The following is a 56944-nucleotide window of genomic DNA, read 5'->3' as shown; positions in this document are numbered from 1 at the left end:
AACTTTTCGGGGTCAGATCAGATTTGATAATGGATTACAGTGGTTTTTTTATTTGCTTTTGTGGGCTACAATAAGCATCCTCAAGTTGTATGATTTTATAGGCAAATTATGGCGATACTTACTCTTTCAAATGCATATCTTTCATTTAGTGATCATCCTTTATTAGATTATGCTGATCTGACTATTGAGGCAGGGGAACGAGTCTGTCTGGTAGGGCGTAATGGTGCAGGAAAATCGACTTTATTGAAAATTCTTGCCGGAGAAGTAGGAATGGATGATGGGCAATTGATTATTGAGAAGGATCGCATTATTGCGCGTTTAGAACAAGATCCGCCACGCCATATTGAAGGTACGGTGTTTGATTATGTAGCAGAAGGTGTACAGGAACTGGCAGATTTATTGAAAGAATATCATCAGTTATCGTTGAAAATTGCACAAGATTATCAAGAAAAAACAATGAACCGTTTGTCTGAAGTGCAAGGTCAGCTAGATCACCTTGATGGTTGGCGTTTTGAAACAAGAATTCAAGAAATTTTGGCGAAATTAGGGTTAAATCCGGATATTGAATTAGCCGAATTGTCTGGGGGATGGCAGCGAAAAGCTGCTTTAGCTAAAGCGTTGGTTTGTGAGCCAGATTTATTGTTATTGGATGAACCAACCAACCATTTAGACGTTGACACGATCAATTGGTTGGAAAATTTATTGTTAGAATTTAAAGGTAGTATTGTTTTTATTTCGCACGATAGAGCTTTTATTCGCAGAATGGCTACACGAATTATTGATTTGGATCGTGGTAAATTGGTCTCTTATCCGGGAAATTATGATCAATATTTGCAACAAAAAGAGGAAAATTTGCGGGTTGAGGCTTTGCAAAACGAGCTTTTTGATAAACGTTTGGCTCAAGAAGAAGTTTGGATTCGAAAAGGAATTGAAGCTAGAAGAACACGTAATGAAGGACGAGTCAGAGCGTTGAAAGCAATGCGAGAGGAGCGCCGCCAACGTCGAGATATAATGGGGAAAGCTAATATTCAGGTTGATAATGCAATACGTTCCGGAAAAATTGTGTTTGAAATTGAAAATTTAAATTATCAGTTAGCCGATAAAATTTTAATTAAAGATTTTTCAGCGACAATTTTGCGTGGAGATAAAATTGCGCTTATTGGCCCGAACGGATGCGGTAAAACAACATTGATTAAGCTGCTATTGGGAGAATTACAACCTACATCCGGACGAATTCATACAGGAACAAAATTGGAAGTGGCCTATTTTGATCAATATCGTTCAACGCTTGATCCGGAGAAAAGTGTGATGGATAACGTGGCGGATGGTAAGCAGGATGTAGAGGTTAATGGCGCGAAACGCCACGTTCTAGGTTATTTACAAGATTTTCTCTTTCCGCCTAAACGGGCAATGATTCCGGTAAAAGCATTATCAGGTGGTGAAAAAAATCGTCTGCTATTGGCAAAATTGTTGTTAAAACCAAATAATTTATTGATTCTGGATGAGCCGACTAATGATTTGGATGTGGAAACCTTAGAGTTATTGGAAGAGTTGTTATCAGAATATCAAGGCACAGTCATTATCGTTAGTCACGATCGACAATTTATTGATAACACTGCAACTGAATGTTTTATTTTTGAGGGTGATGGCATTTTGCATAAATATGTTGGCGGTTACCACGATGCAAAACAGCAACAAGCGAATGTGTTGGCACAGAAACAGCAACAACCAAAAATCGAAAAAACAGCAAAAGAGAATAAAAAACAGGCATTTCGTGATAGTAAAATGCGAAAAGTGAAGTTGTCTTATAAAGAACAACAAGAGTTAGAGAAGATGCCGGAATTACTAGAGCAGTTAGAGCAACAAATTCAACAGCTGCAACAAGAAATTAATCAGCCAGATTTCTTTAATCAGTCGAATGAAGTTACCAGCAGTAAATTACAACAATTAGCTGAACTGGAGCAAGCATTGGATGATGCATTAAATCGTTGGGCGGAATTGGAACAAATTGCTGAAGGTGAGCAATAAGAAAATAAATTTAACAGAAAAGTTGTGCAAATGCTAAAAGAATAAACAGTTTAGTTAGTGATGAACTTGCATTTGGTGACAACTTATCGCATAATGCCTTTCGTCTTTTAGACGTATCAATGGAGTCCTTTTCGGTTCCTCGCAACAAACTCTAGCTCAGCGGGTCAGGTTCGGAAGAAAGCAGCCCAAGTTAGAACTTTGTGTGCCGAGATTAAGCTGGAAAGGGCTCCTCCATTTTCAGCCCTTTCCTTACAATTATTAATTTTATGGTGCGCTGCCTTGATTCCAGTTTTGACTTTCAACCGGTTTTTTCGTTTGTAATAGAAAATGTTGATAAGCTTTTGCAGCTGGTTGAACTACCTTTCCTGAAGGTGTAGAAAAAGCTATGCCACCACGAAGCAACTGCTGTGCTGTACCAGTTTGAAAATCAACACCGCTCCAACCAATATCTAAGGAATAACCTGAAGCTAACCAAAATTCACTGTTTTGACGAACCAAATGGCGATATTGCTGTGCTAATTGAATATCAACAAAAACGCGATCAGCTGTAGTATTCAGCTTAATATTGCTAATTGCTCCCACTTCAACACCGCGGTATAACACCGGTGCGCCAACCGAAAGCGAAGCGGCATTTTCGGTTTCCAACACCAATGGAAAACCGTTTTGGTATTTATTATTTTCGCCAGCAGCACGGGATAAAGTGAATTGAGTTTGAGTTTTACCTTTCCCAAAATTCACGTTGATATAGGGTTTCAATAATGCATCTAAATTTTGCACCCCTCCAGCAGAGATTTGCGGTGTTACCAATGTGAAATGACTGCCGTTTTTACTGAGTGCATTGAAGTAATCACGTTGAATAGATGCCGATGCAACTACTCTCTGTTTTTGTTCATCTAATGAGATTTTTTGGATAGTACCGATCTCTAAACCCAAATAACGTAACGGCATTCCGATAGTAAGATTGTCTGCATTATCTACAAATAGCGTTATTTCGTGTCCAGAGGAAAGTGCTGCAGTTTGATTTGGATATAAGATGGTTTGAGTACCATTTTGACCAATATTATCAAAGCTGATTGCTCCTTTAATAATTCTAGAAAGAGGTGCAGCTTTAATATCGACTCCTTGCAGAGAAACATCAACTTGTACCGCATTTTCTGCCCAGAATCGGCTTTGTTTGGTGAACAGATATTGATATTGCTGATTAATGAAAACAGCAATATCAAAAGATTGTTTATTAGGTCTGATTGATAAAATTTTACCGACAGGTAAGCGGCGATAAAGTACTAGTGAATTTTCACTGATATTTGGTAATTCCGTTGTTGTTAGTACGATAGTTGGCTTGATACTATCCGAAGTAATGCCTGCAAGTGCGTTACTGTTATTAGCATACAAAGGGTATTGCTGCAAAGCTTTGCCGCCTGTTTTATTAGAACGTAGTAATACGTTAATCCCACCTTGTAACCATTTTCGTGGTGATTCTACATTCATTTGCACGCCATCACTGCTTAAATCTAATGAAAAATTGCTTGCTGCCACAAATAGTGTTTCTGCATTGATTAGATGATGATAAGTAGACAAAATCACTGCTTTAAATGTAGTTTTATCAATATCAACATGACGGGATACAATTTCGCCTATTTTGATACCGTTGTAACTGATTGGTTGCCCCTCTTCTATGCCGTAAGTTTGTGGTGAAGTTAAACTAAGAATTAAAGCACCGGGCTGTTGTAACAATAATTCAGACTGTTTTATTACATCAAAATGGAGAGTTGGTGTACCATTGCCGTCAATAATTTCAAAATACTTACCTTGTAAGAATTGATTTAAATTAGAAACTTCCGCCAATGATGGACGATCCATTAAAACAATTTTTGAGCCACTTTTGAGATTGGATTTAATACTTGGGTCAACCAACAATTTGGCTTGAATTGTTGGTGTGCTATTGATGACATCTTCATCTTCACCATAATTGATTTCACTTAATACACCAACTTGTAGATCGTGAAAATAGACCGGTGTGTCATTCTCTTTTAAACCGGAAATATCATTAGGTAGCGTGATATCAACGTTTAGCCCACGTTTTGCCGCTTTGATGGAAGCGTAGAGTGGGAATGTAGTTTCACCTTGAACTTCATCACTTTCATCTGGTGAATCGAAAGCAATAGCACCTTGTAAAATCGCTTGTATGCTATCCATACTAACGGAAATACCATTCCAATTAGCATCTGCTTTTATTCCACTGATATTCCAGAAACGGCTCTCTTTTTTCACAAATTTTGCATACTGTTTATAAATAATGATGTCGATAGCGACTTTTTTATCATCAGTAAAGCTATAGTTGTTTACTTTACCAACCGGTACTTTATGGAAAAAAATGCTTGAACCTAATTCGATAGAACCGAGATCGTCTGCAATTAGATGAATTAATAAATCACCTTCACTCAATTCAGCAATCGGCCCACGATCTTCAGCGACAAAAGTATCCGCTTCTTCGCCTTTGCCTGGAGAGAGTGTGATGTAGTTTCCTGATACTAAAGCATCTAAACCGGAGACTCCGGCTAAAGAGGCACTAGGTTGAACAATCCAAAATTTAGTATCTTCACGTAATACCGATACTGCTTCCGGATAGATATTAGCTTCAACTTTTACCGATTTCATATCTTGGGTGAAGTTTACCTTTTTGACTAAACCAATTTGTAATCCTTGATAACGAATCGGTGTTTTTTCCGCAATTAGACCTGAACCATCAGAAAAAAATATGGTTATTTTTTCACCTTGTTCCTGATGGATTTGATAAAATAATACAATGCCGACACAAAAAGCAATAAACGGCAATAACCAAAAAGGTGAAATCCGTTTAATGGCGGAAATCTTAGCTGACATTGAGGTAGGAATGTTATTTGTTTGCTTCATAATTTTTCCAAAGTAAACGCGTATCAAAAACTTCTGCTGAAATCATTGTCAAAAAAACAGCAAGACCAAAATAAATAGCGGCAGGGCCAACTGAAAAGCTGATAATTTGTCCTCTTGTTACTAATGACATCATTAACGATAGTACAAATAAATCCAACATAGACCAACGCCCAACAAAATGAACAATTTCAAATAGTTTCATCTGAAAGTGAATATTTTTGCTATAACCGAAGTGAATACAACTTAAGAGATATAACATAATCAATATTTTAGAAATAGGTACAAAAATACTGGCGATAAAAACGATAGCGGCAATATTATAATTGCCCATTTTAATAAAAGTTATAACCCCAGAAATTAGCGTGTCTGCAGTTGGCACACCATTTACATAAACAATAGAAATCGGTAGTAAATTGGCTGGTAAGAGCATTATTGCGCCAGCAATTAAGGTACTCCAAGTACGTTGTAATACTAAATTTTTATCTAATGCCGTATTGGCGTGGCAGCGTGGACAGATATGATTGGAGGCTGCTTGTTCAGGAAAGCTTAAACCACAGGTTTTACAGTAACAAAGGTGTTGATTATGTTGAAATTGTGGTGGATAAAAAAGATCCCAAAATTGTTTTGATGATGTTTTGGTAAACAGTAAGATGGTTAAAAATGTGACTAAAACGAAAGGAATAAGATAAAGAGTAAATGAAATATCGGCATATTCACGTACTTTAAATGCAGCAACAGCAAGTGAAATTAAATAGACATCAAGCATCACCCAAGAACGGATATAATTTAGCGACATCAACAACATTCTTGCTCGTAAGTGAAAAATACGACAAAGTTGTAACGATAAAATCAAAATAATGTAAGAAACCGGCATTATAATTGCACAAAATAGCACTAAAAATGCAGAATAAGGGTAACCTTCAGTCGCCATTTTCCACACACCGCTCCAGATTGAGGTGTAAACTGGGACACCTAGGAGTTGGATATTTAAAAGGGGAAATGTAAAGGCGAATGGCATCAGAATTGCAATAGAAAGCGCTAAAATTGAGCAACGTTTTAAACTCCATAAGCCACCTACTCTAACAACGTGATGGCAATGGGGACAGCTTGCTTTTTGATTTGCATTCAAAGCTGGTAAAGAGATGGCGTGGTCGCAAATATCGCAACAAATTGCCTGTTCTGTTGTGGATAGCGGAGAAAAACGTCTAATTTGCATTAAATTTTTTGAATAAATGAGATGATTAGTTTAAATAAGCCAATAAAAGTTGTTGAACAAGTATATAAATAAAGGGAAAATATACAAGTAAATAATCTTATCGATTTGAATTTCCAAGGCGTTAATCTTTTATAATAAAGATTGACAGAATGAATCATAATGAACGTCTATAATAGGACAATTTAACCAAGTATCACGAGTAGGACTATGTCGTTAGAAACAGAAAATCAGCAACCGGCAGCGGATGTTGCACCTTCAAAAAATAAATTCCAAGAAAATAATCAAATTATTGCTTATTTAGCAGAGAAATTTCCGCTCTGTTTTTCAACACAGGGCGAAGCAAAACCGTTAAAAATCGGTATTTTTCAAGATATTGTTGTCAGATTAAAAGACGATGATACCATTTCCAACACACAAATTCGTCGTGCGTTACGTCAATATACTGCTGGATGGCGTTATTTATACGGTTATAAGGCAGGGGCAAAACGTGTTGATCTTGACGGTAATGAATGCGGTGAAGTGGAACAACAACATATTGAACACGCAGAACAACGTTTACGTGAAAGCAAAGCAAAAAACGCAAGTCATCGTCCACAACAGAAAGAAAATAGAGCAACACGTAAACCGAATAATAAACCGCGCAGAAACGTTGTCAGACGTAAGCCAAATTTAGTTCCGGCAGATTTGTCTTCTTTGCAAGAATCACAGCAAGTAAAGATTAAAGTCGGTGAAAAAACACAAGTCGCAACTGTGCTTGCGGTAGGAAAAGATAATGTTCGTGTTGAATTAGCACAAGGATTAGTCTTAACCGTTACTGAAGATCGTGTATTCCAATTGTGATAGATGAAAGATCAAGAAATAACAAAGCAGGTGATAGCCTGCTTTATGTTTCTAACGTAAGTTCAAATTGATTGATGAGTTTATAAGAATTAAGGGGATTGAACATAATGAAGTTCAAGAAATTGGCACTTAGTATCGTTATTGGTACGTTATTTCTGAATGTGCCGGCGTGGGCGGTGAAACCGGATATTAGCGCAGATAAAATTGTTGTTCCAGCGCCATCCGATACAAATTCATTAGAAGCAAAACGTGTAACATCAAGATTGATTCAGTCACATTACAAAAAGTTTTCTTTGGATGATGCATTATCGGAAAAGATTTTTAATCGTTATATCGACTTTTTGGATTACAGCCATAATACATTTTTGCAGTCTGATGTCGATGAATTACGTGCAAAATATGCAAAACATTTTGATGACGATTTGAATGCAGGTGATTTAACTGCAGCTTTTGCTATGTATGATTTGTTGCAACAGCGTCGTTATCAACGATATAGCTATGCGCTTTCGCTGTTAGATAAAGAACCTAATTTAAAAGAAAATGATCAGATTGAAATTGATCGCAGTAAAGCGCCTTTTCCTAAAACAGAAGAAGAGGCGGATAAATTATGGAAAGAGCGTGTTAAAAATGATGTGATTTCAATGCGTTTGCAGGGTAAATCTTGGTCACAAATTAAGAAAAAATTGACAAAACGTTATAATTTGGCGATTAAACGCTTAACACAGACCAAGGCGGATGATATTACGCAACTGTTTTTAAACTCTTTTGCTCGTGAATTGGATCCTCACACCAGCTATCTTTCACCACGTAATGCGAAAAGTTTTCACGAAGATATGAATCTCTCTTTAGAGGGAATTGGGGCGACACTGCAATCAGAAGACGATGAAACCATTATTAAATCACTCGTACCAGGCGCACCGGCGGATAGAAGTAAAAAAATTAAAGCGGGTGACAAAATCATTGGAGTCGGTCAAGGCAAGAAAGGTGAGATCGAAGATGTGGTTGGTTGGCGTCTGGATGATGTTGTTGAGAAAATTAAAGGCAAGAAAGGGACAACCGTCCGTCTGGAATTGGAATCAGCAAAAAACGGCAAAACTCGTATTGTCACTTTAGTGAGAGATAAGGTGCGTATTGAAGATCGTGCTGCCAAATTGAAAATGGAAAAAGTGGATAATCATAATATCGCTGTGATTACTATTCCGAGTTTTTATAACGGCTTAACGGTTGATGTCACTAAATTATTGGCAGAGATGAAACAGAAAAATGCAGAAGCTTTGGTGATTGATCTTCGTAATAATGGTGGAGGTTCTTTACCGGAAGTGGTTAGCCTAAGTGGTTTGTTTATTAGTGATGGACCGGTGGTTCAAGTGCGTGATGCGTTCAACCGCATTCGTGTACACGATGATGTTGATCCGCAACAAGTTTATAACGGGCCTATGGTTGTGATTGTTGATCGTTTCAGCGCATCGGCATCAGAAATTTTTTCAGCGGCAATGCAAGATTACGGACGAGCAATTATTGTAGGTCAAGGTACTTTCGGCAAAGGCACCGTGCAACAAAGTCGTCCACTGAACTTTATTTATGATACTGATCAAACACCTTTAGGCGCAATTCAATACACTATTCAGAAGTTCTATCGTATTAATGGTGGAAGCACTCAATTAAAAGGGGTTACTCCAGATATTAAGATTGCCGAGCTTATTGATGAATCTGAATATGGTGAAAGTAAAGAGGATAATGCATTGGCGTGGGATAAAATTCCTGAAGCACAATATACTCGTGTTGCAGATTTGTCTGATTTAATTAAGAAATTGTCAGAAAATCATAAAGCCAGAGTGGCAAATGATCCTGAATTTATCGTATTGAATCAGGATATTGAAACGAGAGATCGACGCAATCAACGTAAATTCCTTTCATTAAATTTGGCGGATAGAAAAGCAGAGAACGATAAAGACGATGCAAAACGTTTAAAAGATCTAAATGCAAGATTTAAACGTGAAGGTAAGAAACCATTGAAAAAATTGGATGATTTACCAAAAGATTATGAGGCACCAGATTTTGTATTGAAAGAAGTTGAACATATGGCATCGGATATGTTGCCACAAAAACAAAATTAATTTACAGCTTTTGTAATTTTTTGTTATAGAATAAAGAAGGTGGAGGGATTGTCTCTCCACCTCTTTTTTAGATTTAGAGCGTTTGATAGATTTAAAATTTTATAGTTGGTTTGTACACTATTATTCAAACATTTCAATACTTAAGGATTAATCAGGAGGTTAATTATGTTGCTTAAAAAACACGTTTTAACCACAATGTTTCTCTCATCATTGATGATTACCTCGTCGTTTGCGGAAGAGAACGGGACGGAGAATAAGAATAATCAGGAAGAGAGTACGGTTGCAGTGGTAACTGAAGATCAAACACAGGCACAGCTTTTGAAGTTAAAAGAGGTGATGAAGGATGTTCAATTGGTATTTCCGGAAAAGCTAGCTGAAATTTATGCGATTAGAGATTTTTCTCCTATTTGGCAAGATGAAAATGCGAAAAATCAATTTTTGCAGGACTATGCTTTATTGGGATTGACTAATGTTTCTAATGATGTAAAAGCACAACTGGAAAGGCTTACTCACGCAGAGAAAAATAGTTTAGTCGCTGATATTTTAATTAGTGATAGTTGGTTAAATTATTTAAATTATATTTCTAATTTGCACTCAAATGCACAGAATTGGCTTTATGACAGTTATCGATATCGAACACAACTGCCAAGTGATGATATTGTTAATGCGTGGTTGAATGCGGTATCACAGCAGCAATTATCTGCTTTCGTAGATAAATTTGATCGAGTGAATCATCGTTATGAACAAACCAAAAAAACGATCCTATCCGAATTAATAAAATCGACAACGGATAATGCTACATTAGCAAAACTTGCCATTAATTTACAGCGTTTGCGTTTTATCCCAGATTTTGAAAATGGAATTTTTGTGAATATTCCGACCTTTCAATTATATTATTATCGTAATGGTGAGGAAGTTTTAAGCTCACGTGTTATTGTTGGTAAAAAAGCAAGAAAAACGCCGGTAATGATGAGTAAACTTAGCAATATTGTGGTTAATCCACCATGGAATGCGCCGGTACGCTTAATTAATGAAGATTTGATTCCTAAAGTTCGGAAAGATCCGAGCTATATTTATCGTAATGGTTATACCATTATTGATAGTAAAGGTAATACTATTGATCCTTATACTATTGATTGGGAAAATATGACTGCAAAAAGTTTCCCATATCGTTTGCGTCAAGCGCCGGGCGGAGATAGTGCATTGGGTAATTTTAAATTCAATATGCCGAGTAAAGATGCTATCTATTTGCACGATACGCCTAACCATCGTCTATTTAATAATAAAAACCGAGCGATCAGTTCAGGATGTATTCGTGTCAATAAATCGGATGAGTTAGCAACTTTATTGTTAACGGAGGCTGGTTGGAGTGTTGATAAAAAAGCTCAAGTGTTAAAAAGTCGTAAAACTGTTTCTGTACCGATTCAGTCTACTAATCCGGTCTATCTTTATTATGTAACAGCGTGGGCAGATGCGCAGGGGGAAATCCATACCGTTGCAGATATTTATGGCTATGATCAAAAATTATCATTAAATGAAGAAAATAAATCGCTATTGCTACAATATTTGCTTTAATCACTAGCAAAAATCAGTATAATCCGAAAGGCTATTCTTTATGCAATAGCCTTTTTTAATCTCTTATTTATTGCAGGCTCGCTATTTACTATAGAAAAGTTGCTACTAAGTAGCTTATTTTGAGTCAATAATGTATAAAATAAATTTTGTGTATTGAAAATAGGAAACCAGTTTTTTAGTTAGCGATAGGAAAGGGAAATGGGAAATATTGATCAATCACGCCGTAAATGGTTATCGTTAGGCGGAATTATCTTAGGAAGCTCATTTGTAGCCAACTCCGCTTTGGCAGCATTATCCACAGCAGCACCTAAAATCCTACATTTTAAGAATATCAATACAGGTGAAAAATTAAGTTCACCTTTTTCACCGAATAAAGGATTGGCAAGATCCGAATTACAAAAATTAAATTATTTAATGCGAGATAGACGCACTAATTTGGTTCACAATATGGATCCAAAATTGTTTATGAAGTTTTACCAAATTCAGTCCCGTTTAGGCTTACGTTCTTGTGAAATTTCAGTGATTTGTGGTTATCGTGCGCCGGCAACTAATGCAGCAATGCATCGTCGCAGTAAAGGCGTGGCAAGCAACAGTTATCATATGCGTGGGCAAGCGATAGATTTTCGTATTGATAATATTGCGTTAAATAGAGTGCGTGAAGTGGCACAGTCGTTAAAAAATGGCGGTGTTGGTTATTATCCGCGCAGTAATTTTGTACACGTTGATACCGGGCCGGTCAGAACGTGGCGCGGTAGTTGATAAATGTAAAAAGTTAAAATGATGATGAATATTCAAATTTTTCCGGTAACGGCATTTCAACAAAACTGTTCGGTAGTTTGGGATGATGAGAAGAATGCGGCGATTATTGACCCGGGTGGAGATGCAGAAAAAATTCTTCAATTTCTTGAAGAAAATAAATTAATTGTGAAATGTATTTTATTAACGCACGGTCATTTAGATCACGTTGGTGCTGCTGCAAAATTAAAGCGTGAGTTAAAGATTGATATTTTAGGTCCAGAAAAATCTGATGAGTATTGGTTACAAACACTTCCGGAGCAAGCTTCTCAATTTGGTTTGCCTTATTGTGCGCCACTGTTGCCAGATCGTTGGTTAAATGAGGGTGATGTTATCACAATTGGTAATTTAACATTTGACGTTCTGCATTTGCCGGGGCATACGCCTGGGCATATCGGTTTCATTAATAAAGCTGAAAATATCGCTTTTACCGGTGATGTTTTATTTAGACAGAGCATTGGGAGAACAGATTTTCAGGGAGGCAGTTTCTCGGAATTAATTGATAGCATCAAAAATAAATTGTGGTCATTAGACCCCAATATGCAAATTGTTGCAGGACACGGCCCCTTAACAACCATAGGTTATGAAAAACAATATAATCCTTATCTGATAACACAAATAATAGACGAATAAATTGAACTCTTTATTTGAAATAACCTCTAATAACCGTTTGGTATTAGAGGTTTCTTTTGTAATATTCCTTTAAAGAAATAAAAAGACACTTATATCTGAGGGTGGTATGTTTAGAAAATTTTCTCTTTATCCGGTTATCTATTTTTTCTTGCTGAATTTAGTGATTTTATCTCTAAGTAGAATTGGGCTGGCTTTTTGGCAACAAGAACGTGTTGATGCAGTAAATGGCTGGTTTCCTCTATTGATGCAAGGAATTCGGATGGATGTGGTTTCACTGTGTTGGTTATTTGGTCTGTTTGCACTGTTTTCTACGTTATTATTGGATAGCACATCAATCGGAAGAGTAATGCGAGTTATTTTACGTATTGGATTGACAGTGGGATCAGTATTTATTCTTTTTATGGAACTAGTTACACCAGAATTTATTCGTACCTATGATTTTCGTCCGAACCGTCTTTTTGTTGAGTACTTAGTGAATCCGAAAGAGGTGTTCACGATGTTGGCAAAAGGGCATCTGGTGACAATGATTATTTCGTTGATCATAACGCTATTGGCGATTTGGGCATATTGGAAATTATCCGGTTATGTAACCCGTTATGCGACAGCGGGAAAATGGAAATACCGTCCATTGGTGGCATTGTTGACCGCCGCATTTGTCTTTATCGGTGCGCGTTCTACTTTTGCGCATCGCGGTATTAATCCTTCGATGGTGGCATTTTCATCCGACCCTTTGGTCAACTCGTTAGTACTAAATTCTGGTTATTCCGTACTGTTTGCTATGCAACAGATGGGGGATGAGGAAAATGCAGCAGCTGTTTATGGACGTTTACCGCCGGAAGAGATGTTATCAACACTGAAAGCATTGCATCCGCGCCCGGCAAGCGACTATATTGACGGTGATATTCCGCTCTTAAGCCAAAATAAAGCGACCTATCAAGGTAAGCCAAAAAATTTAGTGATTATTTTGGAAGAGAGTTTAGGTGCGCAATTTATCGGTGCATTAAATGGTAAACCGCTATCACCAAATTTGGATCAATTAAGCAAAGAGGGTTGGTGGTTTGAGAATTTATATGCGACCGGTACGCGTTCAGTACGAGGCATTGAGGCTGTGATCACCGGCTTTACGCCGACACCGGCACGCTCGGTGGTTAAATTACCGAATAGTCAAACTAATTTCTTTACCATCGCTGATTTGTTGAAACGTCACGGTTATCACACTTCCTTTATTTATGGTGGCGAAAAACATTTTGATAATATGGCAAGTTTCTTCTATGGCAATGGCTTTGAGGAGATTGTTGATGAAAATGACTATCCTCATCCAATGTTTAAAGGTACTTGGGGTGTTTCCGATGAAGATCTGTTTATTCGTGCCGATCAGGAGTTTGAAAAGTTATCACAACAGGGTAAGCCGTTTTTTAGTTTAGTGTTCAGTTCAAGTAATCACGATCCATTTGAATTTCCGGATAATAAAATTTCACTTTATGAACAACCAAAAGCTACACGAAATAATGCAGCAAAGTATGCTGATTTCGCATTAGGTGAGTTTTTTAAACGTGCTAAACAGTCAAAATATTGGAAAGATACGGTTTTTTTAGTAATTGCTGATCACGATTCGCGAGTGTCGGGTGCGGTGCTTGTGCCGATTGCTCATTTCCATATTCCGGCATTGATTATTGGTGATGGTGTTGCCGCTAAAGCGGATAATCGTTTAGTCAGCCAAATAGATATGCCGCCAACATTGTTATCATTAATCGGCATAGATGCACAATATCCAATGTTGGGATTTGATTTGACTAAATATAGCCCGAACAGAGCATTAATGCAGTTTGACAAATCAATGGCATTAATGAATGACAAACATCAAGTGGTGATTTTGGAAGCAAATAAACAACCGCAAGGGTTTGTTTATGATACCACGCAAAAAAGCTTAAACCCGGCTGAGGTTTCAGATCAGATGAAAAAAGAAGCGTTAACCTATGCCTTATGGGGAAGTTATTTGTATAAAAACAGATTGTATCATTTGCCAAGTAAATAACTTATTGAAACTGAAATGGAAAAATGGTGTTTGCATAATCTATGATTTATGCAGACACCATTGTTTTATCCTTATAAGACATTTTTGATTTTTTCTCTTTTTATTCTGCACTTAGGATAAAAATTTATCACTTTCGATGATACCTGCCTTGAAACTTCCTATCCAGCACCCATATAGGGAAACATTGTTTTTAAATAGACTAAAAAAGGAAACGAAAAAATGACTACAATCGTAAGTGTTCGCCGTAATGGGCACGTAGTAGTTGGCGGAGATGGACAGGTTTCGCTAGGGAATACCGTAATGAAAGGCAATGCTCGCAAAGTGCGCCGTTTATATGGTGATAAAGTGCTTGCCGGGTTTGCAGGTGGTACAGCCGATGCGTTTACATTGTTTGAATTGTTTGAGCGTAAATTAGAAATGCATCAAGGGCATTTGTTAAAGAGTGCCGTTGAGCTGGCAAAAGAGTGGCGTACGGATCGGGCATTGCGTAAGTTGGAGGCAATGTTGATTGTTGCCGATGCCAAAGAGTCATTGATTATTACCGGTCTAGGGGACGTGGTGCAACCGGAGGAAGATCAAATTCTAGCGATTGGTTCCGGTGGCAACTATGCAATGGCAGCGGCAAGAGCATTGGTTGCAAATACCGATTTATCAGCGAGAGAAATTGTTGAGAAATCATTAAAAATTGCCGGTGATATTTGTGTTTTCACTAACACGAATTTTACTATTGAGGAATTACCGTAAACAAAGGATAAAAAAATGTCTGAGATGACTCCAAGAGAAATAGTTTCTGAATTAGATAAACATATTATTGGTCAAGCGGATGCAAAACGAGCTGTGGCGATTGCGTTGCGTAATCGTTGGCGTCGTATGCAGCTGCAAGAGCCGTTGCGTCACGAAGTAACCCCGAAAAATATTTTGATGATTGGACCGACAGGGGTTGGTAAAACCGAAATTGCTCGCCGTTTGGCGAAATTGGCAAATGCACCTTTTATTAAAGTTGAAGCGACAAAATTTACCGAAGTAGGTTACGTTGGTAAAGAGGTGGATTCCATTATCCGTGATTTGACTGATGTCGCAATGAAATTAGTGCGTCAGACTGAGATTAATAAAAATCGCTATCGTGCAGAAGAGGCAGCGGAAGAGCGAATTCTGGATGTTTTGTTACCTCCGGCGAAGGATCAGTGGGGCAATGTTGAAAGTAATGATTCGCACAGCAATACTCGCCAGATTTTCCGTAAAAAATTGCGTGAAGGTCAGTTGGATGATAAGGAAATCGAAATTGATGTTGCTGCCGGCGGCACGGTTGGTGTTGAAATTATGGCACCACCGGGAATGGAAGAGATGACCAACCAGTTGCAATCAATGTTCCAAAGTTTATCCAGCGGTCAAACACAAAAACGCAAAATGAAGATTAAAGATGCGTTAAAAGTGTTGATCGAAGATGAAGCGGCTAAATTAATCAATCCGGAAGAGCTGAAATTAAAAGCGATTGAAGCGGTTGAACAACATGGTATCGTTTTTATTGATGAAATCGATAAAATTTGTAAACGCGGTGAAACTAGTGGCCCGGATGTTTCGCGTGAAGGTGTTCAGCGTGATTTATTGCCGTTGGTGGAAGGTTCAACTATTAATACTAAACACGGAATGGTGAAAACTGATCATATTTTGTTTATCGCATCCGGCGCGTTTCAGGTTTCCAGACCTTCGGATTTAATTCCTGAATTACAAGGGCGCTTACCGATTCGTGTTGAGCTCGGTGCGTTAAGTGCGAAGGACTTTGAGCGTATTTTAACTGAACCAAATGCATCATTAACGGAGCAATATAAAGCGTTGATGCAGACTGAAGGTGTAACGATTGAGTTTACTCAAGATGCAATCGCCACAATTGCAGAAGCAGCATTTCGTGTAAATGAGAAGACCGAAAATATTGGAGCAAGACGTTTGCATACTGTATTAGAACGCTTGATGGATAAAATCTCTTTTGAAGCATCTGATATGAGCGGTGAAAAAGTAACTATTGATGAGGACTATGTAAAATCAGCACTTGGCGACGTTGTTGAAAATGAAGATTTAAGCCGTTTTATTTTATAATATTATTTTATAAAAAAGAGCTAGGTAGTTGATACTTAGTTTTCTGATGGTTAACAAAGGCCTAGGCAAAAAACTAGGCCTTTGATTTAATAAGAGTATCAACATAAAAGGAAAAGATGTCCGAATATTAGATCCACAGTATTAACTCAAGATGATAGATTTTGGTTTGAAGCTGTAATCACCAGGAAGATATAAGCTTTTAGTCGTCGCCAATTCTCAAAATCTTGCCTAATCCTTGATATATAAATTAGTAATAGGATGTTTTAATAGTCTATTTAACCTAATTCGTTCAGATAGCACCTCTTTTTTTCCTCGTCACCTCTTCTTGATACTTTTTGATTAAAGCTGAAAATAAAATATCCTCTGGTATACCATTTTTATAATTTTCTAGTTTTCGTTCTTCATCAACAACCCAAACGTTAGCTTCTGCCTTAGTTTTAAATGATTTTGATTTTCTAACACCTAATTTAAAAATCTCGGCGCGCCACTTAACACCATTTTTTCTAATAGAACCCATATCAACAACCTTTTTTTAATAGTAACTTATGCGTAAAATGTGCGTGATTTATGCGTGATTTAATCACGTTATTCAACAACAAATAACGTAAAAAACGCAATACAGGATATTTATTTATTTAGATTTTTATTGATAAGTTGTTGAAATAACAGGAAATAACGGCTAATAACAAATAAAAAACGGTAGGCATAAAGCCTACCGTTTTGGTGTCGTGGTGCTCTGGGCGAGACTTGAACTCGCACGTCCTACAGACACTACCCCCTCAAGATAGCGTGTCTACCAATTCCACCACCAGAGCGAAATTCTTATTTTGGAATATCCTGATTTACATCAGGTTTTGCAGGTAATTCAGTTACAGGTTTAACAGCTTCTTCTTTTTTAATCTGTTGAGCAACGCCTGAAAGATCATCAAAATTACCTTTTGGTTTGCTTGAATGTGCAGTTAAATTACCAAGTAATAAACTAATTGCAAAAAATATAATTGCTAAAATTGTTGTTGTGCGAGTTAAAAAATTACCTGCACCACTTGCACCAAATACAGTTCCAGACGCACCAGCCCCGAATGATGCTCCCATATCCGCACCTTTACCTTGTTGTACAAGGATAAAAGCTATTAATGCAATGGCGACTATAGGATAAATGATTAATAAGATTTGATACATTGTATAATCACACGCTTTAGTTAAACTTTTTTATTTGAGCATTTTGCCAAAATTAACGGGCTGCATATTATAAGATTGGCTTGGGTTGTGCAAGTCTTTTTCCATTACTAAGAGTTGATTGGCAAAAAAATGAGCGATAGAGATAAAAAATGAAAAAGTTATTGAAATAGTACTTGTTTATTATCAAAAAGAGGTGTAATTTTATCGTTACATTATTTGTAATAAAAAATTTACAGGATAATTTAAGATGAAAAAAGATAGTATTCACAATGTTCATATTGTGGATGAAAGAGTATTAATTACGCCAGATGAGTTGAAGGCGAAACTTCCTTTGGAACAACCATTACGTCAAAAAATTGAACGTTTTCGGAAAGAAATTGCTGATATTGTACATCGCCGAGATAAACGTTTATTAGTGGTTTGTGGACCTTGTTCTATTCACGATATCCCTGCTGCAATTGAATATGCAAAAAAATTGCAAATATTGTCGGAGGAATTGAAAGATCAATTATATATTGTGATGCGTGTTTATTTTGAAAAACCACGTACAACAGTGGGGTGGAAAGGGTTGATTAATGATCCAAATTTGGACGGAACGTTTGATGTCGAAAAGGGGTTGCATTTAGCCAGAAAATTATTACTGGATTTGGGGCATATGGGGTTGCCTTTAGCGACAGAAGCGTTAGATCCGATAACGCCGCAATATTTAGCAGATCTTTTTAGTTGGTCAGCAATCGGAGCAAGAACTACAGAATCACAAACTCACCGTGAATTAGCATCTGGTCTTTCGATGGCTGTTGGTTTTAAAAATGGTACTGATGGCAATTTAGCAACAGCTATTAATGCGCTTAAAGCGGCTTCTCAAGAACACAGTTTTATCGGTATTAATCAGCAAGGTCAAGTAAATTTGTTACATACTAGTGGCAATCCAGATGGGCATATTATTTTACGTGGTGGCAAAAAAACGAATTATCAGGCAGAATTTGTGAAACAGAGTGAAGAAGAGTTGGAAAAATCAGGCTTGGAAGCGTCAATTATGGTAGATTGTAGCCACGGCAACTCCAATAAAGATTATCGTCGCCAGCCAATTGTTGCGGAAGATGTGTTGCAACAAATTGTAGATGGAAACCGTTCTATTACTGGAATTATGTTAGAAAGTAACTTAAATGCTGGAAATCAAAGTGCAGAACAACCAAGAGAAGAGATGAAATATGGTGTATCTATTACCGACGCTTGCATTGATTGGCAGACAACAGAAACACTATTGCGTAAAATACACGATACTTTAGCTAAATTGGATCGTTAATTTATTGTGGAGAGAGTGTGTGGAAGTATTACAAGAGTTACGTAAGCAAATTGATGAAACTGATCAGGCGTTGTTAGCATTGCTCGTCAAAAGGTTACAACTAGTAACTGAAGTAGGTAGAGTGAAACATCAGCACGGTTTGCCGATTTATGTACCCGAGCGTGAAGCTGCGATGTTATTAGAACGTCGTCAGGAAGCGGAAAAAATGGGACTCTCTCCTGATTTAATTGAAGATGTGTTAAGGCGTGTGATGAGAGAGTCTTACCATAGTGAAAACCAGTATGGTTTTAAGACAACTAACCCAAATATTAAAAAGATCGTAGTTGTTGGTGGGCGTGGTAAACTCGGTGGGTTATTTGCCCGTTATTTAATTAATTCTGGTTATAATGTAGAAATTTTAGATTGTGATGATTGGCAACAAGCAAAACAAATCATTGAGGGAGCAGATATGGTGCTGATTTCTGTGCCTATTACGGCGACAGAATCAGTGATTGAGAAATTACAACCTTATTTACATCCAGAAATGTTATTGGCGGATTTAACTTCTGTAAAAACGGCACCAGTGTCAAAAATGATGGAAATTCATCAAGGTGCAGTAGTTGGTTTACATCCTATGTTTGGTCCGGATATTGAGAGTATGGCTAAGCAAGTGATAGCTGTTTGTGAAGGACGTTATCCTGAATGCTATAAATGGTTGTTAGATCAATTTTATATTTGGGGAGCGAGATTGTATCAAGTTACGCCACAAGAACACGATCATAGTATGACTTATATTCAAGCATTACGTCATTTTTCAACTTTTGCCAATGGATTACATCTTTCGCGGCAGCCAGTGCAGTTGAAAAATTTATTGGCACTTTCTTCACCTATTTATCGTTTAGAATTGGCAATGATTGGGCGATTATTTGCACAAGATCCGGAGCTTTATGCCGATATTATTATGGATAAACCAGAAAATCTTGAAGTGATTAAAACCTTGCAAAAAAGTTATGAACAAGCATTACAGTTTTTTGAAACTGGCGATAAGCAAGGTTTTATCAATGCCTTTCAACAGGTTCATCATTGGTTCGGAGATTATTCAGAACAGTTTATGCAAGAGAGCCGACAGTTGTTACAACAGGCATATGATCATCGAAAACACGATTAAATAACGTTATCGGATAACACAATGGCGGGATTTTATTTCCCGCCAAATTTTTTAGAGGTAAGACACAAAGTTTTCTTTATCTTTATTATATTTTTTCGTTGGACGGCTATTTGGGTTTTCAGCTGTTCCCACCATCACCAACGCCACAATTTTATCTTGCGGACGACAACCGAAAGCATTTCTTAATGCAGTACCGTCAATCCAAGGACCGGTCACCCAAACATTGGCATAACCTAACGCGTTAGCTGCTAATTGAAAGGCATAGGTTGCGCAACCGGCACTTAACATTTGCTCCCAAGCAGGCACTTTTTTGATTTCTTTATTAATTTCTGCGATAACAGCAACAAACATCGGTGCGCGCTGAGGAAATTTTTCTGCTTTAGCCAATCTTTCTGCGCCGAGATCGAGTTCAACAACAGCCTCTTTTAAAAGATTACCCAACTTTTGTAACCCTTCATTTTCAATAACAACAAAACGATAAGGGGTTAATTTGCCGTGATCAGGAACGTGGCGGGCAGCTTGCAATAACGTTTCCAATTCTTGTCTGTTCGGTGCCGGTGCGACTAAATTTTTTTCAGAATGGCGATTTAGTAACAAATCTAATGCTTGCATAGTTTTTTCTCCTTGAGGAATCAGATGGCGTATTGTAGCACGCAACACAGGCGTTCAGCGAAAAAGATCGTTTATTGATAAGCATTTTGTGCTATTTTAACTGACTGGAAATGATAAATAATAAGGTGTGAATTGTGTTTGCTATTTTTCGTTTTATTTGGAATTGTTTAAATGTTTTACGTCGGGTATTAATGAACCTAGCTTTTCTTTTTGTTGCAGGAATATTGTTGTTTAGTAGTACTTTATTTGTGGAAGAGCAAAGAAAACAACCAGTACCTCAGGGTGCGTTGCGTTTAAATTTAGATGGTTTTTTGGCGGATAATCGCGATCAAAATAGTGGCTTAAAAGCGTTACTCAATAATGTCCAGAAACAGGTAATATCAGAAAAAATATCAGTATTTGATGTGGTTTTTGCTATTACCCAAGCAAAAAAAGATGAGCGAATTAAAGGTATTGTGCTAGATCTTAACTATTTTGAAGGTGGTGATTTGCCCTCTATAACTTTTATTGGGAAAGCATTAAATGAGTTTAAACAGAGTGGTAAGCCGGTGATTGCCGTATCGGATAACTATTCGCAAAAACAATATATTTTAGCCAGTTATGCGGATAAAATTTACTTACATCGTCAAGGTCAAGTTGAGTTAACTGGATTGGGCGATGAACAGTTCTATTATAAATCGCTGTTAGATAAGATTGATGCTCAACCACATATTTTTCGAGTTGGAACTTACAAATCCGCAGTTGAGCCTTTGTTACGAGATGATATGTCGGAAGCGGCTCGTCAAAATGCAAGCCAATGGTTGAATGCAATGTGGAATAATATTAAGACAACAGTGAGTAATAACCGTCATCTTAAACAAGAGCAAATTTTCCCCTCAACAAATGACTTTTTACAACAAGTGAAAAATTTGAAAGGTGATTTGACACAATATGCATTAACTAATAAGTTAGTGACAGAAGTGGCGACACGCTATCAGATAAGTGCAGCATTAAAACAACAGTTTGGTGCGGATCGAGAAAATAATACTTATCAATATATTGATTTTTCAAATTATTTATATAGTTTACCGGATTATGAAACAGCTAATGCTACTAGTAATAATATAGCTGTTCTTCGTGTAGAAGGTGCAATTATTGATGGTGAGAGCGATGATGAAAATGTTGGTGGGGACACTATTGCTCGTTTACTTCGACAAGCAGCTGAGAATACAGCAGTAAAAGCAGTAGTGTTACGTATTAATAGTCCGGGAGGAAGTGCATTTGCATCTGAAGTTATTCGTGAAGAAGTTGAACACTTACAACAGATTGGTAAGCCCGTTGTTGTTTCAATGGGGGGAATGGCAGCATCAGGCGGTTATTGGATTGCTAGCACTGCAGATTATATTATTGCAGATAAAAATACCATCACAGGTTCAATCGGTATTTTTGCTGCATTCGTTACATTAGAGAAAAGTTTGGCTAATCTAGGTATTCATTCTGACGGAGTGAAGACTTCACCTTTAGCTTCAATGTCGCCATTTACCGCATTAAGTCAAGAATACAGTGATGTTATTCAGATGTCGATCGAGCACGGCTATGATCAATTCATCAGTTTAGTAGCTAAAGGGCGTAAATTGGATAAATCACAAGTGGATAATATTGCTCAAGGGCGTGTTTGGCTTGGTGAAGATGCATTAAAATATAAGTTAGTAGATGAGTTGGGTGATTTTAATACGGCGATTGCAGTAGCTTCAGAAAAAATCAGAGAAAAAGAGAAAGGATTAACCGATGATCAAATTGGTTTTTTATGGCTTTCTGAAGATCAAAGTAAAGGATTGTTATCATTATTGGGACAAAAAAAGAGCAGTATGCTGCAAGATTTGTTGCGTTCAATTGGTATTGTCGATTTTACTCAAATCAAACAAATGCACCAACAATTAGGATTGCTAACGCAATTCACCGATCCTAAGGGTCAATATTTATACTGTTTGAATTGTCAATCTACTTATTAATATAAAGGCATAAAATGATTAAAAAATTATTGCAGGCGATTGTTATCGGTTTAGCAGCGGCAATGTTGATCGTCTTAATATTATCCGGCACCGGCAGCAATCACTTTTTAAGCAGATTTTTCAGCCCACAAGTAGCATCTTACAATGATGCGGTTCGTATTGCTGCACCGGCAGTGGTGAATGTTTATACAAGATCATTACAAGATTCAAACCGCAATGATTTCAGTGTGAATAATTTAGGCTCAGGCGTGATTATGCGTAGTGATGGTTATATCTTAACCAATAAGCACGTGATACAAAATGCCGACCAAATTATTGTTGCACTGCAATCAGGCAAAATTTATCAAGCAACCATTATTGGCAGTGATTGGCTAACGGATTTAGCAGTATTGAAGATTAACGCCAATGATTTACCGACCATTCCGCAAAATCCGGAACGCACTGTGAAAGTCGGTGATGTTGCTTTAGCTATCGGTAATCCCTATAACTTAGGGCAGAGCGTTTCTCAAGGCATTATCAGTGCCACCGGACGCAATACTATCAGTGAATTTAAACAACAGGATTTTATCCAGACCGATGCTTCCATCAATCAAGGTAATTCCGGCGGCGCGTTAATCAATTCGTTAGGTGAGTTAATCGGCATTAATACTTTAAGTATCGGGCGTTCAGAAAATGAAGTGGTGGCTGAAGGTTTAGGGTTTGCGATACCGATTAAGTTGGCAAACACCGTGATGAGTAAGATTATTCAGGATGGACGGGTTATTCGCGGTTTCTTTGGCGTGGAAAGTCAAATGTTTTCCAGTGCGCCGATAGAAGACAACTCACAAAAAGGAGTGTTAGTAACCAATCTTAGTCAGAATGGACCGGCACAGCGCTCCGGTATTCAAATTGGCGATATCATTGTAAAATTTGGCAATACAGAAGTGCAATCGCCTGCACAAATGGTCAATATGGTTGGAAATATGAAACCCGGCGCAGTAGTTAGCGTACAAGTATTGCGGAAAAATAAACTTTATAATATTCCGGTTGAGATAGGGGAATATCCGATCAATTAAATAGGAGCAGGTGATGATGTTTGAAATCGCAAAATGTTGGACAGAAAGGCAACAAAATGATCCTCGTCGAGAACACGATCACCGTTCACCCTATCAACGTGATCGTGGACGAATTCTGCATTCTGCTGCGTTTCGTTGTCTGCAGGCGAAAAAACAGATCCATTCTATCGGTGAAAATGATTTTTACCGTACACGTTTAACGCATTCGTTAGAGGTTGCTCAAATTGGTGGCAGTTTGACTTCACAACTAAAATTGGAGGATGCATTTATTCATCTGCGCCAACAGAAGGGCAATGATTATGTTGAGCAAATCAAGCCGTCATTGATTAAAAAATTACTGCCTGCAAATAGTTTGATTGAAACGCTTTGTTTGGCTCACGATATTGGTCATCCGCCTTTTGGTCACGGCGGTGAAGTCGCGCTGAATTATATGATGAGCGATTGCGGCGGTTTTGAAGGAAACGGGCAGTCGTTTCGGATTTTAACTAAATTGGAGCCTTATACGCCACAATGGGGAATGAATTTAACTCGCCGTACTTTACTTGGAATTTTGAAATATCCTGTCATTTTGGATCAGGTTTCTCCACAATATCAACAGCTGGATTTGCCGCGCAGTGAAGATCCTCGCTATGTCAAAATGGAAAACTGGCGTCCGGGGAAAGGGATTTTCCGCGATGATTTAAGCGCATTTGAATGGGTTTTATCGCCGCTTTCTCGCCAAGATTATGCTCTGTTTACCTCACTGCCGCAACGCGCTTCAGCAGAACAAACACTAAAAAGTCGTTATAAATCATTAGATTGCAGCATTATGGAGTTGGCAGATGATATTGCCTATGCGGTACACGATTTTGAAGATGCGATTGTGGTTGGCTTGGTACATCGGGAGCAGTGGCAGCCAACATTGCAACAGTTGCAGCAGTGTCGAGCGGACTGGATTCGAGATAATATTGTCGCCTTAACGGATGCACTATTTTCCGATCAACATTATTTGCGTAAAAATGCGATAGGTTCCTTGGTCAATTATTTTATTACACATATTCGTTGGCGTGAAAATGAACAATTTAACGAGCCTTTACTGCGTTTTAATGCAGAATTACCGCCGGAAACAGTGGAAGTATTAAATCTGTTTAAACAGTTTGTTAGCCAATTTGTGATTCACGAAGTGAAAACACAACGCATAGAATATCGGGGACAACATATTTTGACAGAAATGTTCCAAATTTTTGTTACCGATCCGACCAGATTATTGCCGCCAAACACGGTGAAGCGTTGGCAGCAAGCAGAAGAAGCACACCGTAAACGCGTTATTTGTGATTATATTGCCGGAATGTCGGATGCTTATGCCTTGCGCTTGTATCAGCAGCTATAGATAAAAGATTCGCCTGCCCTCATCAGCAGGCGAAAGCCATTATTTAAAACTCAGCAACAAAATAATGGCGACAATACCTAAGCCGATACCTATAAAATTGATTTTATTAAGTTTTTCTTTAAATACAAATAGCCCGATTAGTGCGCCTAAAATGATGACCCCAATATTCATTCCGGCAAAAACCAATGAAGGATTTTGGCTAAGTTGTTGATGTGCTTTGATATAAAAGAGAATGTTTAGAAAATTCAGCACACCAAGCAGTAAACCGGCAAGCATACTTTTTGCTTGCCAACGTATTTTGGCGAAAATTAAATAAGCAAAAATAAAACAACCGGCAACGATAAACGAGGTGAAAAGCGCAAATGGAAAAGCGACACCGAATTTAGCAATCTGTTTAAATAAAATATCAATCACGCCGTAACCAAACCATACTAACAGCAATAGCGCAAAACCCACTATGCCGCCAGAAGCGCCGTCCGCTTTATGTTTGAAAATCAAAGCAAATAAGGCTAAGAATGCTAACAGAATAGCGATGGCTTTCTGTGAAGTCAGTGGCTCGCCAAAAAGTAAAAACGCAGCGAGAATCGGTAAAAAGAGCGATAAACGTTGCGCCGCATCAGCACGAGCGATGCCGTTATGTTCTATCGCTTTCGCCATTACCAAAAAAATAGAAGGCAATAACAAACCAAGTAAGAGAAAAATCCAGCTGTGTTCATTTTGGCGTAAAGCATCACTAAACGATAACCCTTGAAAATCGGGCTGTAACACGAAATAAGTTAAGGAACTTGCCATAATATAATTGCAGGCAATGGCTTGTGAAATAACGATCTGTTGTGAACGTGCGATTTTGAGAAAAACGCTCACAGCGACGCTACAGAAAATAGCGATAAATAGTGACAACATAATTATTCCTTGCAAAAAAATAAGATTGCTGGCGATTTTAGGCAATATTCACTATGATACGCAAGCACAAACTAAGGATAAGATAATGATGCAGCAAAAATTAGATCAGAATTCACCACTTGATGCGTGGTTGGCATATTTGGAGCATTTGCACAGTAAAAATATAGATATGGGGTTGGAACGGGTTAAATCCGTGGCACAACAATTAAATTTATTAAATCCGTCCGCATTTGTCATTACGGTCGCAGGTACAAATGGTAAAGGCACAACTTGTCGATTGCTGGAAACATTGTTGCTCAATGCCGGTTATCGTGTCGGCGTGTATTCTTCACCACATATTTTGCGCTATAACGAACGAGTTCGCATTCAAGGGGCGGAGTTGCCGGATCAGATGCACAGCCGAGCATTTTCAATTATTGAACAGCAAAGAAACCAATCCTTAACCTATTTTGAATTTAGCACTTTAGCGGCTTTATTATTGTTTCAACAAGCAGATTTAGATGTCATTATTCTTGAGGTTGGCTTAGGTGGGCGTTTGGATGCGACCAATATTATCGACACTGATTTAGCCATTATTACCTCTATTGATATTGATCATATTGCATTTCTCGGCGATAACCGTGAGCAAATTGGTTTTGAAAAAGCGGGAATTTGTCGTGAAAATACACCATTGGTTGTCGGCGAGCCGGATTGTCCAATCTCAATTAAACAGGTGGCAGAAAAATTGCACTGTCCGAGCTTGTATCGTGAAAAGGATTTTTCAGTGCAACAGACCGATCAGGATTGGGCTTTTCAAATAGGAACGGAGCAGTGGCAACATTTACCATTTTGTCACATTCCATTGCAAAATGCCGCAACTGCGTTGGCAGCACTAAAGTTTCTACCATTCAAGATTACCTTGTCACAAATTAAACAGAGTTTGCAAAATGTTGAATTGGCTGGGCGCTTCCAATTTTTAAGTCAAGAACAGTGCCAAAACTTGGCTCAACGATTTAATGTAGAAAGCAAAAATTTACCGCAAATTGTACTTGATGTTGGACATAATCCACACGCGGCACGTTATTTAGCAACACAATTAGCACAGAAGAAAGCAAATTACCGTCATATTTATGCTATTTGCGGTATTTTGCAGGATAAAGATGCCATAGGTGTATTAACACCATTGTTACCTTTTATTACAGCGTGGATTTGTGTTCCTTTGGCTGGCGAAAGAGGACAAAGTGCCACTGAATTACAGCGGAAGTTACAGTTAGTGGCAGAAAAAAATCATAATTTATTGGAAAGCCAAGCGGTTAATTCAATGTTACAGGGTGTAGATATTGCTTTAAATAAGGCACAAAAAGAGGATCTGTTGTTAATTTTTGGTTCATTTCACACAGTAGCGGATTTTTTGAATGTGTTAGGTAATTATTAATGAAGACATTTTTAGTGGATCTTAATTGTTTAAAAGAGATGTATGCCAAATAAGATGACTTAGTATTGGCTTAAATCAAAAATGGTTAGCCTATGAGCAGATGTTTCAATTCACGGTCGCGCATAAGGCGACCGACCATATGATAAAAAATCAGCAAAAATAAAGACTTATGTTATCTATTTCGCCAATCTTTTTATTTATATGCGGCGAACGCGTATATCATAAAATAAAAATGGGATATTTTAAGTTATTAACTTATTGATTTTTAAAGAATAATAATGAATCGCTAATCTTACACTATTTTAGTGGGAACTATAGGTTGGCGATCATAAAATAATCGTATCTTGGAAAATATCAAATGCTGGTTTAGCGCTATGATGTTCAACTTTTTTCGCCATTTACTACCAAGATGGTAAAAGCGTAAACTGTCACATTCCGGTTGATAAATATCTAATAATTTTGTTTTTAGTTTAACCCATTGATCTGGAATAATTACCAAGAATCAATGGAATCAATATACAAAATACCCTTTATAAATTAATGATAACTTTGATCAAAAACAGAAAAGATATTCAAAATAGCAGTAATTTTTTGTGATAGATTAATTACTTCAAATTTAAGTTATTTAGTTTTTTTGCAGTGATTATCAAAGTAAGTGTTTTTTAAACGGTTTTAGTGTAAAGAATAAGCATAAATCATTGAAAAAATCGACAAAATGACATAGGATAGCCGCCGCAAAAATTTGCGTATCGGAGATAAAAAATGTCATCAAACACAATAAAATTTTCTTATCATGCACCAGCAAGAGATGTTGAATCTCTTAAAGCAACTATCGTTTCAAAATTAATTTATAACCTTTGCTGTGAGCCTTCTGAAGCAAAATTGACAAACTGGTTGAATGCTGCACTTTATACTGTTCGAGACTTAAGTGCACAATCTCGTTTACATACTCGTCGTGCTATTAAACACGAGAAATCACGCCGTGTTTACTATCTTTCAATGGAATTTCTAATGGGTCGTGCATTTAGCAATGCAATGATTGCAGAAGATGTGTACGAAGCGATGAAACAAGCCTTTAAAGAATTAGGTTTGGATTTAGAAGATATCTTGAATCAGGAAGAAGATCCTGGTTTAGGTAATGGCGGTTTAGGACGTTTAGCCGCTTGTTTCTTGGATAGTTTGGCGACATTGCGTATTCCTGCTACCGGCTATGGTATTCGGTATGATTATGGAATGTTTAAACAGGAAATTGAAAATGGTCGTCAAGTGGAAAAGCCGGATGGTTGGTTGGCACAAAATATTGCGTGGGAATTTAATCGTCCAAGTAAAAAAATTCCTATCCGTTTTGGTGGGCAAATTTATTACGAAAACAATAAATGTATTTGGAAACCTTCCGATGAAGTGGTGGCCCTTGGTTATGATCAATTAGTTCCGGGGTATGACAACGATGTTGCCAATACATTGCGTTTGTGGTCGGCACAATCCAGTGATGCGTTTAGCCTAAATGATTTTAATCGTGGTGATTATTTCGCAGCAATGGAAAAACAAAACTTTTCTGAAAATGTATCACGTGTACTATATCCTGATGACTCCACTACAGCGGGTCGTGAATTACGTTTAAGACAAGAACATTTCTTAACGTCTGCTTCTGTACAAGATATTTTACGTCGTCATTTAGATATTTTTGATAGTTTGGATAATTTGGCAGAAAAAGTAGCAATTCATTTAAACGATACTCATCCAGTATTAGCAATTCCAGAATTAATGCGTCTGTTAATTGATGAACACGGTTATGAGTGGAAAAAAGCTTGGGAAATGTGCTGTAACATTTTCTCTTATACTAATCATACATTGATGAGTGAAGCATTGGAAACTTGGCCAATTGAAATGCTAGGCTCAATCTTGCCTCGCCATTTACAGCTTATCCTTGAAATTAACGAAAACTTCTTGAATGATTTGCGTGCTAAAGGCTACGGTGAAGATTTTATTCGTCGTGTATCTATCATTGATGAGGATAATGGTCGACGTGTTAGAATGGCGTGGTTGGCAGTGATTGGTTCCTATAAGATTAATGGCGTTGCCAAAATCCACTCCGATTTAATGGTGAAATCTATTTTTGCTGATTTTGCGAAAATTTATCCTGAACGTTTTACCAATGTAACAAACGGCGTAACGCCTCGTCGTTGGATCGCGATTGCTAACCCTGAGTTGGCGAAATTGATTGATAGTAAGATTGGTAAAAATTGGCGTAAAGAGTTGGATGAATTGAGTCAATTAAACCAATTTATTGATGATGAAACATTTTTATCTGATTTTCAACGCGTTAAATTCAGCAATAAACAGCGTTTAGCGGAGTACATCAAATATCATCTTGGTATTGAAGTGAATCCGAACGCATTATTTGATGTGCAGGTAAAACGTATTCACGAATATAAACGTCAATTATTGAATGTACTTCACATTATCTATCGCTATAACCAGATTTTGAAAAATCCGGATGCAGACTGGACACCACGTGTTTTTATCTTTGCCGGTAAAGCTGCAAGTGCTTATCACACAGCGAAGAAAATTATTAACTTGATTAATGATGTAGCAGAAGTGATTAATAATGATGGACGTATTAAAGATTTAATTAAAGTAGTCTTTATTCCGAATTACGGTGTTAGCCTTGCACAAATCATTATTCCGGCTGCGGATGTTTCTGAACAAATTTCTTTGGCGGGAACCGAGGCTTCTGGCACAAGTAATATGAAATTTGCATTGAATGGCGCATTAACTGTGGGAACATTAGACGGCGCTAATGTTGAAATTCTCAATATGGTGGGTCAAGAAAATATCTTTATTTTTGGTAATACGGTTGAGCAGGTTGAAGCATTACGGGCGAAAGGCTATTCTCCTTTTGAATTTTTTGAACGTGAACCAGAATTAAATACGGTTATTCAGCAAATTACTTCTGGACACTTCTCACCGCAAGATCCGATGCGTTATCAAAATGAACTGAATTTGTTCAGTGATTATTATCAAGTGATGGCAGATTTTCGTGCTTATGTTGAGATTCAAAAACAAGTGGATCAACATTACAAACAACCGCAGGCGTGGGCAAAATCTGCATTGATTAATACCGCTAATATGGGGTATTTTTCCTCTGATCGTTCGATCATTGATTATGCTGAGAATATCTGGAAAGTTGAACCGTTATTAAGCTATGATAAAGAGGTTTATGAAGCGGAAAACTGTGTCATTGAGGATGAACTTCCTGAACAGTTATAACCGTTAACGGATTAACGCTATTGAAACGTGCATAAAGTGATTTATGCACGTTTTTTTATTTTTAAGGATTGAATCGGATTAACCCTTCTTGTTGGGTAGTGGCAATTAAGCGACCTTGACGATCGAAAATTTGACCACGTGATAAACCTCTTCCGCCAAAAGCATTAGTACTTTCAATAGCATAAAGTAGCCAGTCAGTGATGTCTCCAGCACGATGAAACCAAATTGAGTGGTCAATAGTTGCCACTTTCATACCGGTTTGTAAAAAACCTTTTTGGTGAGGATGTAGTGCAGTGAGTAGAAGGTGAAAATCGGAAAAATAAGCTAATAAACATTGTTGAGTTGCTCGATCTTTCGGTGCTTCACCATTGGTTTTTACCCAAATATATTGTTCAGGTGGCAATATTTTGCCTTGGAATGGATTATTAATATATTTACTTCGAATATCAAAAGGGCGTTTGGCAATAAATTTATCACGCACTGTTTCAGGGATATGTTGAGCCAACTGCTGTAATACTGCACTTTCTCTCATAAAACTGTCTGGCTTACCTACAGATGGCATAATAGTTTGATGTTCAAAACCATTCTCTTCCATTTGGAATGAGGTGGTTACGTGACAAATGGATTGATTATGTTGAATTGCTTTAATACGCATCGCCGTGAAATGATGACCTTCACGTAACACTTCGACATCGTAAATAATAGGATGTTGGCTGTCGCCAGGGGCAAGAAAGTAGGCGTGACAAGAGTGTAAAATACGATCTTGTGGAGCAACCTGAATAGCGGCTGATAATGCTTGCGCTATTACTTGGCCACCGAACACCTGTCGTAAACCTAAATCCTGACTTTGTCCACGGAACAGAAAATCATCTAGTTTTTCAAGTTTAAGCAATTCAACGAGTTGATTTAAAACAGTAGACATTGGATTTCCTTTGATTAAATAGAAAAGTCGAAAAATTTTGCTATTCCAATGCATTTTAAGGAATAGCAAAATTATAAGAAGTTATTTAAATTCCGCCCAAATCGGTGCGTGATCGGATGGCTTTTCCATTGCACGAATATCTTTAGCGATGCCGGCAGAGATACAGCGCTGTGCCAAAGTTTGATTAGCTAAAATTAAATCAATACGCAAGCCTCGATTATCATCAAAGCCTTTAGAGCGATAATCAAACCAAGAGAATTGGTCATTTACTTGTGGATGTAAAGCTCGGAAAGTATCAACCAAACCATATTGATATAAGTTTTGCAACCATTCTCGCTCTTCAGGCAAAAAAGAACATTTCCCTGTGCGTAACCAACGTTTTCGATTTTCTTCACCGATTCCGATATCCAAATCGGTTGGACTGATATTCATATCACCCATCACTAAAACAGGATTTTCAGCATTATGCTCATTGATTAAATAGTGTTGCAAATCACGATAGAATTTTTCTTTTGCTGGAAATTTGGTTTCGTGGCTGCGATTTTCTCCTTGTGGAAAATAGCCGTTAATTACTGTTAGTTGACCAAAAGGCGTTGTTAAATCAGCCATAATAATACGGCGTTGCGCATCTTCGGTATCAGTAGGGAAACCTTTGCGTACCGCTAACGGTTGCTGTTTTGTCAATAATGCAACGCCATAATGGCTTTTTTGCCCGTGATAAAAAACGTGGTAGCCCAAATCAGCAACAATCTCGTGTGGAAAGGCTTCATCAGCAACTTTAATCTCTTGTAGCCCTAAAACATCCGGTTGATATTGCTCAATTAGCTGATGTAATTGATGGGGTCTGGCGCGTAATCCATTAATATTAAAAGAGATAAATTTCATAACTTCGTATAATCCTTATTTAAGCGACTGAATTTTTTTAATCATATTGCTGGTTGAGTAACCATTTTCAAAGTTAAGTACTTTGACATCCCCACCGTTTGCCCAAACCTCTTTACTACCAGCGATCTCTTCCGGTTTGTAATCACCACCTTTAACTAATAAATCAGGCAAAATTTCGCCGATTAAGCGTTGTGGGGTTTCTTCTTCAAACGCTACTAACCAATCAACTGATGCTAAACCAGCGAGTACCGCCATTCTAGTTTCAAGATTATTAATTGGGCGTTGTTCGCCTTTTAAGCGTTTTACTGAGGCATCTGAATTGACTGCAACGATCAAACGATCGCCCAATTTACGCGCATTGGCTAAATAGGAAACGTGTCCCGGATGTAAAATATCGAAACAACCGTTGGTCATCACAATTTTTTCACCACGTGCTTTGGCTTTCGCTACTGCCTGTTTCAACTCCTGTTCGCTCATAATACCAAAGCCGTTTTCGCTGCGGCGATGAATTGCATTTTCCAATTCTACGGTAGAAACAGTGGAAGTACCCAATTTACCGACCACAATACCGGCGGCAACATTGGCTAAATAACAAGCCTCTTCCAAGCTGCGACCATCAGCAATTGCTGTACCAAGAATACTGATCACGGTATCTCCAGCACCAGTTACATCAAATACTTCCTGTGCTTGCGTTGGTAGATGAAATGCCTCTTGCTCTGGACGAATTAAGGTCATTCCTTTTTCAGAGCGAGTAACTAACAATGCTGTCAAATCCAATTGTTTGATCAATGCTAATCCTTTATCAACAATTTCCTGTTCACTGTGACAAGCGCCGACTACCGCTTCAAATTCTGACATATTAGGCGTTAATAAAGTTGCACCACGATAACGCTCAAAATCTGTACCTTTTGGATCAATTAACACAGGCACATTAGCTTGGCGTGCAATTTGAATCATCTGTTGTACTTGTAATAAGGTACCTTTACCGTAATCAGATAGAATTAATGCACCATATTCTGCAATATAATGTTGCAAACGAGAAAGTAACTCATTAGATTGAATATCGTGAAAGTTCTCTTCAAAATCAAGGCGCAACAACTGTTGATGGCGAGAAAGGATTCGTAATTTGGTAATGGTCGGATGAGAATTTAAACGCACAAAATCACAATCAATTTTCTGATCTGTCAACAGTTTCACTAATGCCTCTGCTGCTTCGTCCTGACCAGTCATTCCCAACAATTTAATCGGCACATTTAAACTGGCGATATTCATCGCAACATTAGCTGCACCGCCAGCACGTTCTTCGTTTTGTTGTACTTTTACCACAGGAACAGGCGCTTCAGGGGAAATACGATTAGTTGCACCAAACCAATAACGGTCTAACATCACATCGCCAAGGACTAAGACTTTAGCGTGATTAAATTGAGTGGAATATTGAACCATAGTTTTCTCCATAAACAAATTTTGCTGGCGATTTTACCACAGCTCCGTCTTGAATAATGCTATTTCCAGCACTTTCCGCTAAAATAGTTAATATTTGAATTATTTAGTTTGCAGTAATCAATGAAAAATCAACAGTTACCACAATTTCAATTTTCTTTTTTCCTACCTAAATATTGGATTCTTTGGCTTGGAATTATCTTGTTTCGTCTGATTTTATTCTTGCCGTACCCTTGTTTAGTGAAAATAGGACACGGTTTGGGTAAATTATTCAGCAAATTTAAATTCGGTAAACGTCGTTTAGAGATAGCTCGTCGTAATCTAGAACTTTGCTTTCCTGAAATGAGTGAATTACAACGACAAGAACTGTTAAAACAGAATATTCAAGCCGTTGGAATGGCTATTATTGAAACTGGAATGGCGTGGTTTTGGTCAGATAACAGGATTAAAAAATGGTCTAAAATTGAAGGGCTGGATTACTTGACTAAAGCAGATAGCGGTATTATTTTGGTTGGTATTCATTTTCTGACGCTAGAATTAGGCGCAAGAATACTCGGGCTTTATCATCAAGGTATCGGTGTTTATCGTCCGAACGACAATCCGCTGTTTGATTGGCTACAAACAAAAGGGCGTATACGCTCCAATAAATCGATGCTCGATCGCCATAATTTACGTGGGATGATTAGAGCATTGCGTCAAGGGGAAACTATTTGGTATGCACCGGATCACGATTATGGACGAAAAAGTGCAGTATTTGTGCCGTTTTTTGCAGTAAAAAATGCTGCGACTACCACTGGTACTGCATTTTTAAAACGCAGTGTTCCGCAAAGTTTAGTTATCCCTTTTACACCATTACGCAATAAAGATGGCTCTGGTTACACTATTTCTATTTCTGCTCCGATTGATCTTAGCGATTGCGAAGATGATGTTGCTATTGTTACTCGAGTGAATCAAGCAATTGAGCGAGAAATAAAAAAAGATCCGTCGCTTTATATGTGGCTTCACCGCCGATTTAAAACTCGTCCGGAAGGAGAAGAAGTGTTTTATTAGTTTTGTGTGTGATTTATGTGTGATTGAATCACTTTATTTTACAGCGGATAACAAGAAAAATAGAACAAGTAGAATTTTATTATTTAGTTTTAATAGTTAATTCATTGGAAACAATGGAAAGCATAGCGCTAAATTGGTGCCCCCAACAGGACTTGAACCTGTGACCAATCGATTATGAGTCGACTGCTCTGACCGACTGAGCTATGGGGGCAGTAGGTAAGACGGCAGAGATTATAGTCAAAGACAGAAATGAAGTCCAGCATTGTATCCAAGCTTATGTTTTTTTGCGTAATTTTCACGCATTGAAGGGGGCGAATGGCTATGCGTGTTGCTTTTTTAGTCAAAATGCCTAAGTAATTAGAATCTTGCCTAATTCTGAATGCAAGCTGTTCTTTTGGAACAAGTTGCTCAAGGCTTACCATCTTAAGTCCATACTGGGGAAAAGGATTTTAACATTCAGGTATCTTCTTTTATATTGATATGGTTGTTAGATCAAAGATTTCGCTTTTTGTTTAGATTTTTGTCAAAATCCTTACCAGCTTGCTAAGCTGCATCTTTTCTTCTCACTTTTCACACCACGTCTGTTGCGGCAAATATTCACTTAAAAAATCGATCAATAGAGCGATTCGAGCGGTAAGTTGGTGATGACGATAATAAACGGCATAAATCGGTTGTAAGATTTTTTGTCGCAGATCTGGCAAAATTTCCACCAAATCGCCATTTTTTCGTGCCTGTTCAGTCATCATATCGGATAAACAGACCACGCCGACGTGATTAAGCGCCAGTGCCAATAAACTTTCTCCACTGGAAGCGATCACGTTAGGTGTAATCGTGAGTAAATGACCAGAATTGTCTAACAATGGCCATTGGTTAAGGTGCGCCGGTTGGCTGAACCCCAACAGGCGATGTTGCAATAACTGATGTACGCTATCAATTTTCCCTTGTTTTGCCAAATATTGCGGTGTCGCCAAAATACGAATGGCGGTTTTACCGAGCAAACGAGCGTGCATTGAGGAATCTTGCAATTCTCCGACCCGAATCGCCATATCAGTGCGCTCTTCCAATAAATCGATCAGGCTATCATTGCTGTTCAGTTCTATTTGAATTCGGGAATAGCGTTGTAAAAATTCTGCCATAGCCGGAATCAAAACGTGTCGCATCACTGGTGCTGATGTGTTGATACGTAATAATCCGCCAGCATCCGTATGGCGAGCAAGCAATTTTTCTTCAGCAATTTGGACACTATCTAAAATTTGTCGCGCTTGTTGTAATAGCAGTTCACCTTCGGCAGTGAGATACATTCGTCTTGTGCTGCGTTGCAACAGCGTAGTTTCTAAATCGTTTTCTAGCCTTGATAGACTGCGACTTACGGCAGAAATTGGCAGATTTAAGCTTTGTGCAGCAGCACTAATTGATTTTTTTTCGACAATTTGTACAAAAATATTAAGTGCTTCAAGATTGAGTTTCATATTTATTCCTTCCGATTAAAGGCGTTGATGGAGTGGAGATTATCTTAATAGCTAACCGAATACAAGATTATTTTTGCAAAATTTGCAAATATTATTTGCAAATTACACTGTTTTTTTGAAGTAATCCTTTTTCTATAATGCACGCCATCAATGAAATAGAAGTTAAACAATTAAGATGAAGGAGAAAAAAATGACAATTCCAAATTTTGGTGTAGGAACTTTCCGTTTACAAGGTCAGGTTGTGATTGATTCTGTGAAAAATGCGTTGGATGTTGGTTATCGTGCAATTGATACTGCACAAATTTATGGTAATGAGGCGGAAATTGGGCAGGCAATTGCAGAAAGTGGTGTAAATCGTGATCAACTCTTTTTAACTACAAAAATCTGGGTAGATAATTACAGTGCCAATAAATTGGAAGATAGCCTAAAAGAGAGTTTGCGAAAATTGCGTACTGATGTAGTAGATTTAACGTTGATTCACTGGCCTGCTCCAAATAACGGAGTGGCGTTGCCAGAATATATGAATGCGTTGTTTGAGGCGAAAAAAGCAGGATTAACACGTCAAATCGGAATTTCCAATTTTAATATTGAATTGACTAAACAGGCGATAGCGGTCGTTGGCAAAGAAAATATTGCCACCAATCAAATTGAGTTAAGTCCTTATCTACAAAATCCGAAATTGGTGCACTTTTTGCAAGAGCAAGGTATAAAAATCACCTCTTATATGACGTTAGCTTATGGAAAGGTATTGAACGATCCGATTTTAGTACAAATTGCACAAGTGCATAATGCGACTACCGCACAAGTGGCGTTAGCTTGGGCATTAGCTCGCGGTTTTGCTGTTATTCCGTCTTCAACTAAACGAGAAAATTTAATTTCCAATTTAAAAGCATTGGAATTGAAGTTGAGCGAACAGGAAATTGCAATGATCAATGCGTTAGATCGTAATAGCCGAGAAGTCAGTCCAGATGGATTGGTAGCGTGATTAATATTTTCTTTTGCCTGTGAAAGAGCGGAATTTCTGCTCTTTCATTCAATACATAACACAATCGTTTTTAAATTAAGAGAGGAATTTAATGCCAGTTGCTTTATTGGCCCTAATGATTGGGGCTTTTGCTATCGGAACAACCGAATTTGTGATTGTTGGATTAGTGCCGACCATTGCACAAAGTTTAGCTATCAGCGTACCGTCTGCCGGCTTATTAGTTAGTTTGTATGCGTTGTCCGTTGCCATTAGTGCGCCTTTGCTCACTGCAATGACAGCACGTTGGCAACGTCGTAATGTACTTCTGTTTTTAATGGCCATTTTCGTGGTGGGAAATCTATTGGCGTGGCAGGCAACCAATTTTTCTACACTGATTGGTGCAAGAATTGTGACGGGGTTAGCACATGGAGTATTTTTCTCAATTGGCTCAACCATTGCGACACAATTAGTGATAAAAGAGAAAGCTGCTGCTGCAATTGCAATGATGTTTACTGGACTTACTGTGGCGTTGGTAACCGGTGTGCCATTGGGTGCCTATATCGGGCAACATTTCGGTTGGCAAACTACCTTTTTAGAGGTGATGTCTTTGGGGGTGATCGCCTTTATCGGTGCATTATTATTTGTGCCGAAAAATTTACAGCAACCTAAACCAGTGAAATTGATGCAACAATTGGATGTGATTCGTTCACCTCGGTTACTGCTGGTTTATGCGATGACCGCATTAGGTTACGGTGGAACTTTCGTGCTATTCACTTTTTTATCACCGATGTTACAACAATTAGCTGGTTTTAACGGCAATGATGTCAGTTTAATTTTGGTTGGTTACGGTATTGCAGTTGCACTGGGCAATACATTGGGTGGTAAATTGGCAGATAAGCTGGGTACGGTTCGTTCGCTAAAATATATTTTTAGTGTACAAATGTTGGTGTTGTTCTCTTTTTATTTCACCGCACAAAGTGCGTGGGTGGTGTTAATTAGTACAATATTATTGGGTTTAACCAGTTTTGCTAATGTCTCACCACTGCAATTATTAGTGGTCGAACAGGCAAAAATTGATGCTCCACAGTCAGTGGATGTAGCTTCTGGTTTGAACATTGCCGCCTTTAATTTGGGTATTACTATTGGTTCAGGTATTGGTGGTCAAGTAGTGGCGAAGCTCGGATTATTGGATACTGCGTGGGTCGGTGCTATTATTCTGGCGATTACACTACTGCTGGTTTCTTTATTCAACAGAATGCAACAAGTGAAATGTTCAGAGCAAGTTTTTGCCTAATTGAAGTCAATAACAGAAACCTGTGAGCGATCACAGGTTTTTTCTTATAGAAATTTTTCCAGTAAAAAGTTAATCACTGCCGCCACACGCCTTATTTTTTGGCTGGCTTGTGGGTAATACACATACACAGGTGGATAGGTTCGCCAATGGTCTTGCAAAACAGGGATAAAGTTAGCTTTATCGGCTAGTCGCTGATAGATCGGAGTAAACAAACGCCCAATGCCTAAGCCCGCACGCACGCCGTCTGCGATGGTGTCGATGTCGTTACAAATCATCGGCGTGGGCATTCCGATGCTTTGGCTTTCGCCGTTTCGTTCCAAAATCAAGGGTAAAATTTGTCCTGTGGTGATGAAACGGTAGCCGATTAAACGGTGTTGGTGCAGGTTTTCATGGCTCGGCATACCGTATTGTTTCAGATAGCCGTCTGAAACATATAGCCCCTCTTGAAAGGCAGGCAGAAGCTGGCGTGCTACCATATTTTCATCGATTTTATCGCCAAAACGAATACTTAAATCAAAGCCTTGTGCCACCAAATCCACCGTACCGTCATACACAGAAATATCCAAGCAAATATGCGGATAACGGCGGTGAAATTCCGCCAAATGATCTTGCAAAATCAAACGGTAAGCAAAGCGGGAAAGGGTAATCCGTACCAAACCCGATGGCGCGTGTTCCTCGCCAAGAAACTGCTCCAAACGGCTATCCAATTCCCGCATTAACGGCTCGGTTTGTGTGAGCAACCTCGCTCCAGCCTCCGTGAGCTGAACCCGCCTTGTGCTACGCTAAAACAACGGCATATCCATTGATTGCTCCAACAGCTTCAAGGCTTGGCTTACGGAAGGGCTGGTAATCCCCAGTTTCCTCGCTGCTGAATTAATGCTCCCCTCTTGGGCAATGGCGTGAAAAATTTGTAGTTGGTGGTAGGTGGTGCTGTTCATTTGATTTTTGCAATGTCGTTGAACTGAAATATTTTATATCGTTGTTAATCAGCAAGATACTATAGAATTTTTGGAAAAAAATAAATAAAATGCATAAATTAAACGGAAACCATAAAATTTTAACGATGTTTACTCCCCACCAAGCTCAATATATTGCCTGGCAATTACAAAAGCAAACTACAGCAGATAATGTTGAAGCCTTTGCTTCCACCTTGGTCAATGCTCAAATTGATTTGAACCCTCATCAAATTGATGCCGCTATTTTTGCCTGTAAAAATCCTTTATCACGAGGTGTTCTTTTAGCTGATGAAGTTGGATTAGGAAAAACCATTGAAGCAGGTTTAGTGATTGCTCAACGAATAGCGGAACGCAAAAAGCATATTCTCATCATCACGCCTGCCAATTTACGCAAACAGTGGCATCAAGAATTACAAGAGAAATTTGCGATTAATAGTGTGATTTTAGAGAAAAATACCTATAGCGAATACCAGAAAAAGGGGCAATTTCCTTTCCATCAAAACCAAGCCATTATTTGTTCTTATGAATTTGCCAAACAAAAAGCTGCTGAGCTGAAAAGGATAGCTTGGGATTTGGTGGTTTTTGATGAAGCACACCGCTTACGCAATGTTTATAAGAATAATAATAAAACCGCTCAAGCCTTAAAAGAAGCTTTAGCACAGGTATCTTCCAAAGTATTATTAACTGCCACGCCATTACAAAACAGCATTTTAGAACTATATGGGCTGGTGAGTTTTATTGATGATAAAATTTTTGGTGATCTAGCTAGCTTTAAAGAACAATTTGGCGGGAATAACCCACACAATCTTGTGTAATTACGCCATCGTTTGCAATATTTTTGTCAGCGAACATTGCGTCGCCAAGTGCAGGCATATGTTTCCTATACTAGCCGTTTGCCGATTGTGCAGGAATTTACTCCAAGCCAAGAAGAAAGCCTGTTTGCCGAAAATGTTCGTGACTATTTACGCCGTGAAGAATCCTATGCAATGCCCAATAGTCAGCGACATTTAATTTCAATGATACTTTGGAAGCTGCTTGCCTCCAGTCGTCCTGCAATGGTGCAATCTTTCACGACTATTATCCAGCGTTTGCAAAGCCAGCTTGATGAATATCAACCATCGTTTTCATTGTCTGACGAACTGAATCGCGATTATGAAAGCCTAGATGAAATCATTGATGAGAGCAATGAAGAAAACCCAAATTTCAATAATCCATTATCTTTACCAGAAAAGCACGCTATTCAAGCAGAAATTGAAGAGTTACAACGCTATATCCAGCAAGTTCAAAGTATTCAAACAGATAGCAAAGCTCAAGCCTTACTTACCGCACTAGATACTGCATTTACTCGGCTTAAAACCTTAGGTGCAGCGTCCAAAGCCATCATTTTTACTGAATCTAAACGCACTCAAGAATATTTAGCCGAGTTATTACAAAATAGTCCATATGCCGGTGAAAATGGTGCAGGTATTGTGTTATTTAACGGTGATAACAACAGCAAGCAGGCCAAACAGATCTATCAAAATTGGCTCGAACGCCACGCAGGCAGTGATCTCATCACAGGTTCTAAAACCGCTGATACCCGTGCCGCCTTAGTAGAATATTTTCGAGATCAAGCAACCATTATGATCGCGACTGAAGCAGGTAGCGAGGGCATTAACCTACAATTTTGCTCATTAGTAGTGAACTACGATTTACCTTGGAATCCGCAACGTATCGAACAACGAATTGGCCGCTGCCATCGTTATGGTCAAAAGCACGATGTGGTTGTGGTGAACTTTATTGATAAAACCAATGAAGCCGACCGCCGTGTTTATGAATTGCTTGAACAAAAATTCAAACTTTTCGATGGTGTATTTGGAGCCAGCGATGAAGTATTAGGCAGTATAGGCTCAGGCGTTGATATTGAAAAACGCATTGCTGCTATTTATCGTAATTGTCGCACAGCTTCAGAAATTCAGACGGCCTTTGAACAACTGCAAACAGAATATGCTGAAGAAATCCAAGAAACCACCTTAGAAACACGAAAAAAACTACTGGAGAACTTTGACGAAGAAGTGCAAAGCCGTTTACAAGGCATTAGTGAACAAACTCACCAGATAAAAGATGAATACACCGCCCGATTAATGCAATTAACTCAAAGTGAATTGCAGGGTTATGCTGATTTTGATGGTGAGTATTTCGTTTTAAATCAGCTACCTCAAGATCTACAAAGCAATTCCCTTATTCCTCTTGGTAAATATACCTTACAGCCAAATGAAAATAACGCCCACTTGTACCGCATTAGCCACCCACTGGCACAGACGCTGATTGAGCGAGCCAAACAACGCCAATGTCCAACAGTAAAACTGACTTTTGATTACGAATCCTATGGCAAAAAAATCAGCACACTTGAACCCTATCGTGGCAAAACAGGGCAATTAATTGTTCGCTTAGTTAATATACAATCACCAGTTCAACAAGAGCAGCACTTGATTATCAGCGCTTGCACCATAGACGGCGAAATTTTGATTGAAGATGATCCAGAAAAACTGCTCAAACTGCCTGCGATAATCACGAAAACAGAAAATAATATTGAAATCAATGAGTTATTATTACAAAATCTACAACAACGCCAAGCAACACACTTGCAAGAGATGCAAGATAGAAACGCTGTTTATTTTACACAAGAAACGGAAAAACTAGATGCTTGGGCGGACGATTTGAAAAACAACCTTGAACAAGCGATCAAAAATACCGATGAACAAATTAAAGAAATGCGAAAAAATACCCGTTTAGCTACGCATTTACAAGATAAAATTCATTGGGAAGAAAAACAGAGAGAACTAGAGCGTAAACGCAAAAAACAACGCCGAGAACTCTATGACCAACAAGATGACATTGATGAACAACGCGGACAACTACTGAAAAAAGTCAAAGCCAATTTGGATCAAAAAGTAGAAGAGAAGACATTGTTTGTGATTGAGTGGGAGATGAGATGATGCGAAATCATTCTAAATTAGTAAAAATGCATATCAGAAATTTTAGATGCATTAATAATGATGGTTTAACGGTGGAATTAGACAATATTGTTTGCCTTGTTGGTGCTAATAATGCGGGAAAATCAACAGTATTATGTGCTTACGAGTATGCAGTTACACCGGGAATTAAGCTTAATTCACAAGACTTTAATGATGAGAATCATCCAGTTACTATTGAATTGTGGGTTCATATTCCAGAAGGTGTTGAAAATATTGATGAAAAATGGAAAGAACCGCAAGGCGGATTATTATTAGTTAAATCGAAGTGGCAATGGGATAAACCTGGAGATAAAGTTGTAAGACAGACTTGGAATCCTGAAGAAAATTCATATTCAGAAGGTGAGAAAGCAGCAGGCTTAGATACTGTATTTAATAGTCGTTTACCCAAGCCATTCAGAGTTGGGGCTTTAGATAATCCTTTGGGGGAATATAAGGAATTAATGTCAATAGCACTAGAACCACTTATAGAAAAATATAATAGTTTCTTGAAAGAAGAATCGGAAATAAATAATAAATTAAGAGAATTTATTCAGTTGGCTAACCAGCCGATTAAAGACATGAAAAGTGAAATTTCTGAAGTTCAAAGTAAAATTGACTCTGTTTATGGAAAAATATTTAGCGGTGCAAAAATTAATATTAGTATATCGATTGATGATCTACAATTCGATCCTAAATCGTTATTGACTAAAGGATCCAATATTGTATTAACTGAATATAATAAAGAGGTTGATTGGACACAACAAGGTACTGGTTCGCAAAGAGCTCTTTTCTGGTCAATGTTGCAAGTAAGGTCAGAGTTAAAATCCGCTTTGGATTTAAAGAAAAATAGTGCTCAGTTAAATGTGCTAAAAGATAAACAATCGCAAGGTAAAAATCTTACGAAAGCAGAACTGAAGAAATTAGAAGAGTTAGAGTCTACTCAAAATATTAGCCAAGTACCTATTTTACCAGGGCATATGTTATTAATTGATGAACCTGAAATCGCTTTACACCCCTCGGCTGTTCGGGCAGCAAAACAGCATTTATATAATTTAGCTGCTGCATCAGGTTGGCAGGTAATGATTAGTACTCATCATCCTGCTTTTATTGATCCTCTTGAAGATCACACAACGATTGTGAGATTGCAAAGAGATCAAGCTAATATCTCACCAAAAACATATAAAGCAGATGAAATGGAGTTTACAGATGATGAAAAAGAAAATTTGAAAGCATTAATGCTCTTTGATGAACACTTTGCAGAAGTATTTTTTGCGAAAAATATTATTCTGGTTGAAGGAGACACAGAGTTTGCAGCTTTTCAAGAAGTAATGAACCAAAATATGGATAAATATCCATTTGAAAACCGACCCTTAATTGTGCGAGCAAGAGGTAAAGCTACTTTGGCGGCACTTGTGAAAATGCTTACACATTTTAAAGTAAATTTTTCTATCCTGCATGATATTGATAGTCCTAAAACAGAAAGTGGAGATAAGAAGAATCCAGCATATGCGATTAATAAAAAGATCTTAGATGAAGTCCAAAACGCTAGAGATAAAAATGTAAGTGTAATACATTATTTTTCCTGCCCGAATTTTGAAGAGCATCATGGCATGAAACTACCTAGTAAGGATAAGCCTTATGAAAGCTGGAAGAAAGCTAAAAATGATGAAAGTATCCGTTTGAGTATAGAAGGAGTTCTTGATATTTTGATGGGTATTAAAGAAGATAATATTAATGGTGATTATGAAAATATGTTGAAAGAATGGATCATAGATAATGATAGAGATAAAGATCCTTGTTTTCAATTTTAAGATCGATTAATTATAAAGATAGCTATAGTTTAAATAAAAGGAAACAAAACCATGCACCATCTCCCCCAACTTACGCAAAAACTGAAAGAAATTTTCCAAACCGACCGTGCGGATTTGGATTTTGGTATTTACCGCATTTTAAACAGCAGGGCGGATGAGATTAACCAATACCTCACTCACACACTGCCGCAAAAAGTGCGGCAAACCTTTCGCCAAGCCAATCAAGTGCAAATGGCACAATGGCAAAATGAATTAGCCGAAGCTGAAAAACAGGCTCAAGCCTTAGGGGTAGAGCCTGATGCCTCGCTTAAAGTGCAACAACTGCAAGCACAAATCGCCCAAGCCCAACAAGCGGGTAGCCAAAGTGAAGCGGCGATTTTTTCCCATTTATATACCTTCTTTTCTCGCTACTATGACGAAGGCGATTTTATCAGCCAACGTCGTTACAAAGGCGACACCTACGCCATTCCCTACAGTGGAGAAGAAGTGCTATTACACTGGGCAAATAAAGATCAGTACTACACCAAATCAGGCGAAAATTTTAGCAACTACCGCTTTAAACTTGCAGATGGCAAAGAAGTGTTTTTCCGCCTGATTGCCGCCGACACCGCCAAAGACAATCGTAAAGATAACGAGGCTAAACGCTTATTTACATTAGCAGAAACAAGAATAATTGAAAAGCAAGACGAAGACGGCGAATACGATGAAGAGCAAATCGAAACATTGGCACAAAGCGAAGACGGCAACACCCTAGAAATCCGCTTTGAATACCGCCCAGCGGAGAAAAAAGACAAACAAGAGCAAGAAAACGCTCGCACCATTGAAGCCCTAAAACGCCTCATTCCCACCGATTGGCAAGCCGTTTGGGAAAAAGCACCGACCGCCAATAATCCCAACCGCACATTACTAGAAAAACACCTCAGCGATTACACACAAAAAAACAGTGCGGATTATTTTATCCACAAAGATTTAGGCGGATTTTTACGCCGTGAATTGGATTTCTACATCAAAAACGAAGTAATGCACCTTGATAATATCCAGCACGCCGACAGCTTTGCTCAAATCGAAAACAACCTGCGTCAAATCCAAGTATTGCGAGAAATTGCCCACGATCTGATCGACTTTTTAGCCCAACTGGAAAACTTTCAGAAAAAACTTTGGCTGAAGAAAAAATTTGTCGCCCAAAGCCATTACCTTATCACCCTCGATCGCATTCCAACAGAAATGCTAGCTGAAACCCTCTCCAACCCAGCTCAACAAAATGCTTGGAAAAATCTATTTAATTTCAATGCGTTAGAATGCTCGGGGGGGGGGGTAACCTTGCCGAACAAAATCTAGAAAAATTCCAGCAAAATCAACCGCACTTAGTGGTGGATACCTCCCTTTATCCGCCCCGCTATCAACAAAAACTGCTCACCCAGCTCACCGACATTTTGGATTTAGACGCGAACACAGACGGCGTTTTAATTCATTCCGACAACTTCCAAGCCCTGAATCTCTTGCAAGCCCGTTATCGGGGACAGGTGAAATGTATCTATATCGATCCGCCGTATAATACAGGCAATGATGGTTTTATTTATAAAGACAATTATCAGCATTCCAGCTGGCTCACCACAATGGAAAACCGTCTTCAGGCAGCCTATTCTTTATTACGCCAAGATGGGGTGAATTTTATTTCGATTGATGATACGGAGCAACCACACTTAAGATTACTTTGTGATCAAATATTTATGAAAAATGGCTTTGTTACAACAATACATTGCCAAATGAGTACAACTCAAGGAATGAAAGTTAAATCTGCTCAATCTGGGAATATTGTGAAAAATGCAGAATATATTTTGTGCTACTCAAAAGATGGGCATCAAAATATTGCAAAAACGCTTATTTATGACCCTCGTCCTAAATATGATGAACACTACTCTTTATATTTAAAGGAAGATGGAACAATCGGCAATATTAGTGAATTGTATGATTATAAATTTCCAAAAGATTTAAATAATAAAAAAGCACTCTCATTGTCTGAGGCTTACGCTAAAAGTGAAGAATTTGCAGACATCGTCCGCTCTCACCTCGCAGACATCGTCCGCTCGGATAAAATTGGTAATGTAGATATTTCTGATCTTAAAAACGGATATTGGAAAAAGGTGCAACATAACGGAAGAGAATATTTACTTACATTGGATAAAAAAGGAAAGATCTGCCAATTATTAAGACTGAAAGATTCTTGGGGAAAAGCTGATGATTTCTATCAGTCTGAAGGATTAAGAAAAATTAGAGGAGATTGGTGGGAAGGTTTTTATATTGATATGGGTAATGTATCAAAAGAGGGAAAAGTAGAATTTAAAAATGGTAAAAAACCAATTAGATTAATATCTCAACTATCTAAGATGGTTTCGGAAAAAAACGATGTTGTTCTTGATTTTTTTGCAGGAAGTGGAACAACTGCTCACGCAATAATTAAGCTCAATTTAGAAGACAATGGTAACCGCAAATATATTCTTGTGGAACAAGGCGAATATTTTGACACCGTGCTGAAACCGCGTGTGCAAAAAGTGATTTACAGCGAAAACTGGAAAAACGGCAAGCCTATGCCGTCTGAAAAAGCGTCAGATGGCTTTAATGGCGTGTCGCAAATCGTTAAAGTTTTAAAACTCGAAAGCTATGAAGACACCCTCAATAATCTGGAACTCAAAGGGCAAGCGGATTTTATTGGCGGGCTGCCTGAAAACGTGCAAGCAGATTATTTATTGCGTTATTTATTGGACGTGGAAAGCAAAGGCTCGCTCTTAAACAGCGATGATTTTACGCACCCCTTTGATTATTGCCTCAACATTGCCACTGATTCCGCAGGGGCTTATGCAAAAACCAATATTGACTTGGTGGAAACCTTTAACTATCTGCTCGGGCTTAGTGTGCAGGGCATTACCGATGAACGAGAAAAACGGGGTTATGTGATGGTGGAGGGAGCATTGCCGAATGGCGATCGCTGCCTGATTGTGTGGCGTGATGTCGAAAAAATGGGCTATGCCGAAGTGGCACAATGCTTTAATGCACAAAATATTAACCCCAATAGTGATCAATATGATGTGGTTTATCTCAACGGCGATCACGATATGGCAAGCCTTTGGCAAAACGAAGATGGTACAGAAAGCCGTTTAAGCCTGCGTGCCATTGAGCCTGAATTTTTACGCCTAATGTTTGCAGAAAGGGGGGAATAAATGGCAAAGCAGAAAAAAACGGCTTCCAAAAAGCACCGCACTTTTCACGCCCATTTAATTTTAAACCGCTGGGTTTTATCGCTTTTGGGGCAAAACAGTTTTGAGGATTTAAAAAAGGCTTTAAAGGATAATGACTTAATCGGCTTAAATAATGAGGGGCAAACGCTTTTTTTTGAAGCCTTGAAAGACGTTTTTTCTAAAAAAATCAGCGAGGAAGACTTTCGCCGTTATGATTTAAATATCGTCCGCCATTGGCAGAAAATCACTGAAAAACGTAATCAAGCCAGCGGTCATCAATTGCAGATGAAATATTTCCAATATTTATCGCTGTTGTTTACTGAGATTTATTTGGATTGGTTTGTTCATCGCACAGAGGCAATGCTGATAGGCTTAAATCAAACCTTGGCAAGCTATAAGCAAGAAAACGATCATTTGGATTTATCCGATTATCAAGCGGAAGATTTAAACAAAATCGCCTTTTGGAATGCAACAGGCTCGGGCAAAACCTTGCTGATGCACGTCAATATTTTGCAATATCAGCATTATTGCCCGAATAAAATCGATCAAATTATTTTGCTCACGCCCAATGAGGGCTTAAGCCAGCAACATTTGCAGGAATTGGCACAATCCAATTTTTCCGCTGCTTTATTTGATAAAAATAAATCCCCGAAGCAAGGGGAATTATATGAAGCCATTCAGGTGATCGACATCAATAAATTGGCAGATAAACACGGCGATAAAACGGTGGCAGTGGAAAGTTTTTCAGGCAGCAATTTGGTGTTGGTGGATGAGGGACACCGCGGCACATCAGGCGATGCGTGGCTGAAACGCCGTGAACAGCTGATTGGCAATGGCTTTGCCTTTGAATACTCTGCCACTTTCGGGCAGGCGGTGAGCAAGGGCAAAACCGTCAAAGAACAAATAACAGAATGGCAAAAAAAGCAAGCGGGCATTCTGTTTGGCAAAAAAAGTCTAAAAGGCTTAGATGAACATCAATTGGCACAATTACAGCCCGATGTGTTGGCATTGCAAGAAATCAAACAATCGGCGATGCTGGAAGTGTATGCCAAAGCGGTGTTATTTGATTATTCCTACAAATATTTTTACGCCGATGGCTATGGCAAAGAAAGCCAAATCCTGAATTTACGTGATGCGGATTATGCACGGCACGGCGATATGTATTTAACCGCCTGTTTGCTGGTGTTTTATCAGCAATTGTATTTGTTTCACCGTCATCAAAAAGCCATCGCCTCTTTTCAAATTGAAAAACCGCTGTGGGTGTTTGTGGGCAATAAAGTTGCCGATGATGACAGCGATATTTTAAAAATCCTGCAATTTTTGGCACATTTTTTAAACGACCGCACCACCATTGAACGCCGTCTGAACCAATTACTCAGCGATACCGCTGTATTAACCAATGCAAAGGGGGAAAATATTTTTCGAGGGCAATTTGTGCCATTAATGGATTTTTTAGGCAAAGAAGCCGAGTTGTATCAGGATATTTTGCAAAAAGTCTTCAATACTGCCATTGATGGGCGTTTGCAAGTGGCCTTATTAAACAATAAAAACGTAGAAGGCGAATTGGCATTATCGGTAGGCAATGCCCCAGCTTTTGGTGTGATTAATATTGGCGATGCCAAAGGGTTTGCCAAAACCGCCGAAACGCAAAGGGATTTTGATACCGTACAGAATGATTTTTCACCCTCTTTATTTCGGAAGATTAACCACAAAGACAGCGATATTCATTTGCTGATTGGCTCAAAAAAATTCACTGAGGGCTGGTCGAGCTGGCGGGTATCCACAATGGGCTTGCTCAATATGGGCAAAAGCGAGGGTAGCCAAATTATCCAATTGTTTGGGCGAGGCGTGCGGCTCAAAGGGCAAGGCTATTCGTTAAAACGTAGCCAAGAAAATGAACGCCCTCAAGGCGTATTTCTGGAAAAATTAGAAACGCTGAATATTTTCGGTATCGCCGCAGGCTATATGGAGGAGTTTAAAAAATACCTTAAAGAAGAGGGAATTACCCCGCCTGATGAAGTGCTGACCATTGATTTTAAAGTGCGTGCTAATTTGCCACAACGCACCTTAAAAACCTTGCAATTAAAAGACGGCTATAAAGACAACCAAAAAATAGGCTTTAAACGCCAACAAAAAGGCATTGAATTTTTCAGGCTGCCTGAATGCTATCAAGGCAAAGCCAAACGCCTGCATATTGAGTTGGATTTATACCCAAAAATCGAAATGTATCGCACCAAAGGCGACAGCACGCCAATAGATAAACGGGAACACCACAAGTTGGATCAACGCCTGTTTTCCGCCTTTGATTGGGAAAAAATCTATCTTGCTTTGTGGGAATACAAATGGCAACGCTCGTGGTGGAATCTGCAAATCCATAAAAAAGGCATTCAAGATTTTGCCCGAACGGAGGGCTGGTATCGCCTGTATATTCCGAAAGAGGCACTCAGCGTTCATTGTTATGCCGATATTGAAAAACAACAAAATATTCTGATTGAACTGCTAAAACTTTATATGCAACGTTTTTACCAAACCCTCAAAGGTTTGTATGAAGGGCAGTTTTATGAAGTGGTGGAGGTGAACGAAAATCACCCAGCCTTGCAAAACCACTATCATTTTGCCTTTGATAAGGGAAATAATGAGGAACGTGAAGCATACGCAAATAAATTAAAACAGTTGGAAAACGCCATTAAAAATGGTCAATTAAAACAAGCCCTCAACTGGCAAGCGTCTAACATCACCGCCATTTGCTTTGAACCGCATTTGTATTACCCCATTATGACGCTAGCAAATGCCGAAACCTTGCCGTTTACAATGAAGCCAATGGATATGAACCAAACCAGCGAAATCCGCTTTGTGCAAGATATGCAAACCGCCCAAGCCAACGGCGATCTTAGCCAATGGATTGGCGACAAAGAGTTGTATTTGCTCCGAAATGCTGCTAATAAAAACAAAGGATTAGGCTTTGCATTGGCAGGCAATTTTTACCCTGACTTTTTGCTCTGGCTGGTGGATAGAGAAACAGGCGAACAATGGCTCAGCCTGATTGACCCCAAAGGCATTTTGCATATGGGCATTGACGATCCCAAATTCGGCTTGGCGGAAGAAATCAAAAATCTGCAAAAAGAAAACGGCTTAGCGATTCAGCTCAACGCCTTTATTCTTTCTATTACCGAAAGGGAAAATTTAACCCATCAATACGATGAAACCGTTTATCAAGCCAAAAATATTCTGTTTATGCAGGATAAGGATTATTTGAAAACAATGTTTGAAAAGATGTTGGCGGATTAAACGGGCTTTTGTTGATAAAAAGCCTTGTTCATTAGCAAAAGTGCGGTGTTTTTTCACCGCACTTTTTCAGATGGCATTGCCTAAAACAAATCCCTCATTCTTCGATTTCCCCTAATTCTGTTTTAGCTATTCTTAATCTAGTCAATACAATTCACTTTGTCTATACTGTGCAACCTATTCATTCATTGTCGTTTCAGTCCAAAATAAGACAAGGCAATGAGCCGAAGACAGTATAGATAGTACGGCAAGGCGAAAGAACGCCGTATTATTTTGAAATCAAACGACTAGAGTACTGAAATATCGAGTGATTATTAGACTTAACTTAATAGAGAATAAATCATTACCACACTACTGCTTACCAATCAAAACAATGATAATAAGCGGCATTCATTATTCACAATAAAAGGACAACAAAATGCAAAACTTAAAAGACAAAGTCGTCATTATCACTGGTGCATCATCAGGGATTGGCGAAGCCACCGCCTATAAATTGGCACAAGAGGGTGCGAAAATCGTGCTGGCGGCACGCCGTGAAGATAAGCTCAAAGCCATTGCTGACAACATCGTCAAAAATGGCGGTGAGGCGGTGTATCGCAGCACCGATGTTACCAAGCCCGAAGACAACCACGCCTTAGTGGAGCTGGCAAAAAACACCTTTGGCAAGGTGGACGCGATTTTCTTAAACGCTGGTTTAATGCCAAGTTCGCCATTTTCCGCCTTGGAAACCGCCAACTGGAATGCGATGGTGGACGTGAACATCAAAGGCGTGTTGAACGGCATTGCCGCTGTGTTGCCAACCTTTGAAGCGCAAAAATCAGGGCATATTCTTGCCACTTCTTCTGTGGCTGGGCTGAAAGTGTACCCAGGGGCTGGCGTGTATTGTGGCACAAAATGGGCGGTGAAAGCCATTATGGAAGCCTTGCGTATGGAATCGGCACAGGTTGGTACAAATATCCGTACCAGCACTATTTACCCTGCGGCGGTGCAATCGGAATTGGTGGCAGGCATCACCAACGACAACGTGTCGAAAGCCTATCGAGAGCTGTACGACAACTACGAAATTCCCGCCGAACGCGTGGCAAACGTGGTGGCATTTGCCATCAGCCAGCCTGAAGACACCAACATCAGCGAATTTACTATTGGGCCAACTACACAGCCTTGGTAAGCTATTATTTTGGCGAAATCAGGTGAAGGCGTTCACCTGATTTTTTCAGATGGCGTTAAAGTGTTGCCTTATTTTTTATTCTTCTTTTGTGAGAGAAATGAACCCTTTCTTTGTTTTCTCTACTAGCTTTAATGTGTAAGTATCTCTCGTGATGAACTTCTTTAAATAGTACACTGCTGATAGTCAAAGCAGTGTTTATTACCAAGTGGCACAGTAAAATATACAGACTTCTATTAAGAATGAAAAAGGTACATTGGCGATTGATCTGACTCCAAAATCATCAGCAAAAAGGTTATATGCTGGAGTTATATGTCGGTGAAATAAACTATTTAATGAGTAATGACACACTCTACAAGTTCTTTATGATGCAATTTGACATCCTCTTCGCCATAAAGGACGGGGATTCCTCTACCAGTATCCATTACAAACAAATAGGCTACTCTTGGTTGGTTCTTGCTGCTGACCGCCAGTGCGGTTCATTTCACAAGCGCTGTAGGCATACCCTGCCCTGAACAGTGTATCGTCATTGAGAAAGCCAGAGCATATCCCTGTTAATACACTTTTTCAATGTAAGATATGACTGTTGTACAGTCTATGCCTTATATCTCCGTCTTGAAAGACGGAGTTTTACGGCACTAGGCTGATAAATTATGTCTTACTTTTTCTCGAAATAAATTGGCTTAGCACCACTAGCGTCAATGACACAATAATCATAATGGTCGCCAATGCGTTCACTTCCGGAGTGACACCGGTTTTAACCAATGAGAAAATGCGTAACGGCAGCACTTCATAGCTAACGCCTGTGACGAAAGATGAAACCACAACATCGTCAAGTGAAATGGTAAAACTGAGCAACCAACTTGAAACGATCGCAGGCAACGCTAAAGGCACAATAATCTTACGCAAAATGGTCATTTCACTTGCACCTAAATCGCGTGCTGCTTCCAACATTTTAATATCGAACCCTTTTAAACGGGAAAAGACAGCAACAACTACGTAAGGTAAGCAGAAAGTGATATGGGCAAATAATAATGACCAAAATCCTAACGAAATACCGACCAGCATAAAGAGGGCTAAAAGTGACACTGCCATAACAATATCTGGTGACATCATAACAATGAACAACATCCCACCGACAAATTTTTTACCTTTGAATTGGTAGCGATAAAGTGCAATTGCGGTTAATAAACCTACCAATGTTGCGCCGGTTGCGGCGAAAAAGGCGATGGTGACTGAATGGAATGCCGCATCCAATAGGGTATTATTATTGGCTAAACGTTCATACCAATTTAAGCTGAAACCTTTCCAAGTGAGACCGTAACGATCTAAATTGAAGGAATTGACTACTAAAATAATGATTGGAATATACAAATAAGCATAAACCAAAAATAAGAAAATATTCCGCAATGAACGTTTCATTATTCCAACTCCGATTTCTTGTTAAATAATTTACCTGCACGGTAATAGACGAACAATAACAATGCCATAAGAATGGTTAATGCAATACTGATTGATGAACCGAACGGCCAGTTACGTGAGATTAAGAATTCGCTCTTAATGACGTTACCGACCAGCAACACTTTCGCACCACCGAGAAGGTCGGCAACATAGAACATTCCCATCGCCGGTAACAGCACTAACAGACAACCGGCAATAATGCCCGGCATTGTTAACGGTAGAATGATTTTAATAAAACGTTGGAATGCGTTGGCGCCTAAATCTTTTGCCGCTTCCAGTAATCGATAGTCCAATTTCTCAATAGAAGAGTACAAAGGCAGAATCATAAACGGCAATAAAATATAGACCAAACCGATAATAACAGCGACTTCCGTATTTAAAATACGGATTGGGGTATCAATAATACCGAGCCAAAGCAGTGTATTATTTAAAACCCCTTTAACGCCAAGGAAAATTTTCATCCCATAAATACGGATGAGTGAGTTTGTCCAGAAGGGCAAAATCACTAAAAACAGCATAATCGGACGAAATACCGGCTTCATTTTGGCAATCATAAAGGCAAAAGGATAGCCGATTAATAAACAAATAATAGTGGCAACACCGGACATATAGAGCGAGTTCCACAACACCTGCGCATAGAGCGGTTCAATTAAGCGTTTATAACTGTCTAAAGAAAAGGTAAATTCAACCAAATTACTGCTGTCACGAGTTAAAAAACTTGTGATCAACACCAACAGATTCGGTATTAATACAAAAAAGATTAGCCACGCAAAGATAATAGTGACAGTAAAAGTTTGAAATTTACGCGTTGTCATCTTCATCATCAAGTACCACTTCCCAGCTTTCAACCCAAGTTATAGCGACTTTCTGATTGAGAGAATGATCGACATCCGGATCATCTTCATTGAAAAATTCGCTGACCAATACACGATTACCGCCTTCAAGTTCAACGGTTGACTCTAACGTCATCCCTTTATAGTTACGTTCGCGTACATAACCGATTAACCCTTCGTGCGATTGCTTATCGTGTACCTCTTCGATGCGAATATCTTCCGGACGAAGCAATACTTTTAATTTTTGTCCGACTGAAACGGGGCGAGTAACATAAATTTCACAGATACGGCCTTCAACGTTGGCTTGTACTCGTTTTTCATCAATGCGTTGCAGTACGGTGGCATCAAAAATATTGATTTCACCAATAAATTTTGCCACAAATAAATTTTTCGGCTCTTCGTAAATTTCTCGTGGTGTGCCGTCTTGCTCGATATTACCTTGACGTAACACGATGATACGATCCGACATTGTTAATGCTTCTTCCTGATCGTGTGTAACGAAAATAAAGGTAATGCCAAGTTTACGTTGTAGCGCTTTTAATTCATTCTGCATTTGTTGACGCAGTTTGTAATCCAAAGCAGAAAGTGACTCATCCAACAATAATACTTTCGGTTTATTTACTACCGCACGTGCGATCGCAACACGTTGTTGTTGACCGCCGGAGAGTTGAGCCGGCTTACGATCGGCAAAATCAGCCAATTGCACCATTTTTAATGCTTCAAGAACACGTGGTTTAATTTCTTCATTCGGCACTTTTTGCATACGTAAACCAAACGCCACATTTTCAAAAATGGTCATATGTGGAAATAGTGCATAGCTTTGGAATACGGTGTTGATGTTGCGCTGTTCCGCCGGAATATCGGTAATATCTTTACTATCAAGGATTATGCGACCGCTATTCGCCTCTTCGAAACCGGCAATTAAACGCAAAATTGTGGTTTTACCACAACCGGAAGGACCTAAAATTGTTAGGAATTCACCATTATTGATGGTGAGGTTAATATCTTTAATGATCGTTTTACCATCATAGGATTTAGTGAGTGATTGAAGCTCAATAATCGGCTTTTGTTGTTGAACTGAATTTTCCACTATCTTTGTTTTTCCTCCTAAGTCAAAAAACTATTCAATACCCACGAGAATTACATCTATAAGAAATTGGCAATGATATAGTGATCAACTCATAATTGAAAGCCTATAAGCTAAAAATTTTTAAAAAATTAAAAGTTTTCCTGTAAATAGATTGATTAATTCGTAAATGTTGTTGATTTACATCATATGGCGAAGCTACGGATGTGATAGCATTTTACGCCTGAAATTTCGATGATTTTTTATAAATACGGGAGCTAAGATGTACTCAGAAGAAAAATTACGTCAAGGATTGTTGGATCGCTTTTTGCATTATGTCAGTTTTGATACCCAATCCAAAGAGGGAGTTAAACATTCACCGAGCAGTCGAGGACAATGGTTGCTGGCTCAATACTTAATGGAAGAGTTGAAAGGTTTGGGCTTGGCTCAAGTGGAAATGTCACCTGCCGGCATCGTTACTGCATTGTTGCCTTCCAATATTCCGAATAATCGTACTACTATTGGATTTATTTCCCATTTAGATACTTATCCCGGCACCAAAGGAAAAGATATTAAACCGGAAGTAATTAATGAATATCGAGGCGGTGACATTGCTTTAGGTTTGGGTGAAGAATTTATCAGCCCGGTACATTTTCCTTTTTTGCAAAAATTAGTAGGGCATACTTTAATTGTTACTGATGGTACAACTTTATTGGGTGCGGATAATAAAGCCGGAATTGCGGAAATTATGACGGCGTTATCAACGATCATCAGTTATCGCTTGCCACGGGTTAATATCCGAGTCGCTTTCACGCCGGATGAAGAAATCGGTGCCGGAATGCAGCATTTCCCGATTTCACAGTTTAGCTGTGATTGGGCTTATACGGTTGATGGTGGCGGAATAGGTGAGTTGGAATATGAGAATTTTAATGCAGCAACAGCAATCATCAGCATAAAAGGTGAGTCAATACATTTAGGTTCTGCCAAAGATAAATTAATTAATGCGCTATCATTGGCGTGTCGTTTTCACCAACAGTTACCTGAGAACGAAGTGCCGGAAAAAACGGATGAACGACAAGGTTTTTTCCATTTGGATGCTATTAATGGTGATATTGAATATTGTGAGATGAAATATTTAATTCGTGATTTTAGTACACAAGGCTTTGCAGAACGTAAACAATTATTGCAAAAACAGATTCAATATTTTATTGAACAGTATCAATTGTTTGATCGAGTTCGTATTGAGATTACCGATAGTTATCATAATATGCATAGTATGGTAGCTAAAGTTCCACAAAGTGTAGAGGTAGCAGATTCGGCGATGAGAAATTGTGACATTGTGCCGAAACATAAAGTGATTCGAGGCGGTACAGATGGTGCTTGGTTGTCTGAAAATGGTATTGCTTGTCCGAATTTGTTTACTGGAGGGTATAATTTTCATAGTAAACACGAGTTAGCAAGTTTAGATGAAATGCAGCAGGCGACTAAAGTGATTATGGAAATTGCCAAATTAGCGAAAAAATAATAGTAAATAAAATAGTGTTTACAATCTGTACCTTAAAAGTTAAAGCAACAGCCAACTGATTAAGGTGCAGATTTTTTGGCATAGTAGACAAAAT

General features: G+C 38.6%; 42 protein-coding genes, 2 tRNA genes, 1 other RNA gene and 1 pseudogene. 28 read left to right on the top strand and 18 right to left on the bottom strand.

All coding sequences use genetic code 11. The features are described 5' to 3' along the window. The first annotated feature begins 108 nt into the window (after positions 1-108). Together JP36_RS05365 and ffs are read left to right on the top strand one after the other, a co-directional pair. Positions 109-2028 carry an ABC transporter ATP-binding protein gene (locus JP36_RS05365; protein ID WP_039172746.1) on the top strand — a complete coding sequence of 640 codons (1920 nt, stop codon included), beginning with the start codon at positions 109-111 and terminating at the stop codon, positions 2026-2028. Positions 2029-2157: 129 nt separating this feature from the next. Next, positions 2158-2253, top strand: an RNA gene (ffs, locus tag JP36_RS11325) — signal recognition particle sRNA small type. A 39-nt stretch (positions 2254-2292) separates the two neighbouring features. On the opposite strand, the gene JP36_RS05360 is transcribed toward ffs, so the two are convergent. Next, a complete protein-coding gene (locus JP36_RS05360) occupies positions 2293-4941 on the bottom strand; it encodes a PqiB family protein (RefSeq protein WP_039172743.1) in 2649 nt (882 codons plus the stop codon). After that, on the bottom strand, positions 4925-6157 hold the full coding sequence (locus JP36_RS05355) for a paraquat-inducible protein A (protein WP_039172740.1): 1233 nt from the start codon (positions 6155-6157) through the stop codon (positions 4925-4927). Before JP36_RS05355 ends, JP36_RS05360 begins: the two co-directional genes overlap by 17 nt. Before the next feature lie 207 nt (positions 6158-6364). On the opposite strand from JP36_RS05355, the gene proQ reads away from it, so the two are divergent. From proQ to hslU, 8 genes are all read left to right on the top strand, one after another. Next, positions 6365-6997, top strand: coding sequence for an RNA chaperone ProQ (gene proQ / locus JP36_RS05350; protein ID WP_039172736.1), 633 nt, complete (start codon positions 6365-6367; stop codon positions 6995-6997). Between the two features lie 107 nt (positions 6998-7104). Then, positions 7105-9114, top strand: a complete 2010-nt coding sequence (gene prc, locus JP36_RS05345; protein ID WP_039172734.1) for a carboxy terminal-processing peptidase — start codon at positions 7105-7107, stop codon at positions 9112-9114. A 165-nt stretch (positions 9115-9279) separates the two neighbouring features. After that, positions 9280-10689, top strand: coding sequence for a L,D-transpeptidase family protein (locus tag JP36_RS05340; RefSeq protein WP_039172731.1), 1410 nt, complete (start codon positions 9280-9282; stop codon positions 10687-10689). A gap of 198 nt (positions 10690-10887) precedes the next feature. After that, positions 10888-11448 (top strand): YcbK family protein, encoded by a 561-nt coding sequence (locus JP36_RS05335; protein WP_039172728.1) that lies wholly within the window; start codon positions 10888-10890, stop codon positions 11446-11448. Positions 11449-11472: 24 nt separating this feature from the next. Then, positions 11473-12117, top strand: a complete 645-nt coding sequence (locus JP36_RS05330; RefSeq protein ID WP_039172752.1) for an MBL fold metallo-hydrolase — start codon at positions 11473-11475, stop codon at positions 12115-12117. 106 nt (positions 12118-12223) lie between these two features. Further along, entirely contained in the window at positions 12224-14152 is a 1929-nt protein-coding gene (locus tag JP36_RS05325; RefSeq protein WP_209434477.1) for an LTA synthase family protein, read from the top strand. Between the two features lie 219 nt (positions 14153-14371). After that, a complete protein-coding gene (gene hslV / locus JP36_RS05320) occupies positions 14372-14896 on the top strand; it encodes an ATP-dependent protease subunit HslV (protein ID WP_013745066.1) in 525 nt (174 codons plus the stop codon). A 15-nt stretch (positions 14897-14911) separates the two neighbouring features. Next, entirely contained in the window at positions 14912-16246 is a 1335-nt protein-coding gene (hslU, locus tag JP36_RS05315; protein ID WP_039172721.1) for an HslU--HslV peptidase ATPase subunit, read from the top strand. Positions 16247-16535: 289 nt separating this feature from the next. Here hslU and JP36_RS05310 read toward each other — a convergent pair whose 3' ends face one another. From JP36_RS05310 to secG, 3 genes are all read right to left on the bottom strand, one after another. Then, positions 16536-16763 carry a hypothetical protein gene (locus JP36_RS05310; protein ID WP_052119452.1) on the bottom strand — a complete coding sequence of 76 codons (228 nt, stop codon included), beginning with the start codon at positions 16761-16763 and terminating at the stop codon, positions 16536-16538. A gap of 212 nt (positions 16764-16975) precedes the next feature. After that, a tRNA-Leu gene (locus JP36_RS05305) sits at positions 16976-17061 on the bottom strand. 7 nt (positions 17062-17068) lie between these two features. After that, positions 17069-17425, bottom strand: a complete 357-nt coding sequence (gene secG, locus JP36_RS05300) for a preprotein translocase subunit SecG (protein ID WP_039135523.1) — start codon at positions 17423-17425, stop codon at positions 17069-17071. Between the two features lie 247 nt (positions 17426-17672). Here secG and JP36_RS05295 point away from each other — a divergent pair, with 247 nt between their 5' ends. Together JP36_RS05295 and tyrA are read left to right on the top strand one after the other, a co-directional pair. Beyond that, positions 17673-18731, top strand: a complete 1059-nt coding sequence (locus tag JP36_RS05295) for a 3-deoxy-7-phosphoheptulonate synthase (RefSeq protein ID WP_039135525.1) — start codon at positions 17673-17675, stop codon at positions 18729-18731. A 19-nt stretch (positions 18732-18750) separates the two neighbouring features. Further along, positions 18751-19878 carry a bifunctional chorismate mutase/prephenate dehydrogenase gene (gene tyrA, locus JP36_RS05290; protein ID WP_039172717.1) on the top strand — a complete coding sequence of 376 codons (1128 nt, stop codon included), beginning with the start codon at positions 18751-18753 and terminating at the stop codon, positions 19876-19878. Positions 19879-19929: 51 nt separating this feature from the next. On the opposite strand, the gene JP36_RS05285 is transcribed toward tyrA, so the two are convergent. Next, the gene (locus JP36_RS05285; protein ID WP_039172713.1) at positions 19930-20490 is read right to left on the bottom strand and encodes an NAD(P)H nitroreductase; all 561 of its coding nucleotides are present in this window, start codon (positions 20488-20490) and stop codon (positions 19930-19932) included. 134 nt (positions 20491-20624) lie between these two features. Between JP36_RS05285 and sppA the strand changes: the two genes are divergently transcribed. The 3 genes from sppA to JP36_RS05270 are packed head-to-tail and all read left to right on the top strand — an operon-like array spanning position 20625 to position 24905. After that, positions 20625-22481, top strand: coding sequence for a signal peptide peptidase SppA (gene sppA / locus JP36_RS05280; protein WP_039172710.1), 1857 nt, complete (start codon positions 20625-20627; stop codon positions 22479-22481). 14 nt (positions 22482-22495) lie between these two features. Further along, positions 22496-23536 (top strand): outer membrane-stress sensor serine endopeptidase DegS, encoded by a 1041-nt coding sequence (gene degS, locus JP36_RS05275; protein WP_039172707.1) that lies wholly within the window; start codon positions 22496-22498, stop codon positions 23534-23536. Positions 23537-23549: 13 nt separating this feature from the next. After that, a complete protein-coding gene (locus tag JP36_RS05270) occupies positions 23550-24905 on the top strand; it encodes an anti-phage deoxyguanosine triphosphatase (protein WP_039172704.1) in 1356 nt (451 codons plus the stop codon). Positions 24906-24944: 39 nt separating this feature from the next. Here the strand turns inward: JP36_RS05270 and JP36_RS05265 are convergent, their stop codons facing one another. Then, the gene (locus JP36_RS05265; RefSeq protein WP_039172702.1) at positions 24945-25808 is read right to left on the bottom strand and encodes a membrane protein; all 864 of its coding nucleotides are present in this window, start codon (positions 25806-25808) and stop codon (positions 24945-24947) included. An 85-nt stretch (positions 25809-25893) separates the two neighbouring features. On the opposite strand from JP36_RS05265, the gene folC reads away from it, so the two are divergent. Further along, the gene (folC, locus tag JP36_RS05260) at positions 25894-27222 is read left to right on the top strand and encodes a bifunctional tetrahydrofolate synthase/dihydrofolate synthase (RefSeq protein ID WP_039172700.1); all 1329 of its coding nucleotides are present in this window, start codon (positions 25894-25896) and stop codon (positions 27220-27222) included. 326 nt (positions 27223-27548) lie between these two features. Here folC and JP36_RS11760 read toward each other — a convergent pair. Beyond that, positions 27549-27715 (bottom strand): annotated as a pseudogene (locus tag JP36_RS11760) (CRISPR-associated endonuclease Cas2); the annotation flags it as partial. A 269-nt stretch (positions 27716-27984) separates the two neighbouring features. Here JP36_RS11760 and JP36_RS05255 point away from each other — a divergent pair. After that, positions 27985-30492 carry a glycogen/starch/alpha-glucan phosphorylase gene (locus JP36_RS05255; protein ID WP_039172699.1) on the top strand — a complete coding sequence of 836 codons (2508 nt, stop codon included), beginning with the start codon at positions 27985-27987 and terminating at the stop codon, positions 30490-30492. Between the two features lie 61 nt (positions 30493-30553). On the opposite strand, the gene tesB is transcribed toward JP36_RS05255, so the two are convergent. The 3 genes from tesB to hldE form a co-directional block, all read right to left on the bottom strand. After that, on the bottom strand, positions 30554-31414 hold the full coding sequence (gene tesB, locus JP36_RS05250) for an acyl-CoA thioesterase II (protein ID WP_039172697.1): 861 nt from the start codon (positions 31412-31414) through the stop codon (positions 30554-30556). A gap of 81 nt (positions 31415-31495) precedes the next feature. Beyond that, on the bottom strand, positions 31496-32299 hold the full coding sequence (xthA, locus tag JP36_RS05245) for an exodeoxyribonuclease III (protein WP_039172694.1): 804 nt from the start codon (positions 32297-32299) through the stop codon (positions 31496-31498). Positions 32300-32314: 15 nt separating this feature from the next. Further along, positions 32315-33742 (bottom strand): bifunctional D-glycero-beta-D-manno-heptose-7-phosphate kinase/D-glycero-beta-D-manno-heptose 1-phosphate adenylyltransferase HldE, encoded by a 1428-nt coding sequence (gene hldE, locus JP36_RS05240; protein ID WP_039172691.1) that lies wholly within the window; start codon positions 33740-33742, stop codon positions 32315-32317. A gap of 120 nt (positions 33743-33862) precedes the next feature. On the opposite strand from hldE, the gene lpxL reads away from it, so the two are divergent. Continuing rightward, positions 33863-34789 (top strand): LpxL/LpxP family Kdo(2)-lipid IV(A) lauroyl/palmitoleoyl acyltransferase, encoded by a 927-nt coding sequence (gene lpxL, locus JP36_RS05235; RefSeq protein ID WP_039172688.1) that lies wholly within the window; start codon positions 33863-33865, stop codon positions 34787-34789. A 134-nt stretch (positions 34790-34923) separates the two neighbouring features. Here the strand turns inward: lpxL and JP36_RS05230 are convergent. Together JP36_RS05230 and JP36_RS05225 are read right to left on the bottom strand one after the other, a co-directional pair. Continuing rightward, positions 34924-35000, bottom strand: a tRNA-Ile gene (locus tag JP36_RS05230). A gap of 352 nt (positions 35001-35352) precedes the next feature. Continuing rightward, positions 35353-36258 carry a LysR family transcriptional regulator gene (locus tag JP36_RS05225; protein WP_039172685.1) on the bottom strand — a complete coding sequence of 302 codons (906 nt, stop codon included), beginning with the start codon at positions 36256-36258 and terminating at the stop codon, positions 35353-35355. Between the two features lie 190 nt (positions 36259-36448). Between JP36_RS05225 and dkgB the strand changes: the two genes are divergently transcribed. Then, positions 36449-37243 (top strand): 2,5-didehydrogluconate reductase DkgB, encoded by a 795-nt coding sequence (gene dkgB, locus JP36_RS05220; protein WP_039172682.1) that lies wholly within the window; start codon positions 36449-36451, stop codon positions 37241-37243. A 91-nt stretch (positions 37244-37334) separates the two neighbouring features. Continuing rightward, the gene (locus JP36_RS05215) at positions 37335-38516 is read left to right on the top strand and encodes an MFS transporter (RefSeq protein ID WP_039172680.1); all 1182 of its coding nucleotides are present in this window, start codon (positions 37335-37337) and stop codon (positions 38514-38516) included. 44 nt (positions 38517-38560) lie between these two features. Here the strand turns inward: JP36_RS05215 and JP36_RS05210 are convergent, their stop codons facing one another. Further along, on the bottom strand, positions 38561-39256 hold the full coding sequence (locus JP36_RS05210; RefSeq protein WP_234702154.1) for a LysR substrate-binding domain-containing protein: 696 nt from the start codon (positions 39254-39256) through the stop codon (positions 38561-38563). A gap of 42 nt (positions 39257-39298) precedes the next feature. After that, positions 39299-39454, bottom strand: coding sequence for a helix-turn-helix domain-containing protein (locus JP36_RS11755; protein WP_234702153.1), 156 nt, complete (start codon positions 39452-39454; stop codon positions 39299-39301). Positions 39455-39543: 89 nt separating this feature from the next. On the opposite strand from JP36_RS11755, the gene JP36_RS11750 reads away from it, so the two are divergent. The 7 genes from JP36_RS11750 to JP36_RS05185 all read left to right on the top strand — a co-directional run bounded on the left by JP36_RS11750 (position 39544) and on the right by JP36_RS05185 (position 51968). After that, positions 39544-40287 carry a DEAD/DEAH box helicase gene (locus JP36_RS11750; RefSeq protein ID WP_234702152.1) on the top strand — a complete coding sequence of 248 codons (744 nt, stop codon included), beginning with the start codon at positions 39544-39546 and terminating at the stop codon, positions 40285-40287. 12 nt (positions 40288-40299) lie between these two features. Next, on the top strand, positions 40300-42450 hold the full coding sequence (locus tag JP36_RS05205) for a helicase-related protein (protein WP_234702151.1): 2151 nt from the start codon (positions 40300-40302) through the stop codon (positions 42448-42450). Next, the gene (locus JP36_RS05200) at positions 42447-44279 is read left to right on the top strand and encodes an ATP-dependent nuclease (protein ID WP_039172677.1); all 1833 of its coding nucleotides are present in this window, start codon (positions 42447-42449) and stop codon (positions 44277-44279) included. Before JP36_RS05205 ends, JP36_RS05200 begins: the two co-directional genes overlap by 4 nt. 51 nt (positions 44280-44330) lie before the next feature. Continuing rightward, a complete protein-coding gene (locus JP36_RS11960) occupies positions 44331-45617 on the top strand; it encodes a restriction endonuclease subunit M (protein ID WP_052119451.1) in 1287 nt (428 codons plus the stop codon). Beyond that, positions 45578-47497, top strand: coding sequence for a site-specific DNA-methyltransferase (locus tag JP36_RS11670; RefSeq protein ID WP_209434476.1), 1920 nt, complete (start codon positions 45578-45580; stop codon positions 47495-47497). Before JP36_RS11960 ends, JP36_RS11670 begins: the two co-directional genes overlap by 40 nt. Then, positions 47498-50803: a DEAD/DEAH box helicase family protein gene (locus tag JP36_RS05190; RefSeq protein ID WP_039172674.1), complete on the top strand. Its 3306-nt coding sequence runs from the start codon at positions 47498-47500 to the stop codon at positions 50801-50803. A 415-nt stretch (positions 50804-51218) separates the two neighbouring features. Continuing rightward, the gene (locus JP36_RS05185) at positions 51219-51968 is read left to right on the top strand and encodes an SDR family oxidoreductase (protein WP_039172671.1); all 750 of its coding nucleotides are present in this window, start codon (positions 51219-51221) and stop codon (positions 51966-51968) included. Positions 51969-52616: 648 nt separating this feature from the next. On the opposite strand, the gene potC is transcribed toward JP36_RS05185, so the two are convergent. From potC to potA, 3 genes are read right to left on the bottom strand one after another with little or no spacing between them, the layout of a single operon-like run. Next, positions 52617-53387, bottom strand: coding sequence for a spermidine/putrescine ABC transporter permease PotC (potC, locus tag JP36_RS05180; protein ID WP_039172668.1), 771 nt, complete (start codon positions 53385-53387; stop codon positions 52617-52619). Then, positions 53387-54247, bottom strand: coding sequence for a spermidine/putrescine ABC transporter permease PotB (gene potB / locus JP36_RS05175; RefSeq protein ID WP_039081185.1), 861 nt, complete (start codon positions 54245-54247; stop codon positions 53387-53389). Before potB ends, potC begins: the two co-directional genes overlap by 1 nt. After that, positions 54228-55349 carry a spermidine/putrescine ABC transporter ATP-binding protein PotA gene (potA, locus tag JP36_RS05170; RefSeq protein WP_039172665.1) on the bottom strand — a complete coding sequence of 374 codons (1122 nt, stop codon included), beginning with the start codon at positions 55347-55349 and terminating at the stop codon, positions 54228-54230. The genes potB and potA overlap by 20 nt, the downstream gene beginning before the upstream one ends. Before the next feature lie 259 nt (positions 55350-55608). Between potA and pepT the strand changes: the two genes are divergently transcribed. Then, positions 55609-56850: a peptidase T gene (gene pepT, locus JP36_RS05165; protein ID WP_039172662.1), complete on the top strand. Its 1242-nt coding sequence runs from the start codon at positions 55609-55611 to the stop codon at positions 56848-56850. The last annotated feature ends 94 nt before the right edge of the window (positions 56851-56944 follow it).

The organism is Gallibacterium genomosp. 1, assembly GCF_000771875.1.
In the GTDB taxonomy this organism is placed as follows: Bacteria; Pseudomonadota; Gammaproteobacteria; order Enterobacterales; family Pasteurellaceae; genus Gallibacterium.
The sequence above is the reverse complement of the archived record's forward strand: the minus strand, read 5'-3'. Positions and strand labels throughout refer to the sequence as shown.

Excerpts from the sequence above, each read along its gene's own strand:
- proQ (WP_039172736.1), top strand. The coding sequence starts at position 6,365 with ATGTCGTTAGAAACAGAAAATCAGCAACCGGCAGCGGATGTTGCACCT.
- hslU (WP_039172721.1), top strand. The coding sequence starts at position 14,912 with ATGTCTGAGATGACTCCAAGAGAAATAGTTTCTGAATTAGATAAACAT.
- JP36_RS05185 (WP_039172671.1), top strand. The coding sequence starts at position 51,219 with ATGCAAAACTTAAAAGACAAAGTCGTCATTATCACTGGTGCATCATCA.
- JP36_RS05355 (WP_039172740.1), bottom strand. The coding sequence starts at position 6,157 with ATGCAAATTAGACGTTTTTCTCCGCTATCCACAACAGAACAGGCAATT.
- JP36_RS05190 (WP_039172674.1), top strand. The coding sequence starts at position 47,498 with ATGGCAAAGCAGAAAAAAACGGCTTCCAAAAAGCACCGCACTTTTCAC.
- prc (WP_039172734.1), top strand. The coding sequence starts at position 7,105 with ATGAAGTTCAAGAAATTGGCACTTAGTATCGTTATTGGTACGTTATTT.
- JP36_RS05215 (WP_039172680.1), top strand. The coding sequence starts at position 37,335 with ATGCCAGTTGCTTTATTGGCCCTAATGATTGGGGCTTTTGCTATCGGA.
- potB (WP_039081185.1), bottom strand. The coding sequence starts at position 54,247 with ATGAAGATGACAACGCGTAAATTTCAAACTTTTACTGTCACTATTATC.
- degS (WP_039172707.1), top strand. The coding sequence starts at position 22,496 with ATGATTAAAAAATTATTGCAGGCGATTGTTATCGGTTTAGCAGCGGCA.
- JP36_RS05335 (WP_039172728.1), top strand. The coding sequence starts at position 10,888 with ATGGGAAATATTGATCAATCACGCCGTAAATGGTTATCGTTAGGCGGA.
- JP36_RS11960 (WP_052119451.1), top strand. The coding sequence starts at position 44,331 with ATGCACCATCTCCCCCAACTTACGCAAAAACTGAAAGAAATTTTCCAA.
- JP36_RS05360 (WP_039172743.1), bottom strand. The coding sequence starts at position 4,941 with ATGAAGCAAACAAATAACATTCCTACCTCAATGTCAGCTAAGATTTCC.
- JP36_RS11670 (WP_209434476.1), top strand. The coding sequence starts at position 45,578 with ATGCTCGGGGGGGGGGGTAACCTTGCCGAACAAAATCTAGAAAAATTC.
- JP36_RS05265 (WP_039172702.1), bottom strand. The coding sequence starts at position 25,808 with ATGTTGTCACTATTTATCGCTATTTTCTGTAGCGTCGCTGTGAGCGTT.
- JP36_RS05255 (WP_039172699.1), top strand. The coding sequence starts at position 27,985 with ATGTCATCAAACACAATAAAATTTTCTTATCATGCACCAGCAAGAGAT.
- hldE (WP_039172691.1), bottom strand. The coding sequence starts at position 33,742 with ATGGTTCAATATTCCACTCAATTTAATCACGCTAAAGTCTTAGTCCTT.
- JP36_RS05310 (WP_052119452.1), bottom strand. The coding sequence starts at position 16,763 with ATGGGTTCTATTAGAAAAAATGGTGTTAAGTGGCGCGCCGAGATTTTT.
- xthA (WP_039172694.1), bottom strand. The coding sequence starts at position 32,299 with ATGAAATTTATCTCTTTTAATATTAATGGATTACGCGCCAGACCCCAT.
- JP36_RS11755 (WP_234702153.1), bottom strand. The coding sequence starts at position 39,454 with ATGAACAGCACCACCTACCACCAACTACAAATTTTTCACGCCATTGCC.
- JP36_RS05330 (WP_039172752.1), top strand. The coding sequence starts at position 11,473 with ATGAATATTCAAATTTTTCCGGTAACGGCATTTCAACAAAACTGTTCG.
- JP36_RS05270 (WP_039172704.1), top strand. The coding sequence starts at position 23,550 with ATGATGTTTGAAATCGCAAAATGTTGGACAGAAAGGCAACAAAATGAT.
- dkgB (WP_039172682.1), top strand. The coding sequence starts at position 36,449 with ATGACAATTCCAAATTTTGGTGTAGGAACTTTCCGTTTACAAGGTCAG.
- folC (WP_039172700.1), top strand. The coding sequence starts at position 25,894 with ATGATGCAGCAAAAATTAGATCAGAATTCACCACTTGATGCGTGGTTG.
- JP36_RS05325 (WP_209434477.1), top strand. The coding sequence starts at position 12,224 with ATGTTTAGAAAATTTTCTCTTTATCCGGTTATCTATTTTTTCTTGCTG.
- hslV (WP_013745066.1), top strand. The coding sequence starts at position 14,372 with ATGACTACAATCGTAAGTGTTCGCCGTAATGGGCACGTAGTAGTTGGC.
- JP36_RS05340 (WP_039172731.1), top strand. The coding sequence starts at position 9,280 with ATGTTGCTTAAAAAACACGTTTTAACCACAATGTTTCTCTCATCATTG.
- JP36_RS11750 (WP_234702152.1), top strand. The coding sequence starts at position 39,544 with ATGCATAAATTAAACGGAAACCATAAAATTTTAACGATGTTTACTCCC.
- secG (WP_039135523.1), bottom strand. The coding sequence starts at position 17,425 with ATGTATCAAATCTTATTAATCATTTATCCTATAGTCGCCATTGCATTA.
- lpxL (WP_039172688.1), top strand. The coding sequence starts at position 33,863 with ATGAAAAATCAACAGTTACCACAATTTCAATTTTCTTTTTTCCTACCT.
- JP36_RS05285 (WP_039172713.1), bottom strand. The coding sequence starts at position 20,490 with ATGCAAGCATTAGATTTGTTACTAAATCGCCATTCTGAAAAAAATTTA.
- JP36_RS05295 (WP_039135525.1), top strand. The coding sequence starts at position 17,673 with ATGAAAAAAGATAGTATTCACAATGTTCATATTGTGGATGAAAGAGTA.
- JP36_RS05365 (WP_039172746.1), top strand. The coding sequence starts at position 109 with ATGGCGATACTTACTCTTTCAAATGCATATCTTTCATTTAGTGATCAT.
- potC (WP_039172668.1), bottom strand. The coding sequence starts at position 53,387 with ATGAAACGTTCATTGCGGAATATTTTCTTATTTTTGGTTTATGCTTAT.
- pepT (WP_039172662.1), top strand. The coding sequence starts at position 55,609 with ATGTACTCAGAAGAAAAATTACGTCAAGGATTGTTGGATCGCTTTTTG.
- JP36_RS05225 (WP_039172685.1), bottom strand. The coding sequence starts at position 36,258 with ATGAAACTCAATCTTGAAGCACTTAATATTTTTGTACAAATTGTCGAA.
- tesB (WP_039172697.1), bottom strand. The coding sequence starts at position 31,414 with ATGTCTACTGTTTTAAATCAACTCGTTGAATTGCTTAAACTTGAAAAA.
- JP36_RS05200 (WP_039172677.1), top strand. The coding sequence starts at position 42,447 with ATGATGCGAAATCATTCTAAATTAGTAAAAATGCATATCAGAAATTTT.